Origin of the sequence: Lentibacter sp. XHP0401 (genome assembly GCF_025751535.1) — a bacterium.
Lineage (GTDB): Bacteria > Pseudomonadota > Alphaproteobacteria > Rhodobacterales > Rhodobacteraceae > Lentibacter.
On record NZ_JAOWLC010000002.1, the window covers coordinates 336,477 to 392,914 of the forward strand.

Consider the following 56,438-nt stretch of genomic DNA (forward strand, 5'->3'; position numbering starts at 1 on the left):
CTCTTCAGGCACGGTAATGCCGAGAAGGCCCATATCGCCCATCTCTTTGAAGATCTCGGGTGCAACAGATTCATTGGCGTAAGCCTCTGTAATCCTTGGCATAAGCTTTTCCTGAGAGTATGAGCGCGCGCTGTCTGCAATCATGCGCTCGTCGTCGGCGAGCTCATCTGTCAGGTAAAGCGGATCCTGCCAATCAAATTGCCCAAGCTCAGGGGCATCTTTTGCTTTAAGTTCAGGGGTTTGGTTGCTCATCTTAATGCTCCGTTCGCTACATGATATTTGGATTTGTTTATCATGCTGATTGAGAATATAATAACGCTAATTTGGCTTATTTTAATGCGAAAATGGAATGCATGACGGGTGTAAGGCGAAATCTGCCCTCCTCTCAAGGGCTTGCTGCTCTTGAAGCGCTTGCACGGCTTGGGAGTGTGACGGCCGCAGCGCAAGAGCTGAGCCTGACCCAGAGCGCTGTTTCGCGGCAGTTGCAGGCGCTTGAGGTGCAACTCGGGGTTGAGTTGTTCATTCGCCGGGCCAAGCGTGTGAGCCTCACAAGCGCGGGTGCACGCTATGCCGAAGAGGTGCGCCGCGCCCTTGATGTATTGGGCAATGCGGCCTTGCGGCTTCAAACAAACCCCGAGGGCGGCACGCTGAACCTTGCGATACTGCCCACTTTCGGGATGCGTTGGTTGCTGCCCCGCCTGCCCCGATTTGGCCGTGCACACCCTGATGTGACAGTGAACATGAACACACGGCTTGCACAGTTTGATTTTGCCAACAGCGATATGGACGCAGCCTTGAGTTTTGGCAGTGGAGACTGGCCAGATTGCCGCTCCATGCTACTTGAGAAGGAGGCTGTTTTGCCGATGGCCTCGCCTGAATTTCTTGCAGCAAGCCCCGTAAAACATGCCTCGGATATGAAGCGCCTGCCGCTTTTGCACATCCAGACCCGACCTGACGCCTGGCAAGACTGGTTTATGGCGCAAGGGGTTGAGACACGCGGCTTTGCCGGCACGCGCTATGACCAGTTTTCAACCATCTTGCAGGCGGCAAGGCACGGACTTGGGGTTGCGCTGCTGCCCGAATACCTGGCGCGTGAGGAAGAAGCCGAAGGGCGGCTGAATGTGGTGTTTGGCACGCCATGCCCGAGCCGCGGAAGCTACTATCTTGTCTGGCCGCGAGAAAAAGACAACACCCCTGCCCTTGCCGCCTTTCGAGGCTGGTTGAAAGAGGAAATCGAGGGGGAAGACCTTTTGCCAAGGTAAACGCCCTTATGACGGATTGTCATGTTCGACCGGAAGGCAAACCGTGGGGCAGAGTGTGGGGCAAGCTGTATATACAACAGTATGGACAGCTTAGGGCAATTCTCTACCCGAGCGCATAGCCTGCGCCACGCACCGTGCGCAGAGGATCGCCGCCGCCATGCTGCATCAGCGCTTTTCTGAGGCGCCCGATGTGAACATCAACTGTTCGGGTGTCGACATAGATGTCGCGCCCCCAGACCCGATCAAGCAGTTGCTCGCGGCTTAGCACACGGCCCTGAGCCTCAAGGAAGCAGGCAAGCAGGCGGAACTCGGTCGGTCCCAGTTTGATATTGTGTCCTGCGCGGCTGACACGGTGGCTCGCGGCATCAAGCAAAATATCTTCATAGACGAGCTCCTCACCCAAGGCGGCAGGGCGTGTGCGGCGCAGTTCTTTGCGCACCCGCGCGATCAGCTCGGCCACTGAATATGGCTTGACCATATAGTCATCCGCACCAGTCTCGAGGCCACGCACTTTATCAAGCTCCTCGGAGCGGGCCGAGAGCATGATAATTGGCAGTTCGCGTGTTTGCTTGCCGCTTTTGAGGCGGCGGCAAACTTCAAGGCCTGACACATGCGGCAGCATCCAGTCGAGCAGGCAGAGGTCGGGCTGGGCTTCGCTCGCCAAAAGCAGAGCCTCTTCGCCATCGACAGCTTCCACAACGTCAAAGCCCTCGGCCTTGAGATTGTAGCTGAGCACGGCCCGTTGGGAGGGTTCGTCTTCGACCAGAAGGATGACAGGCGCGCTCATGAGACACCGCTGACTTTAGCGTCCGTCGAGGTGATATCGGCTTTTTCGCGTGTCTCGCCGGGTTTTTCGCCGGTGACGAGATAAACCACCTGCTCGGCAATGGCTGTAACATGATCACCCATGCGCTCTGTGTTTTTTGCGATGAAATGCAGGTGCATACAGGCTGTGATGTTGCGCGGGTCTTCCATCATGAAGGTGAGGAACTCGCGGAAAAGCGCGTTGTAAAGCTGATCTATCTCCTGATCGCGTTCGATCACATCTTGTGCCAGCGCGGCATCGCGGCGGATGTAGGCATCAAGCGCATCTTTGAGCATGAGTTGCACATCGCGCGCCATACGGCGCAGCGAAACATGGGCCTCGTCAATCGCTGTGAGCTTGGCAAGAACGCCCGTGCGCTTGGCCATGTTCTTGGCGTAGTCACCGATGCGTTCAAGATTGGCCGATATTTTGAGAACCGAGAGCACGAGGCGCAGATCAATCGCTGTGGGCGCGCGCAGGGCAATAAGCCGTGCAGCCTCGTCGTTGATCAGCTCTTCAAGCGCGTCGATGGCTTTGTCTTTGGCGCGCACCTCTTCGGCTTTTTCCTCGTCATGGGTGGCGAGGCTGTCGGCGGCGTCAAGGATTGCCATTTCAACAAGCCCGCCCATCTTCATGATCTGGGCCTGAATTTCCTCAAGGTCGCGATCAAAGGCAGAGGAGATATGTTGATGGGTCATTTAGTGTGCTCCTTGAACGATGCAGCCTAGCAGGTCCCGAAGGGAAAAGCCGTTTTGCGGCGCGTTAACCCAGCTTCTAAGCCGCTCTGACTATGGTTTTGTGACAGAAACATAACAGTTTTATGACACCCCCTAAGGCGCTCTTTTAATTAGTTATTCTTGGCTTTCAAATGGCAGCAATACCGAAAACACGCTGCCTTCGCCCAGCTCCGATTCTATTTTCATTCGGCCACGATGGCGCTGGACGATGTGTTTCACGATCGCAAGGCCCAGTCCTGTTCCGCCCACCTGCCGCGCGCGGTGCGAATCGACCCGGTAAAAGCGCTCGGTGAGCCGCGGAATATGGAGCGGATCAATCCCGGCGCCTGTGTCTCGCACCGAAATACGGACCCCGTTTTGTCCACGTAAAGCAGCCTGCGGGCCAGTGACTTCTGCGCTTACAGTAACCTGACCGCCCTTCCCGCCATATTTTATTGCATTTTCAATCAGGTTGGAGAGCACTTGCCGGATCTGATCGGGATCAGCGCGCAATGTGAGCGCTGTTTCAGGCAGCTTGGCCTGCAAGCTGACAGAGGCGTCATTGGCCACAGGTTCAAGCGCGCCCAGCACCGAACGGATCAGCCCGCCGATTTCAACACTGCCTTGTGGAGGGCGGCGCTCTTCTGATTCTACGCGGCTGAGCGACAAAAGATCACTCACCAACCGCTCCATACGCGCGGCCTCTTGCGCCATGATGTCCAGAAACGCGATTCGCGTGGTTGTATCGTCCTTTGCAGGGCCTTGTAGTGTCTCGATAAACCCCATTAAGGCCGTGAGTGGCGTGCGTAACTCATGGCTGACATTGGCGACAAAATCGCGCCGCATCTGGCCCGCCTGCTCAAGGTGAGAAATATCCTGAAAGCTGAGCAAAACTCCGCCTGTATCGCCCAGAGGTGACACATCGGTGCGATAAATTGCGCTTTGAGCCGCTGTTTGCGACAGGTAGCGCCCTTCTTGCGTGCCCGCGCCTTCAAGCGCATTGGCCACCGCTTTTACGAGGTCGGGCTGGCGCAAGGCTGAGACATAAGGGAAGCCCGTTAATGCCGCCCCCAACAGCTCGCCTGCCTTTGAGTTAGCTGCTGCGATGCGACCGTCAGGGCTGACAATGAGTGCAGGCAGCTGCAAAGCCTCAAGAAAAACAAGGCTTTCAAGCGGTGCGTCTGGTGAATGGTGGGGAGCTTCGTGCATTTTTGTGAGGTGTCCGGTGTCGCGCTTCAGCCCTGAGCCGAGCGACAGTAAGAAGGCATTTAAGAGCCGTAAGGATGCCTCGCAAAGACCGTGCGAGCAATGGATAAAGATTAGCTCGCGCATTCTATTGGTTTTGCGCCACTTTGCAATTCCACAATATACGCCAATTGTGCCTTTGTTATGCTGGCACCATCCTGATGTTGCGGCCTGACATCCGGTTTTGACTTGCCATGAGTGACACTTCTGGACTGATACATGTCATTAGGCCTTCGGAAAATAGACGTGAGATGACTACATCGAGGACACATAGAAATGAGCTTTGTTTCGCTGCCAGTGAAGCCTAGAATCGTAACCCTGACATCTTTTTATTGCGATGCGCCTGCCTTTGATAGCGTTCCGCCCGAGCGCAGCGTGCCGATCGCTTATTTGGGGGCGTTTGCCAAGATGGGTGCATCACCGGAAGCCTATCTGTGCTGGTTGGTCTGTGATGATTATGATGCATTCGATGTGGGTGCCGCGCTCACGGAAACAGGCTATACGGGACGTTGTATTTTTATCAGCCCCAACCTGCCGGACAGAAATATGGTCCTGCGCGAGTTGGCCGCAGCTTTTCCCAAGCTGGAAGCGTCGATCTGGTTTGAAGACGAGGCCCCCCGGTTGGCAGAAGCCTTCTGCGCCACACTGGTAGAGGCACGCAAAGCGCGGGCCAGAGCTTAGAGCATGCGCAGTTTGGCGCGGAAACGGCGCATGTTATCCTGATAATGCATGGCACTTGCCGTCAGCATGGCATGCGCGCTTGCGTCGAGTGTTTTCACCACTTTGCCGGGACTGCCCATCACAAGGCTGCCATCGGGGATAACCTTGTTTTCCGTGATCAGCGCCCCTGCCCCGATCAGGCAGTTTTTGCCGATCCTGGCCCCATTGAGCACGATTGCCCCCATACCAACGAGAGAATTGTCGCCAATGGTGCAGCCGTGCAGCATGACTTTATGGCCAATGGTGCAATTTGCGCCGACGGTGAGCGGATAGCCCATATCGGTGTGCATCACTGTGCTTTCCTGAACATTTGTGCCAGCGCCTATGGCAATGCGCTCGTTGTCGCCGCGAAGGGTGGCGCTGAACCAGACAGAGCAGCCTGCCTCCAGCACCACATCGCCAATAATATTGGCATCGGGGGCGACCCATGTGTCTTCATCAATCTGCGGGGCTTTGACGCCCAAAGCATAGAGTGTCATGACATATCCTCGAATTCGGCCTGAAGCTTGCGCACATGCTCGACCAGCTTTGGCTGCTGGATACGGCGGTGGCGGCGGGAGGTGATGATGGTTTTTAGGCGCTCTTCTGTGGCATCCAGATCGTCGTTGACGAGCACGTAGTCATAGGCATCCCAACGGCTGATCTCGTCCCAGCTTTTGCGCATACGCTTTTCTATCACCTCGGTTGAGTCCTGTCCGCGGCTCACGAGGCGGCGGTGCAGTTCCTTTATCGAGGGAGGCAGAATAAAGATACTGAGCGTGTGTGCGCCAAGGGCGGAGTTGCGGATTTGTTGTGCCCCTTGCCAGTCAATATCAAAGAGCACGTCCTTGCCAGCTCCGATGGCTTTTTCAACGGGCGCGCGGGGGCTGCCGTAGAAGTTGCCGAAGACATGGGCGTGTTCCAGCATTCCATCGTCGGCTACGGTTTTCTTGAAGTCGTCCACGCTGAGGAAGTGATAGTCCTTCCCGTCGACCTCGCCTTCGCGCGGCGCACGGGTGGTGGCGGAAACCGAGAAGGTGATGCTCGGGTCCCAAGCGATGAGCCTTTTGGAGAGCGTGGATTTGCCCGCCCCCGAGGGCGAAGACAGGATGATAAGAAGGCCGCGACGGTCTTGCATGATTTACTCCACGTTCTGGATTTGCTCGCGCATCTGGTCGATGACGGCTTTGAGATCAAGTCCGAGGCTTGTGAGCGTGCTCATTTGCGCCTTGGAGCAGAGTGTATTGGCTTCGCGGTTGAATTCCTGACTGAGGAAATCAAGCTTGCGTCCCACGGGGCCACCTTTGGCGATGAGTTCTCGTGCGGCGGCGACATGTGCATGTAGGCGGTCAAGCTCTTCAGTGATATCGGCCTTCACAGCCAGCATGGCCAGCTCTTGGGCGATACGCCCTTCATCGACATCCACGGCCTCGGCCACGCGGGCAAGGCTGGCGCGGAAGGCGGCGGCACTTTCTTCACGGCGCGCTTCGGCGGCCTCGGCGGCGGCATTGGTGAGGCGTTCTATCTCGTCGATCTGAGAGGTGATCAGCGCCTCAAGCTGTGCACCCTCGGACGCGCGCATTTCGTTGAAGCTTGCGAGAACGGGTGCGAAATCGGCTTTCAGCGCAGCAAGCAAGGGTGCCGGGTCGTCCTCTGTTGTGCTTTGCTCGAGAATGCCGCGCAGGCCCAATATCTGGCTGGAGGTGCTCGGCTGGAGCGACAGGTGCTGGTCCATCGCGCGCTGCTCGACTTCGGCCATGGCGGCTAGAACCGCCTCAAGCTGTGCTGTATTGACACTCAGGGCTGCGCTTGCCTCTTCGCGAGCCAGCCGCAGACCAATGGTGATGTGACCGCGTGCTGTGGCCTCCGCAACGGTGTTGCGCAGATGGGTTTCGAGCCCGGTGATCCAGTCAGGCACACGGATGCGGATGTCCTGCCCCTTGCCGTTTACGGCGCGCAGCTCCCAGCTCCAGCTGTGGGCAGCAAAGCTGCCTTTGCCCGAGGCAAACCCTGTCATGGATGAAATCACTGCGCTGCTCCTTCGTCTTGTTCTGGGTCTGACTTACGCGCAACAGGGCGCGCGGTGCAAGTCTTGCGCGAGAGTGGATTAACCATCCAGACGAATTTCTCTCAAATTTTCGCGGCTTTTGTATTATGAGTTTGTTAAGCAAGCAAAGGGCTCAGGCGTTTTCTGTGGCTTTGCACAGGTCGGGCATTATGCAATTTCAAAGGGTGGGTGATATGAACGCGCAGACAGGAGTTGTTTTGGACATAATGAATAGGCTGAGCCTGAAGCAATACGATGCTTGCACATTGGTCGAGACCTACTGGGACAACCTGAGAGCCCAAGGCGAATTGCCGTTGCGCGCGCAGATTGATCCACGCGGAATCGAAGATGCTCTCAACTACGCCTTCATACTCGAAAGCATTGGGGCAGGTCACGCCCGTGTGCGGATTGCCGGGATGCATCTCAATGAGCTTATGGGAATGGAAGTGCGTGGGATGCCGATCAGTTCTTTCATTACGCCTGCCTCGCGCGAAGCCTTTGCTCGGGTCTTGGTGAGCCTGCTCAATAGCCCGGCCAAGATGCAACTGAGCCTTCAGGCCGAAGGCACGGCGCTTGAAGCGCGGCTGCTATTGTTGCCATTGCAAGACGATGAAGGCCAGGTGAACCGCATTCTGGGGTGTTTTGAGACAAAAGGCTCCGCCGGCGCTGCGCCACACCGTTTTTCTCTTGTGGACGTTAAGAAAACTCCGGTTGGGACGGCTTCGCGCGCGAAGAGTAGCTGCCAAGCTACTGATAAAGAATGTAAAAATAAACCTTATGAGAGCGATTCAAGCCTAGAGACGCCGCTTGCTCGGGCACCATACCTCAAGCTTGTGCAAGACAACGGCTGAGAAAACCACACCGGCAGACGCCTCCCGAGCATTTTGAAACTAAAGCCGATAAAAAAGGCGCGCAGCGGGATCCCCGTGCGCGCCTTGACTTTAAGTATGAGGTCTAAGCTCTTGCTTTAGTTCTCATTTCCTCACGAAGAGACGTGAGCTCTTCCGCCACAAGGAAAGCCAGTTCAAGCGATTGCGAGGCATTGAGACGCGGATCACAGGCTGTGTGGTAACGGTCCGAGAGATCCTCATCCGTCACATCACGCACACCCCCTGTACATTCGGTCACGTCCTGCCCTGTCATCTCGAAATGCACGCCGCCGGGCTGCGTGCCCTCGGCTTTGTGCACAGCGAAAAACTCGCGCACCTCGCCCAGAACCTGCCCGAAGGGGCGTGTTTTATAGCCTGAAGACGATTTTATCGTGTTGCCATGCATCGGATCGCAGACCCAGACCACCTTGGCGCCTTCTTCTTCCACTGCGCGGATAAGCTTCGGCAGATGATCACCGACTTTGCCCTGGCCAAAGCGCGCGATGAGCGTGAGGCGACCCTCTTCGTTTTCGGGGTTGAGCGTTGCCATCAGGCGCTTGAGGTCATCAGGCTCCATCGACGGTCCACACTTCATCCCGATGGGATTGAGCACCCCACGGGCGAACTCGACATGCGCTCCGTCGGGCTGGCGGGTGCGATCACCGATCCAGACCATATGGCCCGAGCCGGCAAGCCAGTTACCCGAGGTGCTATCAAGCCGTGTAAGCGCTTCTTCATACTCCAGAAGGAGCGCTTCGTGGCTGGTGTAAAACTCGACCGAACTGAACTCATGCGTGGTTTTTCCGGTGATTCCAGCAGCCGCCATGAAATCAATGCTGTCTTGAATACGCGCGGTGATATCACCGTAGCGCGACGCGCCCTCGCCTTCTGCAAAGCCGAGTGTCCACGAATGCACGCGGTTCATATCGGCAAAGCCGCCTGTCGAGAACGCGCGCAGCAGGTTCAGTGTGGCCGCCGATTGCATATAGGCTTGCAGCATTTTCTCCGGGTTGGGGATGCGCGCACCAGACGTGAAATCAAGCTCGTTGATGATATCACCACGATAGCTTGGCAATTCCTGGCCATTGACCGTTTCTGTCGGGGCCGAGCGCGGCTTGGCGAACTGGCCTGCCATGCGGCCAACCTTGATGACGGGAACTTTAGCGCCGTAAGTGAGCACCATTGCCATTTGCAGCATAACTTTAAAGGTATCGCGGATCGCATCGGCCGAGAACTGATCGAAACTTTCGGCACAATCGCCGCCCTGAAGCAAGAAAGCCTCGCCACGACCAGCCGCAGCCAGATGTTCTTTTAAACGGCGAGCCTCGCCTGCAAAAACCAGTGGTGGATACTTTGAAAGCTGTGCCTCGACAGTTTCAAGCTGGGCTTGATCGGTATAGTCGGGCATCTGGACCCGAGGCTTGTTGCGCCAGCCAGATTTCTGCCATTCCGTCATTGTATTCACTCCACTTCAGTCCTTGCGACGCCGCCTTATAGCGGCGGGTTTGGCTGAAAACCATATCAGAAATGAATTGCTCTTGCACAGCGGCGCAGAAATCGGCCATGAGGCCCGATGATCTGCCCGTGCAGAGCTTTTGCTGCATGTCATGACTTGACGAAGCCCCAAAGCTCTGACCAAGTGGATAAATACGACACAAACGTGACGTGTTCGAATTGCGAAAGCCCCCGAATGAGTCTGCAACAACGCCCTACCATAAAACTTGAGCAAACGCCGAAAAAGCCACGGCGCTTTATTTTTGTTCTCCTCGACAACTTCACATTGCTCAGTTTCGCCTCGGCCGTCGAGGCTTTGCGCATTGCCAACCGTATGGCAGAGCACACGCTTTACGAGTGGAGCCTCGCAGGCGAAGGCGGTGTTTCGATTACTTGTTCGGCGGGCACAGAATTCAAGCTTGATATGGACCTTGGCGAAACCACCCGCGATGACACTGTTCTGGTATGCAGCGGAATCAATGTGCAAGCCGCAACAACCAGACGACTGGTCTCTTGGTTGCGCCGTGAAGCGCGCAAAGGCCCGATTGTCGGAGGGCTTTGCACAGCGGCTTACACTCTGGCCAAGGCCGGGCTGCTGGACGGCCGCCGCGCGACCATCCACTGGGAAAATCAGGACAGCTTTACCGAGGAGTTTGACGAGGTCGAGCTCACCAAATCGGTTTTTGTGATTGATAAGAACAGGTTGACCACGGCAGGCGGCACCAGCTCGATTGACTTGATGCTCAAAATCATAGCCGATGATCATGGTGAAGAATTGGCCAATGCTGTGGCAGACCAACTGATTTACTCGTCAATCCGCACCGATCAGGACACGCAGCGCCTGTCTGTTCCGACGCGCATCGGCGTGCGGCATCCCAAGCTGAGCCTTGTCATCCAGATGATGGAAGCCCACATCGAAGAGCCGATCAGCCCTGCCATTCTGGCGCGTGATGTGGGCATGTCCACACGCCAGCTCGAACGGTTGTTCCGCCGCTATCTCAACCGCTCGCCCAAGCGCTACTATATGGAGCTGCGGTTACAAAAGGCGCGTAATCTGCTGATGCAAACCGATATGAGCGTGATCAACGTGGCGCTGGCCTGTGGTTTTGCCAGCCCGAGCCATTTCTCCAAATGCTATCGTGCCCATTACAACACAACGCCCTATCGCGAGCGCGGCTCACAAGCGACACGCCTTTCGATCTGAGGGCAGAACGGCTCTTTCCTTTCCGACAGCCTCCAATCCTGATAATTTACTTTCTGCTTTTTCTTGCTGAAAATATCCTGGGGAGAGCGCGAGAGGGGCAAAGCCCTTCTCGCCCACCGCGATTTGGCGCAGCCAAAGCGCAAACCCTGAAGGACCGATCCGGCTTTTGAAAAATAGCTTACTCCGGCGGCGCAATCCTGTAGAGCGCGCCGTTGCCTTCGCTCAGAAACCAGACACCGCCTTTCGGCCCCTCACGCACATCGCGCACGCGCCGGGTTTCGCTCGTTTTGATCCGGCCAATCTGTTCCACCCCACCCGGAGCCATCACAGCGATATGGTCAAACTTGAGCGAGCCGACGAAGAAGCGGCCTTTCATGGCGGGCCAGCCCTTGCCCGAGTGGATTGCGAGGCCAGACGGAGCAATGCTGGGATCCCAATAGAATACGGGCTGCTCGTATCCGTCTTTGGCCGTTCCTTCGCCGATCTTGGCCCCCGAATAGTGAACGCCATATGAAATTACGGGCCAGCCGTAGTTCCGGCCCTGCCCGATGCGGTTGATCTCGTCACCGCCCTTGGCCCCGTGTTCATGCGCCCAGAGCTGGCCCGAACCGTCAAAAGCAAGGCCTTGCGGGTTGCGGTGACCTTTTGTCCAGACAGCCGAGCCGCGTGCTGGGTCGATCTCAACAATTGTTCCGTTGTGGCGTGCAGGGTCTTGGGCGGTGGGGCCATCGCCACGGTCTCCCATGGTGAGAAAGACTTTGCCGTCCGCGGCTTCAGCCAGCCGCCCGCCGAAATGCCGCCCGCCTGTGCTGTCGGACTGCATTTCAAAAATCTCGGTGAGATCAACAAGCCTGTTGCCCTCCAGCCGCGCCATGCTCGCCGCTGTCCCCACGCCTTTTTTGGCATAGCTGAGATATATTCGCCCGCTTGTTGCAAAGTCGCGCGCGGGCAGCACATCAAACAAGCCGCCCTGCCCCTTGTTTTCCGAAGCAGGCAACCCCGTAATCTCGCTTCGAGTGCCGTCGCGGCCAATCCGCCAGAGCTTGCCTCGCTTTTCCGTAACGAGCACATCCCCACCGGGCAGAAACCCGATACTCCATGGGCCGTTAAAGCCGGAGGCGATTTCGGTGATTTTGCCGATCTCTTGCGCATGGGCAGAAAGCGGCAGGCAAAGGGCGGCTGCAAGGATGAGATGTTTCATCTCCTCAAGGTAACCGCCAGCATGAGCCAATCAATTAACATAACCGTGATTGCAGCTTTTGAGCCATAATTTGCAGGTGTTTAAAGTTTTTTCATGCCCGTGCATTTTCCATATTGTCGCGACTCACTTTTGGCCTCATATGGCGAATTTATAGACGCCAACGCACGCGCCTCTGGCCTGTAGCATCAACGCACACGTGTTTACGTAGCGACGGTAACGTCTCCCTTTGGAACTGAGCGGCCATAACTCTGGCCGGGTCTATTTGGAGATGACCAATGACGATGCAACACCAAGGCGCTTTTGCGCCCTTCACTTCTGCTATCCCATCACGTCTTGACGCTTATATTGAAGCGCATGAATTTGATCGTCCGACTGTTGTTCTGGATACAGACCGCGTGCGCGCGCAATATCACCGCCTCAAAACAGGCCTTGGCCGTGCGCACATCCACTACGCTGTAAAAGCCAACCCCGAGCCAGCGGTGATTGCCGCGCTCGTGGCGGAAGGCTCAAGCTTTGATGCGGCCTCGCGTGGTGAAATCGAGCTTTGCCTCTCACAGGGCGCGCATCCTTCGCAGATTTCTTTTGGCAACACAGTCAAACGCGCGTCCGACATTGCATTTGCATATGCTGTAGGTGTGCGCCTTTTTGCGGCCGACAGCGCGCCAGAGCTCGAGAAGATCGCCGCCCATGCGCCGCACTCCCAAGTTTACATCCGCCTGCTCGTGGGTGTTTCAGAGGCCGACTGGCCGCTCAGCCGCAAGTTTGGCTGCGACGGTGTTATGGCGCTTGAATTGCTCGCCCATGCCCGCGCGCTGGGCCTTGAGCCGGTCGGCCTGTCGTTTCACGTGGGCTCCCAGACACGCCGTGCCGAAATGTGGGCAGCGCCCTTGGCGGCAATTGCCAAGACATGGCACGCCGCGCAGGCGCAAGGACATGATCTGAGCTTGCTCAACATCGGCGGCGGCTTTCCTGCATTTTATGGTGAAGCTATCGAGGCTCCGACAGAATACGCGGCCAATGTTATGACACAGGTTGATGCGCTGTTTGGCTGCCCTGCCCGCGTGATGGCCGAGCCTGGCCGCGGCCTTGTGGCAGAAGCGGGCGTGATTGTCTCCGAGGTTCTGCTTGTTTCACGCAAGTCGGAGAATGACATGGCGCGCTGGGTTTACCTTGATATCGGTCGCTTCTCGGGTCTTGCCGAAACCGAGGGTGAAGCGATCCGCTACCAGCTTGAAACAAGCAAAGACGGTAGCGAGCACGGCCCTTGCATCCTTGCAGGCCCAAGCTGTGACAGCGCTGATGTGATGTATGAAAAACGCCCCGTGCAAATGCCGCTTGACCTTGTGGCAGGGGACCGTGTGCTCATTCGCAACACGGGCGCTTACACCACGACTTACTCCAGTGTCGGCTTCAACGGCTTTCCGCCCCTTGATGTGCGCGTGATCTGAACCGCATGTAAACAGCGACCAAGCGTGTGCACTTCTGCTTAACGCTTGGTCAAGTTGCACAAAATCCTGCTTTTCTTTTCAGAACGCGGCGTTATTCTGCCCGTTAGTTAAAAACAAAAATACCACTAGGGAGAAGACACATGAAGAAACTACTTATGGCAACAGCCGCAACCGCGCTTATGGCGGGCGGTGCATTTGCAGAAGATGTCAAGATCGGCATCATCCTCGGCTTTACCGGCCCGTTGGAATCAATCACACCTGCCATGGCCGCCGGTGCCGAGCTGGCGATGAAAGAAGTCACAGACAGCGGCAAGTTCATGGATGGCTCAACCGTTGTGCCTGTGCGCGCTGACTCAACATGCATTGACGCCGCCGCCGCCACATCGGCTGCCGAGCGTCTTGTCACATCAGACGGTGTTGCTGGCATCATGGGCGCCGACTGCTCGGGCGTAACCGGCGCGATCCTGCAAAACGTGGCGCGTCCCAACGGTATCGTTATGGTCTCGCCATCGGCCACATCACCCGGCCTTTCAACAGCTGAAGACGACGGCCTCTTCTTCCGCACAGCGCCTTCAGATGCGCGCCAGGGTGTGATTGTTACAAACATCCTGCAAGACCGCGGCGTGAAAGAAATCGCCATCACCTATACAAACAATGACTATGGCAAAGGCCTTGCCGATGCGATCCAGACCGAGTTTGAAGCGGCTGGTGGCTCGGTGACGATTTCATCGGCTCACGAAGACGGCAAAGCCGACTACTCGGCTGAAGTTGGTGCGTTGGCCTCTGCGGGCGGCGAAGTCCTTGTTGTTGCAGGCTATGTTGACCAAGGCGGTTCAGGCGTTGTGCGCTCGGCTCTCGACACAGGCGCGTTTGACACCTTCTACTTCCCTGACGGAATGGTCGGTGTGAAACTCAACGAAAACTTCGGCGCAGAGTTGAACGGCTCATACGGCGCATACCCCGGCACAGACAGCGAAGGCGCTGGACAGTTTCTTGAACTGGCCAAGGGTGCGGGCTTTGACGGCACAGGCGCTTTCGCCCCTGAAAGCTACGATGCCGCAGCGCTTATGATGATGGCGATGGCAAAAGCAGGCTCCACAGCCTCAGCCGACTACAAAGACCACATCATGGATCTGGCCAACGCACCGGGCGAGAAAATCTTCCCGGGCGAGCTTGGCAAAGCCCTTGATCTGATCGCAGCGGGCACAGACATCGACTATGTCGGCGCAACTGCGGTTGAGCTGGTCGGAGCAGGCGAATCTGCCGGCAACTACCAAGAAATCGAGTTTGCCGATGGTGAATACTCGACAATCGGCTACCGCTGAGTTGTAGCTTAACGCAAACAGCCCGAGGCTTGCTTCGGGCTGTTTTGCATATCTATATAACGCGACAATTTGGGGGAGACATGCATGATTGAAGTGCATGATCTGCATAAGCACTTTGGCGGCTTTCATGCCGTTGACGGCGCTTCGCTGACCATTGAACAAGGTTCCATCACGGGGCTCATCGGCCCGAACGGTGCTGGAAAAACCACGCTGTTTAACGTGATTGCAGGTGTTTTACCGCCCACTTCGGGGCGCGTGATTATGGACGGTGAGGACATCACCGGCTTGCCGCCGCACGAACTCTTTCACAAGGGTTTGCTCAGAACCTTCCAGATCGCTCATGAATTCAGTTCGATGAGTTGCCGCGAGAACCTGATGATGGTTCCGTCCGGCCAATCGGGCGAAACGCTTTGGAACACATGGTTTGGCCGCAAACGCATTGCCGATGAGGAACGCGCGCTAAAGGCCAAGGCCGATGAAGTGCTGGAGTTTCTGACCATCGAACACCTGGCCGATCACAAGGCCGGTCAGGTCTCGGGTGGACAGAAAAAGCTGCTTGAACTTGGCCGCACCATGATGGTCGATGCCAAGATCGTATTCCTTGACGAAGTGGGCGCAGGCGTGAACCGCACCCTGCTCTACACCATTGCCGACACGATCAAACGCCTCAATACCGAGCGCGGTTATACCTTTGTTGTTATCGAGCATGACATGGATTTCATCGACATGCTTTGTGACCCTGTCATCTGTATGGCCGAGGGGCATGTGCTTGCGGAAGGCACATTGGCCGAGATCAAAGCCAACCCCGAAGTGATCGAGGCTTACCTTGGAACAGGGCTCAAGAATAAAGATAAGGTGGGCGCATGACTTCCAACCCATACCAGAACGATCGCGGCAACAAGGACCGCTCGATTGCCAACTCCAAAGGCGCGGGCGAGATAGTCTATCGCAAGGGCGGCCCTGCCAAACCGGGGCGTGACGGCACACCGTTTCTGATTGGCGAGAATATGACGGGCGGCTACGGCAAAAGCGGCCCCGATATTTTGCACAACTGCACCATTTCGGTTGATCGCGGCGAGATTGCCGTGATTGTCGGCCCAAATGGCGCGGGAAAATCCACGGCCATGAAAGCTGTATTCGGGATGCTGGACTTGCGCGAAGGCTCGGTGACGCTGGATGGCGAGGACATCACCGCGCTCAGCCCGCAGGACCGTGTTGTGAAGGGTATGGGCTTTGTGCCGCAAACCTCCAACATCTTCACCTCGCTCACAGTCGAGGAAAACCTCGAGATGGGCGCGTTTATCCGCACAGATGATTACAGGGACACGATGACACAGATTTACGATCTGTTCCCTATCCTGAAGGACAAACGCTATCAGGCTGCGGGCGAGCTTTCGGGCGGACAGCGCCAGCAGGTTGCCGTAGGCCGTGCGCTGATGACCAAGCCCAAACTTCTGATGTTGGACGAGCCGACAGCAGGCGTGTCGCCCATTGTGATGGACGAGCTGTTTGACCGTATTATTGACGTGGCCCGCACAGGTATCCCTATCTTGATGGTAGAGCAGAACGCACGCCAGGCGCTTGAAATTGCAGACAAAGGTTATGTTCTCGTGCAGGGCACAAACGGCCACACCGGCACAGGCAAAGAGCTTCTGGCAAATCCCGAAGTGCGCCAGAGCTTTCTGGGGGGCTGACATGATGCGCAGCACAATGGCCCTCGTGCTTGCACTGATCACAGGCCCGCTGCCGCTTCAGGCGGCAGAGGCTTTCCTCTGTACCTTTCAAACCGAGTGCTATGAGGACGAGGCCTGCGGCCCGTCCGAATTTGCCCTTGAAGTTCAGTTGGATGAGCAGAGCATTTCGACAGAAACAGGCGACTGGATCATCGTTGCCAAAAAATCCGAAGACGCGCTCATCACCATATTCGCAGCAGCCAAGGGCGCGGAATATCTCGTATCAATCACGCCCGAGGCCGCGCGCCTGAGCGGACATCTCAACACTGGGCCGCGCGCGATCCAGTATCTTGGCACTTGTGAAGGAGCCTTCTGAATGGACCTTTTGAACGCATTTGTGGCACTCGCCAACTTCGTTCTGATCCCTGCAACCGCTTATGGCGCGCAGCTTGCGCTCGGAGCGCTCGGGGTGACGCTGATCTATGGCATCCTGCGGTTCTCGAACTTCGCCCACGGCGACACGATGGCCTTCGGCGCGATGGTGACAGTGCTGTTTACGTGGTGGTTCCAGAGTATGGGCGTGAGCTTTGGCCCCATACCGACAGCTCTGCTCGCCCTGCCCTTCGGCATCCTCGGGTGTATCGGGCTTTTACTGCTGACGGACCGGATTGTTTACAAATTCTACCGTGAGCAAAAGGCAAAGCCCGTGATCCTTGTGATTGTCTCGATGGGTGTGATGTTCATAATGAACGGCCTTGTGCGCTTTATCATTGGTCCTGATGACCAGCGGTTCGCCGATGGCGAGCGCTTCATTGTTTCGGTGCGCAGGTTCAAGGAGATGACAGGGCTTGATGAAGGCCTCGCGATCAAAACCACCCAAGGGATCACCGTTGTCACCGCAGTTATCGTCGTTGCCATACTGTTCTGGTTTCTCAACCGCACGCGCACAGGCAAATCCATGCGCGCCTATTCGGACAACGAAGACCTTGCCCTGCTTTCGGGGATCAACCCCGAGCGGGTGGTTATGGTCACCTGGATCATTGTCGGCATCCTCGCCACTGTCGCAGGTGTGCTTTACGGCCTCGACAAAACCTTCAAACCTTTCGTCTACTTCCAGCTTTTGCTGCCGATCTTTGCCTCGGCGATTGTTGGCGGCCTCGGCAACCCTCTGGGCGCGATTGCGGGTGGCTTTGTCATCGCGTTTTCCGAAGTGACCGTGACCTACGCTTGGAAAAAGGTGTTGGTCTACGCGATGCCGGAGCAGCTTGAGCCGGACGGTTTGGTGCAACTTCTGAGCACCGATTACAAATTTGCCGTGAGCTTCGTGATCCTTCTGATCGTGCTCCTTTTCAAACCCACAGGTCTATTCAAGGGGCAGTCGGTATGAGCGATACACTCCGCAACAGCATTTATTTCGCGCTTGTCGCCTTGCTGATCATCGGCACAGGCATCTTGCAGTCGTGGAACTCCGCATTGTTCATTCTCAACATGGGGCTGGTCTCGGCCATCATGGCCTTGGGCGTGAATCTGCAATGGGGCTTCGCAGGGCTCTTCAACGTCGGCATCATGGGCTTTGTCGCGCTTGGCGGCCTTGCCACTGTGCTTGTTTCTTTGCCGCCCGTTGATGGCGCCTGGAGTGCAGGTGGTATGCGCATACTGATCGGTCTCGCGCTTGGTGCCATGAGCATTGTTTCGACCGTGTTGATTTACAAGCGCATGACCGCAGGCCGCCGGCGTAATATCGCGATCATTGCCGTTCTCGTTATCGGCTTCTTTGCGTTCCGTGCCGTCTTTGACGGCGGCGTTGAAGCCGTTGAAGCCATCAACCCCGCAGTTGCAGGCAATATCGGTGGCCTTGGTCTCCCTGTGTTGCTGGCTTGGCCCATTGGCGGCGTTTTTGCTGCGGGGGCCGCTTGGGCCATTGGCAAGGCGGCTCTTGGTCTTCGCTCCGATTATCTTGCTATTGCCACGCTGGGAATTGCCGAGATTGTCATCGCGGTGATGAAAAACGAAGACTGGATGGCGCGCGGTGTGAAGAACGTGATCGGCTTGCCCCGCCCCGTGCCCTACGAGATCGATTTGCAGAACTCGGCCTCTTTTGTCGAAAAGGCAAACGCCTACGGGATTGACCCTGTTACCGCGTCGACGCTTTGGGTGAAACTGCTCTATGCCGGCTTGTTTGCAGTTGTTCTGCTCATCCTGTTCATGATGGCGCAAGCCGCGCTCAAGAGCCCTTGGGGCCGTATGATGCGCGCGATCCGCGACAATGAGGTCGCTTCGGAAGCCATGGGCAAGGACGTAACTGCGCGGCACTTGCAGATATTTATCCTCGGCTCTGCCATCTGCGGTATCGCCGGTGCGATGATCACCACGCTTGATGGCCAGCTTACGCCCACCTCTTACCAGCCTTTGCGCTTTACCTTCCTTGTCTGGCTGATGGTCATCGTCGGCGGCTCGGGTAACAACCTCGGCGCTGTGCTCGGTGGCTTTGTGATCTGGTTCTTCTGGGTTCAGGTCGAGCCGATTGGCCTCGCCTTCCTTACGCTCATCACATCGGGCATGGCAGAGGGCAACGCATTCAAGGCGCATCTGCTGGATTCTGCGGCACACATGCGTCTGCTTACCATGGGTGTTATTCTGCTCTGTGTGCTCAGGTTCAGTCCGCGCGGGCTTATTCCGGAGAAGTAAGCAGCATGCATCCGCTTGTCCGCCCCGCCCTGAAGGGCGCCGGCTTCTTCGCGCTCGTCTGCGCCGCGCTCGTAGCCCTTTGGGTATTCGTGCCCAGGGGCGAGGTGAAGTGGTATCCTTCCCTCTGGATGCGCCTTGCCGCCGTCAGCCCGATGTTCTTTTCAACCACACTAGGGCGAGCGGTCTTTGCTGTTTTGAAACGGCGGATGGACGGGCGCGAGCGGGTTGTCTTTGCAGGGGCCTTCTGTCTCGGCGTCGGGGGCGTCGGTGTGCTGACAGAAGCAGCCATCACCTATGTTACCTTCGGGCAGGCCGACGGTCTGGGCTACTTCGAAATCCTGTTCCAGCCGCCTTCCTCGCGCTACACCATCGGTGTCTTCGCCAGCATCGGCTTTGCCAGCGCCTCGGTTCTGGCTGCGGGCTTTGTGGCGCTCATGTCAGTGCCTGTGCGTGTGCTCAGCATGGAGCATCAAAGCCGCGCTGCGGCAAGCAAAGCCGACTGATCATTGCGGCACTGTTGGAGCTTGGGTCCCCTCAAGCTCCAACAGCTTTGTTAACGCCCCTTGAAAAGCCCGCCCAGAATTCCACGAATGATACGGCGGCCCGTGGTTCCTTTCAGCTCGCGCACCACCTGTTTGGTCAACGCTTCCCCGAAGCTGTCACCACGGCTGCTGCGGGAAGACGAGCGTGAAACGCCTGTGCCTTCATAGCGCCGCACGGCCTTGAACTCGCGTTCTTTCTCTTCGGCTTCCACCTCGGCGCGCTCGGCGGCTTCGGCTTCACGGGCGGCGCTTTCGGCGCGCTCAGCCAGTATCTCGAAGGCTGAATGGCGGTCGAGCACCGCTTCGTATTTCCCTGCTATCTGTGAGGCGGCTATCACGTCGGCACGCTCTGCTTTGGTGAGAGGTCCAAGCTGAGAGCTGGGTGGACGAATGAGCGTGCGTTCGGCAATGCCCGGAACACCCTTGTCTTCCAAAAACGAGGTGACAGCCTCGCCGACACCGACTTCACGGATCGCTTCTTCAATGTCAAAACGCGGGTTTGCGCGGTAGGTTTCCGAGGCCAGCCGCAACGCTTTCTGGTCACGTGCCGTAAAGGCGCGCAAGGCGTGTTGCACACGGTTTCCAAGCTGGCCGAGGATATCATCGGGCACATCATCAGGGTTTTGGGTGATGAAATATACACCGACACCCTTGGAGCGAATAAGCCGCGCGACCTGCTCGACCTTATCCACCAACACTTTGGGCGCGCCTTCAAACAACAGATGCGCTTCGTCAAAGAAAAAGACGAGCTTGGGCTTATCGGGGTTGCCCACCTCGGGCAGCTCCTCAAACAGCTCTGACAGAAGCCAAAGCAGGAAAGTTGAGTAAAGCCGCGGCGACGACATAAGTGTGTCGGCCGCCAGCACATTGACCCGGCCGCGCCCGTCAGCCTCGACGGCCATAATATCGGTCAATGCGAGAGCAGGTTCGCCAAAGAGCTTGTCACCGCCCTGATTTTCAAGCACCAGAAGGCGGCGCTGGATTGCGCCGATGGAGGAAACAGAGACGTTGCCGTAGCGCAGGCTGAGCTGATCTTTGTTCTCACCGACCCAGACCAGAAGCGCCTGAAAGTCCTTGAGGTCGAGGAGCGGCATGCCTTCTTCATCGGCCACACGGAAAGCGATGTTCACCACGCCCTCTTGTGCCTCGGTCAGCTCCAGAAGCCGGGAAATCAGCAAGGGGCCCATTTCGGCCACAGTTGTGCGGATCGGGTGGCCCTGCTCGCCAAACAGATCCCAGAAGGTTACGGGAAAGTTTTCATAGCGATAGTCGGTGAAACCGATCTTTTCTGCCCGCGAGGTAAACGCGCCGTGGGTTTTGCTGGCATCGGAACCTGCCTTGGCCATTCCCGAAAGATCACCCTTCACATCGGCCATGAACACCGGCACGCCTGCATTCGAGAAACTCTCGGCCATGATCTGCAAGGTTACGGTCTTGCCAGTGCCGGTCGCGCCTGCAATCAGGCCGTGACGGTTGGCATATTTCAATTTGAGGGTCTGCGCTTCGTTTTGGTCGGCGCCGCCGCCACCCATGAAAATACTGTCTGTCAAAGCCGTTTCCCCTCGTGTTTTTACGTTGTTTTTGCGGCCTCTTCGATTCCGGACGCGTTGCACACACTATTTTAATGTTTTGGCCGCAGTATCAAGGCTGCTTCGCATCTCGTGTCCTCTTGGTGCGGGGCAAACTTCCTCCCTGTCTGACTAGGTCGCGCTTTCGGGCGCGGCCCTTTTTAACCAGTTGCCCCAACGGCCTGTTGACGCCTGCGACGTAATGTCATAGTCTATAAGGCAATATTAAGTCGGCCAAGTTCGACAGGGAGAGAAGACTGAAAAAGGAGCCTTGCGGCTCCTTTTTCTATGACACGCTCACCCCTTTCAAGTTTCAAAATTGTAATGCGTTGCGCTGATTTATGCTGATATGAAAAGCAACCTCTTCGTTTTGCCCCTGACACCTCGGGTGAGGCGTGATAGTCCGTATTCAAAGCGAAAATAACAGGTGGATACCCATGCATACTACATATCGCACAGCGCTTATTCTGGCGCTTCTGGCCGCACCCTTTAGCCTTTCGGCCCAAACCGCTACAGAAGAAGCTCCAGCCGAAACGGCAGAGCCTGTTCAGGAAGCCGTTGAGACAACAGATCCCGCCGCCGAGCCGGCACCTGACGAGCTGAGCCTTGGCGAAGAAGCCATCCCCGAACCTTACATCAAGACAGAATTTGGCGACTGGAAGCTCCAATGCCTGCGAGATCCAAACACACCTGAAGGCGAAGACGACGCCAACGAGCCTTGCCAGCTTTTTCAAGTGCTGCAAGACGATCAGGGAACCAACGTTGCAGAAATCACAATTTTCCCGCTGGCCGACGGCGGCAAAGCTGTTGCAGGCGCCAATATCCTCGTACCGCTGGAAACGCTTCTCTCGGCCCAGTTGACCATCCAGATCGACAATGGCAAAGCCCGTCGCTACCCCTATAGCTTCTGTAGCCCGATCGGCTGCTTTGCCCGTGTCGGCTTTACCGGAGAAGATATTGCGTCCATGAAAAAAGGGGCTAAAGCCAAGGTTCTGTTGCGCCCTGCTCCGGCACCTGATGCGGTTGTGACACTTGATATGTCACTTTCAGGTTTTACCGCCGGCTTTGACAGCCTCGAAGTCAAGTAAGCAAGTCTGACATTTTACAAAGCCGTCCGCCGAGATGCGGGCGGTTTTTTTGTGCCTCAAACGCGTTTGAGAGCAATCACGGCATTGAGCCCGCCAAAGGCAAATGCGTTCGACAGAACCGCGCTCACACGCGCCTCACGGGCCTCGTTTGGCACAATATCAAGCGCACATTCAGGATCCGCTTCTTCATAGCCGATCGTAGGCGCAATAATCCCGTCGCGCAGCGCCATGATGCAGGCCAAAAGCTCCACTGCCCCTGTGCCGCCAATCAGATGCCCGTGCATTGACTTGGTGGAAGAGATCATCAGCTTGTCCGCATGCGTCCCGAAAGCATCGGCCACAGCGGCGCATTCGGTTTTGTCATTCGCCGCAGTGCCTGTGCCATGGGCGTTGATGTAGCCCACATCCTCGCGGTTGAGCTTCGCATCGCGCAGTGCCCCCGCGATGGCGCGCGCGGCGCCTTGCTTGGAAGGCATCACAATGTCGGCGGCGTCGGATGTCATGGCAAAGCCTGCGACTTCGGCCAATATCTCGGCTCCGCGCGCACGGGCGTGCTCGTATTCCTCAAACACGAAGATGCCTGCGCCCTCGCCCTGCACCATGCCGTTACGGTTGGCGCTGAAGGGGCGGCAAGCGTCTTTTGACATAACGCGCAAGCCTTCCCAGGCTTTCACCCCGCCAAAGCATAACATGCTCTCGGAGCCCCCCGTGATCATCACAGGCGCTGCCCCGCCATGCACCATCTGGAAGGCCTGTGCCATGGCGTGGTTGGAGCTTGCGCAGGCCGAAGCTACGGTAAAGCTTGGCCCCTTCACGTTAAACTCCATGCTCACATGGCTGGCGGCGGCATTGTTCATAAGTTTGGGAACCACGAAGGGATGCACGCGGTTCTTGCCCTCTTCATAGACGGAGCGGTAGTTGTCATCGAGCGTGGTCATCCCGCCGCCCGAATTGCCAAGGATCACCCCCGAGCTGGCCGCAAGCTCACCCGAAAACTCAAGGCCTGACTGGGCAATCGCTTCGCGTGCGGCAATGAGGGTGAACTGGGTGAAACGGTCATAAAGCGCAAGTTGCTGGCGGTTGAACAGTGCCTCGGGCTCAAAGCCCTGCACTTGTGCGCCGATCTGAACGGCCAGTCGCTCTACATCACGCATGACAAGCGGACCAATACCGCAGCGCCCCTCGGCCATTGCCTTCAGCGTGTCAGGCACATTATGCGCCAGCGCGTTGATCGTGCCGGCGCCAGTGATAACCACTCGTTTCATGGTCTATCAGCCTTTTTGTGCAGCAATCAGCGTTTCAATGCCTTTAACAATGCTGGCAACACTGGAAATATCAAACTCCGATTTCTGCGGCTCGTTTGCGTTGAAAGGGATTGAAATATCAAACGCCTCTTCTATCGCGAAGATGCTTTCGACAAGGCCGAGGCTGTCGATGCCAAGGCTCTCCAGCGTGCTGTCCATCGTTACATCCGAGGGCTCAAGCACAGCCTGCTCCGCGATGATCGTGATCACTTTATCCTGAATGCTCATGTCACCCCCAAGTGGCTGCCTGCCGCTTATCTAGTCACTCTTGTCGTTTTTGAAAACCGCTTTTTGCAGCTCGGCCACCTGTTTCATAAGCCGTGGCAGGCGGCGCATGGCTTTGTATGTCTCGACATGGGTTTCCATTTTAACAGCAGGATAGCCAAGCAAAACACGCCCCTTGGGCACGTTGGTGAAAATCTTGGTCGCGCCCCCCGCGATTACGTTGTCACCGACAAAGATATTGTCATTCAGCCCGACCTGCCCCGCAAACACACAGTTGTTGCCGATGGTCGAAGAGCCTGCCATACCGACCTGCCCACAGATGAGGCAATCGGTTCCGATAACTACGTTGTGGCCGATATGCACGAGGTTATCGAGCTTGGTGCGCGCGCCAATGCGGGTGTCGCGCACTGTGCCACGGTCAATGCAGGCATTCGCCCCGATTTCGCAATCATCTCCGATGTGCACCGCCCCGAGTGAATGGATGCGCTCCCAATGCTGGCTCTCGCCTTCGCCCTGATCTCCGAGTGACGCGCGCGTGCGTTCCACAGCACTTTCCTCGGGCGTGACAAAGCTGAAGCCGTCACCGCCGATCACCGCGCCCGGCTGCACGATCACCCGCGCACCAAGCGTGGTGCGCGCACCGATGCGCACGCCCTCGCGGATAAAGCACCCCTCGCCCACCAGCGCATTGGTTCCGATAAACGCCTGCGGCCCGACAACACTGCCCGCCCCGATCTGTGCCCCCGCCCCGATCACGGCAAGAGGGCCAACTGACACGCCTTCGCCAAGCTGCGCTGACGGATCAATCACAGCAGAGGGATGTATTCCCTCAGAGAAGCCTTCACCCTGATCAAACTGGCGGCTCAGCCCTGAAAGGGCATAACGAGGCCGTGGAGGAATGATTGCTGCTTTGAGGCCAAGCGCCTCATAATCAGCGCCTTCCCACAAGACCGCCGCCAAGGCGCTGCCCTCAGCGAGCTTTTCGGCAAAAGCCGGTTTCATCGCCAGTGCAAGCGCACGCGGGCCTGCATCCTGAGGCTCGGCAACACTGTCAATCTCAATGGAAAGATCGCCCAGAGCCTTTGCCCCGAGCGATCTTGCAATGGTTTCAATCGTATACATCATGGCCCGTTCCTGCTTGTGGGCCTCAAGGCTTAGCCCTGAACCGCCCGAAGCACCACCCCTGCTTTCGCAAGCGCATTCCAGATTTTCGCATCGCGGCCATAGACATCACGGCGGAAGTTTATGCCGCCTTTGGCCTGGGTCACGGCTGTGCGGTAAATGATATGCACCGGAACAGACTGTTCGAGCTGAACCACAGTTTCCCGATTGGTCTTCAGGTGACGCTGGAACACACCCTTCGGGTCGCTCTCCTGCTTGGCGAGAAGTGCATAGGCGAAATCAAACGGATCACTCAGGCGCACACAACCATGGCTGTAAGCACGGGTTTCATTGTTGAACAGGTTCTTGGACGGCGTATCATGCAGGTAGATATTGTATTTGTTGGGAAACATGAACTTCACCAGACCAAGCGCATTGCGGCGAGAAGGCGGCTGTTTGATAGCATAGGGGAAGTTGCTTGCCGTATATTTGGAGAAGTTGATCTGGCTGCGCGCAACTTTACGTCCCCGGCTGTCATAAAGCTGCAAATGGCCGGCAGCATTGGCGTTGCGCTTCATCATCGGCAGATATTCTTTAGTGGCAATCGAGCGTGGCACATTCCATGTCGGGTTGATCACCATAAACTCCATCACATCCGAAAACTCCGGTGTGCGGCGGTCACTGTCATTTGCGCCCACAACAGAGCGGGTCTCGAAGGTGACCTTACCATTATCGACGATACGCGCTGAAAAGTCTGTAATGTTCACAAGAATGTGGCGTTTGCCGCGGTCCTGATTGACCCAGCGTTCACGCTCAAGCGCCACAATGATTGATTTCAGTCGGTCGGCTGCCGATGTGTTGATCTCAGCCATAGTTCCTGCCCCCGCAACGCCATCAGCAACAAGGCCATGATCTTGCTGGAACTTCTGCACAGCGGCTTGCAGGTTGCCGTCATAGTTTGGCGAAGCAGTGCGCCCGATATAGCCCATTGCTCCGAGGCGGTCGCGCATGGCGACAACAGCATTGCCCGACTGGCCCGGCTTGAGAGATTTGGCCGGCACTTCGTTTCCATAGCCCCCGGCTGCCACGAGTTTTTCAAAGCGCAGCTTTTCTTTGAGCAGGCGGGAATACTCCGGAGTTTTGGGCGGTAGGGCTTTAAAGAAGCTGTTGGGGTTCGATTTCGCAAAGTTCACCAGATAGCTTCCGCGCGCACGGTAAGGAACGGCGCGGACGATTCCACTGTCGATCCGGCTTGGGACAAGCGCCCCTGTCTGCATGTTCTCGGAAAGCTCCAGAAACACGCGGCTCATTTCGACTTCCACAAGCCCGCGCGTGCGCGGATTGTTTGCGGCCTTCAACTTTGCCATAAGGCCCGGTGCGTCATAGCGCTGTGAAGGCAACCCGTGCACATCCGCCTCGTCGATCGCTTTGAAGAGCGCTTTGCGGCGCTGCGCGTCCTTGCCGAAAGCGCCAGTCCAGATCCCGCTGTAATTATTCGCCTGATAAAACGCGGCGATATCCTTATCACGTGCGGCAGCCTCGGCAATGGCCTGCTTGAAAGCTGTGACCTGCGCCGAAGCCGATGTGGGAAGCGCCAAGCTCCCTGCGATGGCAAGAATAAAAGCCAAAACAAGGCTGTGAAATCGGATTGCGGAAATAGTCATAGAGCCCCCACTCGATATTTTTATTGTTCACACGTCGTCAACGATCTTTTGATATAGGTCAAACGCGCTGTCTACTCACAAGTGTATTATCGGGCCGTCAGAAAGGGGAACTTATGCAACTATGTCGCATAATAAGGCCGAATTGGGCAGTTTTGCAGATTTTCAGCAAATTTCTGCCGAAAACGCTGGCTATCCAAGGATTACCTCAAAGTGATCTTGGCCCTTGATTCGAAGTATGTAATAAGATCAGGACATCTTGGGGGATGTAGGCAGAACACGCGGGACACACCGCGAAACAGGTAAGAGCGACGGGACGGCGCTATGACTATGAAACAGACATCGAGCTCAGCGAGCATTTCCAGACGTGCACTTCTTGGAGCCTTCGCGGCAACAGCACTTGTGGCAGCTCCGACATACTCCAAAGCTGCAGGCTTTCTGCGCGGATCAGGCGACATTCGCCGCATCAAGATGTATTCCGCGCGCACCGGCGAAAAAATTGATATGATCTACTGGGTCGAGGGCGACTACATCAAAGATGCCGTGCAGGAAGTGAACCACTTCATGCGCGACTGGCGCACAGGAGATGTGAAAAACATGGACCTGCGCACAATCGATATCATGGCCGCGTCTCACAACCTTCTCGGCATCAACGAGCCTTACATGCTCCTGTCAGGTTACCGCAGCCCCAAAACAAACAACATGTTGCGTTCGCGTTCCAGCGGTGTTGCCAAGAACTCTCTGCACCTCAAAGGTCAGGCCGCCGATTTGCGCCTCGCCTCCCGTTCGGTCAGCCAGATGAGCCGTGCAGCCGCGTCTTGCGCTGCGGGTGGCGTCGGGCGTTACTCGGGTTCGAACTTCGTTCACATGGATTGCGGCCCCGTTCGCACATGGGGCAGCTAAAGCCGGAATACCAAAGCCCGGCTCCCTTACCTGCTACGATTTATCTTAATAACAAGACCAACCCGCTTTCCGGCGGGTTTTTCTTTGCAGACAGCCTCGATTTGCCTCTAACCTCACAGCAAATAAGGAGCGCACAATGTCAGATTATCACTCTCACGATGCGACGGGGCTTGCCCGGCTGGTCGCCACAGGCGAAACCACCGCACACGCTTTACTCGACATCGCGCTATCGGAAACAGCACGGCTCAACCCGGCACTCAACGCCGTGACAATGCTCAACGAACCCGCTGCCCGTGAGGCGATTGATCGTGGTCTGCCTGAAGGCCCTCTCAAAGGCGTTCCTTTTCTCATGAAAGACCTCAAATGCGAGGCCCGCGCCTATGCGACAAACAACGGTTCCAAGTTCTTCGCGGACCATCGCTGGAGCTACGACTCCGAGATGTTTACCCGCATGAAACGCACAGGCGTTGTGCCCTTTGCGCGGACAACTTCGCCCGAACTGGGTGTTGGTCCTGTCACAAATGCGCAGGTCTACGGTGGGCCGACCTGCAATCCCTGGGATCTGTCGCGCACCTCTGGCGGCTCTTCAGGCGGTTCGGCAGCAGCTGTAGCGGCTGGTATTGTCCCTGCCGCCCATGGATCCGATGGTGGCGGATCGGTGCGCATCCCGGCTGCCTCCTGCGGCCTTGTCGGGATCAAACCGACCCGTGCGCGCTTTCCCTGTGGCCCCGCCTCTGGCGAGGGTTGGGCGGGCATGTCGCTTGACGGCTTTCTCACCCGCTCCCTGCGTGACAGTTGCACTCTCATGGATGCTGTTACCGGCTCCGACCTCGGCGCGCCCTATCACGCACCGCCCATGCACGAAAGCTTCACAGACGCGCACCGCCGCGCACCCCGAAAGCTCAAAATCCGCTATGTCGAAGGAACGTTGCACGGCCCTGAAACACATCCCGAGTGCCGGAAAGCTGTTCTGGAAACAGCAAGCCTTCTCAGTGGCTTGGGGCATGAAGTTGAAGCATATATTCCCCCTGAAAGCCTAGATGTGCCGCAGATGATGGCAGCCTGGACCATCACGGTTGCCTGCGGCACAGCACTCAGCATCCAGAACGCTGCCAAAGCCCGTGGTGAGGAGATTGACGAAAGTCTTCTGGAAGGCGTTACCCGTGGCGCGCTCAAACTGGCCGAGAGCCTCACCGGCCCCGACTATCTCAACGCGGTCAACCAGTTACATGCCTTCGGGCGGCGCATGGCAGCAGAGTTTCTCGATTGTGATGTGCTGCTCACCAGCACTTTGGCCGAACCGCCTTGCAACACAGAAAGGCTCAAACCCGATTGCGAGGATTTCACCGCCTATCGCACAGGCAAAGGCGGCTGTTTTGAATATTCGCCTTTCACCGCGGCGTTCAATGCCTCGGGTCAGCCCTGCATGTCGTTGCCGCTTTATTGGACAGAGGATGCGCTGCCCATCGGGGTGCATTTCGCCATGGCCACAGGCGAGGATGCCGAGCTTGTCGCATTGGCCGCGCAGCTTGAAAGTGCCGCAAATTGGGCTCCGCAACAAACAAAGCTTATCAAAGCTGGCGGTCTCTGGCCGCGCTAGCGCAGTTTCATCACCCTCACACCGTGCGGTAAGGTCGACAGATAACTGCCCTCAGCCGTGCGCGTGATCGTATAGCCAAGGCGGGCGAGCCGCCTTTGACGTTCTTGTAACGTTTCGTTGCTCAGAAGAATCGGCGCAACAAGCGCCTTGATCTGGCCCAACACAGCGGAGTCACAGTGTTGATAGAGGGGTTGGCATGAACGGTGAGCCATTGCTCAACCCATCAGCGCGCAAAGATCATTACCTCGAAGAACCGAAGTCACGTAACGGCCCGTCTCGCTCTCACGGATCGCATATCCATAGCCGCGCAGGCGGTGTTTCCATTCGCGGTCTGAAACGGCCAGCTTGCGCTCGCGCAGCACCACATCGCGGATTGTTTCGATATCATTTCTCATTTTTTAATCCTCAATTATTCGTAAAAACACACTGTTCACGAAATCAGCATTGTCTTGAGCTGTGGCCAAGGTTTAGCCGAAAAGAGGAAACAAAAAGATTTACATGGTCATATTAAGGCCGATCAGCCGTTCAGCCCCGCTTCTGCCTCAATCTGGCGGCGCGATTTGCGGGCGCGCTCTGTGGCCGACTTGAGCTGCCCACAGGCCGCCATGATATCTTCACCGCGCGGGCGGCGGATCGGCGAAGAATATCCGGCCTTATAGACCACCTCGGCAAATTTTTCGATCTGCTCACGGTCTGAGCGCTCATAGGCAGAGCCGGGCCATTCGTTAAACGGGATCAGGTTGATCTTGGCGGGAATGCCCTTGATCAGTTTCACAAGCCGCCGCGCATCCTCGACAGAGTCGTTTACACCTTTGAGCATCACATATTCAAAGGTGATCCGCTCCGAATTGCTCAGCTTGGGATACTCGCGAAGTGTGGCAAGCAGCGTTTCAATATTCCAGCGCTTGTTGATCGGCACAAGAACATCACGCACCTCATCGGTTGTCGCGTGAAACGACACCGCCAGCAAACAGCCGATCTCTTCAGCAGTTTTGGCAATCTCCGGCACAACACCGGACGTTGAAAGCGTAATACGTCGACGGGAGAGTGAAATCCCCTCCCCGTCCATGGCGATTTTCATCGCGTCACGCACATTGTCAAAGTTATAGAGCGGCTCGCCCATCCCCATAAGCACGATGTTGGACAACAAACGCGGTGGAGCATCTGCTGTGCTCACGCCAGGTTCGGGCCATTCATCAAGGTCATCGCGCGCCACCATGACCTGACCGATAATCTCACCGGCCGTCAGGTTACGCACAAGCTTCTGTGTGCCTGTGTGGCAAAAAGTGCAGGTCAGAGTGCAGCCGACCTGGCTTGAGATACAAAGTGTCCCGCGGTTTGTCTCGGGGATGTAAACAACCTCGACTTCATGGCCCCCCGCAATTTTTACAAGATATTTGCGTGTCCCGTCATCAGAGACTTGCTTCGTTACAACTTCAGGCACCTCGATCACAAAAGCAGCGTCAAGCTCGGCGCGGAAGGCTTTGGAGAGGTTGGTCATCTCGGCAAAATCGCGCTTGCCCCACTGGTAGACCCACTGCCAGACCTGATTGACCCGCATCTTGAGTTGCTTCTCGGGGGTGCCGATACGCGCGAACTCCGCCTTCAAAGCGTCGCGGGTAAGTCCGACAATATTGACTTTCCCGTCTGGCCCTTCGGGGCGCTTGCGGGGGATGGTCACCACATCAGGTGTGACAGGAGCCGGGCTCTTCATGTCGTCAGTCATTGAATTTACCTTTCGCACGATACGGCTTCATATAGGATTCGCTATGGTTTCGGCAACCCGCAGCAAAAGGCGCGTTTCATCGGCCAATATAGGCCGCTTTCCCCACATCTGCACTGAAAACGGCCAAATTGTGTGCAATGGTATACATTTCTGCGCCGCCCCCCCTTGATTGGATTTGAAACATCATGCAAAAGCAGGGCAATTCCAGTTTCACATCGAACCACGGAGGCCATCCATGCCCATTACAGTCGGACAAGACAGCGCCAAGACCCGCAAGACCCTTACGGTCGGCGGCACATCGGTTGATTATTATTCCATCCCAGCCGCCGAAGCGGCCGGTCTCGGCGATTTTTCCAAACTGCCCGCCGCGCTCAAGGTGGTGCTGGAAAACATGCTTCGCTTCGAAGACGGTAAAACTGTCTCGGTGGACGATATCAAAGCCTTCGCCGAATGGGCCGAAAAGGGCGGCAAGAACCCCCGCGAAATCGCTTACCGCCCTGCCCGCGTTCTGATGCAGGACTTCACAGGCGTTCCTGCCGTGGTTGACCTTGCGGCCATGCGCGACGGGATCGTGGCACTCGGCGGCGATGCACAGCAGATCAACCCTTTGAACCCAGTTGATCTGGTCATTGACCACTCGGTCATGATCGACGAGTTCGGCAATCCGCGCGCCTTCCAGATGAACGTGGACCGCGAATACGAGCGCAACATGGAGCGTTACCAGTTCCTCAAATGGGGTCAGGGCGCATTCAACAACTTCCGCGTTGTGCCTCCGGGAACAGGCATCTGCCACCAGGTGAACCTTGAGTATCTCGCCCAGACCGTCTGGACAGACAAAGACCAGAGCGGCACAGAAGTTGCCTACCCTGATACGCTTGTCGGCACAGACAGCCACACAACCATGGTCAACGGCCTTGCTGTTCTTGGTTGGGGTGTTGGCGGGATCGAAGCCGAAGCCGCCATGCTCGGTCAGCCGATTTCCATGCTGATTCCCGAAGTTGTGGGTTTCAAGCTCACAGGCGAAATGATGGAAGGCACAACAGCGACAGACCTCGTGCTTAAAGTCGTGCAAATGCTGCGCGAAAAAGGCGTTGTCGGCAAATTCGTCGAGTTCTACGGTGAAGGCCTCGACCGTCTGCCGCTGGCCGACCGTGCGACAATCGCAAATATGGCGCCGGAATATGGCGCAACCTGCGGCTTCTTCCCGATTGATAACGAAACACTGCGCTACCTGCGTGGCACGGGCCGCGACGAGGACCGCGTGCAACTTGTGGAAGCTTATGCCAAGGAGAACGGCTTCTGGCGTGGTGCAGATTACGAACCCATCTACACAGACACGCTGCACCTCGATATGGGCACCGTTGTTCCGGCGATTTCCGGGCCAAAACGTCCACAGGATTTTGTCGCGCTCGACACCGCAGCCCAAACCTTTTGTGAGTATATCTCGGGCCAACGCGTCGAATGGACAGCCGATCAGGAAGAAAAAGCCGAATGGGCTGACGAAGGTGGTGCAATCGCACCGCGCACAATTCCTGGCGATCTTGGCAAGCACAAGCGGGCCAAAGTCAAAGGTGAAGACTATACGATCCACGACGGGACAATCGTGATTGCCTCGATCACGTCTTGCACCAACACCTCCAACCCCTACGTGATGATCGGCGCCGGCCTCGTTGCCCGCAAAGCACGCGAATTGGGCCTCAACCGCAAACCTTGGGTCAAAACCTCACTGGCCCCCGGCTCGCAGGTTGTTTCGGCCTATCTCGAAGCGGCCGACCTGCAAGACGATCTTGATGCCATCGGCTTCAACCTCGTCGGTTACGGCTGCACAACCTGCATCGGCAACTCGGGCCCGATCCAGCCGGAACTCTCCGAAGCCATCAACGCCGGCGATATCATCGCCACCTCGGTTCTTTCGGGCAACCGCAACTTCGAGGGCCGCATCAGCCCCGATGTGCGCGCCAACTACCTCGCATCGCCCCCCCTCGTGGTGGCCTATGCTCTGGCGGGTGACATGAACATTGACCTCACACGCGACCCGCTCGGCCAAACGCCCGAAGGTAAAGACGTGTACCTGAAAGACATCTGGCCCAGCACACAAGAGATTGCCGAACTGGTTGAAAAGACGGTGACTCGTGAAGCCTTCCAGGAAAAATATGCGGAAGTCTTCAAAGGCGATGAAAAGTGGCAAGACGTGGAAACCTCGGAAGGCGAAACATACGACTGGCCACCCCAGTCAACCTATGTGCAAAATCCGCCCTACTTCCAGGGCATGTCTAAGACACCGGGTAAAATCACCAATATCGAAAATGCCAAGGTTCTGGCCGTTCTCGGCGATATGGTCACAACCGATCACATCTCCCCTGCCGGTTCGTTCAAGGACACAACACCTGCCGGCCAGTATCTGCTGGAGCATCAGGTGCCCGTGCGCGAGTTCAACTCCTACGGGTCGCGCCGCGGCAACCACGAAGTCATGATGCGCGGCACATTCGCCAACATCCGTATCAAAAACGAGATGCTGGATGGCGTCGAAGGTGGCTACACCCTCGGGCCGGACGGCACTCAAACCTCGATCTTTGATGCCGCAATGGCCTATCAGGAGGCAGGCACACCGCTTGTCATCTTCGGGGGCGAGCAATACGGTGCCGGCTCTTCACGTGACTGGGCAGCCAAGGGCACAGCCCTTCTGGGTGTCAAAGCCGTGATCGCTGAAAACTTCGAGCGCATCCACCGCTCCAACCTTGTTGGTATGGGCGTGATCCCGTTCGAGTTCACGGGGGGCGACAGCCGCAAATCCCTTGGTCTTACAGGTAAGGAAGCTGTCTCGATCTCGGGTCTCGATACCATCAAGCCGTTGCAAGAGGTGCCCTGCACCATCACAATGGAAGACGGCAGCGTGAAAGAGATAACTCTCAAGTGCCGCATCGATACCGCGATCGAGATCGAATATATCGAACACGGCGGTGTGCTTCACTACGTTTTGCGCGACCTTGCCAGCAAGTAGGCAGATCAATAGCCACACATGACAGAGGGCTCCCTTTTCGGGGGCCCTTTTTCATTTTCCAAAGGCCGGTTCCTACTTCTTAATTGTCAGAGCATCCTTACTTACAAATCTGCGTGCTTGCAGGCGAGAGCCGCCAGTTCGGCGCCCGAAAAACATCTGGGCATCGCCGCCTGTGATTTATTTCTGTGCCATCATAAATTTCGATCAAACGCGAAGAAATTGAGCAGTTCAACACTTTCAAACCTGCGAAAACCCGCCTGTTCTCAAGTGGTTCTACAGATTTATGTGGCAGTGCAGCGAAAGCAGACATAATGACTCATACGTCATGGATATGTCATGCGAATGAGTCGCGTGACAGGATGCCATCTGTTTGAAAATACTAATGGGTTTCAATGTCATTAAAGCCACGGTTTCCTGAAGCGGCTCTCGTCAGCCTCAACCGCCGCACTCTTCTTTCCGCTCTGACCGGCTCTGTGGCCAGTGCCGCTTTTGCGGGTGGTGCTTGGGCACAAGACGCGGCTGAGACTGCGAACCAAGCAGATGTGGCCCAAACTGCGCCCGAAGCTGTAACACCCGAAGCCCCCGCCCCTCAGCCGTTTTCATTCGAGTGGCTTGATGCCCGTATGAGCGCCGCTGCGCAGGCCGAATATGTCGCGCCCGAAGATGCACCCGACGTGATCCCCGACCTTGATTATGACGATTACCGCCAGATCAATTTCAACTCGAAGCACGCACGCTGGCAGGATGACGGCGTGTTGTTTCGGCTGCACGCCTTTCACCCCGGCTGGCTTTACAAGCAGACCGTGCTGATCCACGAAGTTGTGGACGGTATTCAGACACCTATGGGCTTCTCGACAGATGATTTTCTTTACTACAACGAGCTGGCCGAGCGCGTGCCGGAGCATGTTGAACTGCCGGGTGTGGCAGGGTTTCGCCTGAACACCCCCCTCAACCGCGCCGATATGTTTGACGAGCTGATCGCTTTTGTCGGTGCGTCCTATTTCCGCGCTTTGGCACGTGACAGCAGCTATGGTCTTTCGGCGCGCGGTTTGGCTATCAACACCGGCCTTGGCCGCGAAGAGGAATTCCCGCGTTTTTCCGAGTTCTGGCTTGAGCTCCCGAAGGCGGGGCAGCATGACGTTGTGGTTTATGCCGCGCTCGACAGCCCGTCTTGCACGGGGGCTTACCGCTTTGTCATCCGCCCGGGGGCAGAAACGGCGATTGACGTAACTGCCAAGCTGCATTTCCGCCGTGATGTGGAGCAGCTGGGCGTGGCCGCGCTCACGTCGATGTTCCTGTTTGACGAGAAGAACGGCAACGCCTTTGATGATTACCGCCCACAGGTTCATGACAGCAACGCTCTGATGGTCGTGCGCACGGACGGAGATGTGTTGTGGCGACCGCTCAACAACCCTCCGCGGCTGGCGAGCACTTATCTCAACGAACCCAACATGAAATCTTTCGGCCTGATCCAGCGAGACCGCGATTTTGATGACTATCAGGACGCCGGTGCACGCTATGAGGACCGCCCGTCTGTTCTGGTCGAGCCTCTGGGCAACTGGGGCGCCGGCGCGGTGCGTCTGGTCGAAATTCCCTCCGATCTTGAAGGCAATGACAATATCGTCAGTTTTTGGGTTCCTTCCGAAAAGCCACTTGCAGGCGAGAGCCGTGAATATACCTATCGCTTGCATTGGGGTGCGCTTGGCACGGACCGTGACGGAGACCGCGCATGGATTGTCAGCACTTTGGCAGGCCAGGGCGGCACATCGGGCGTGTCAGGTAAAAAGGCATCGCTGCGCAAGTTTGTGATCGACTTTGACGGTGGCCTGATGGCGGATCTGCCCGCAGATGCCGAAATGGAACCCGTTGTCACCCTGTCACACGGCAAAGTGCAGCACATTGCTTTGTCCAAGATCAGCAACTCCACGAAATGGCGGATGGTGATAGACGTGGACGGAGAAAATGAACGTCTGGTGGAACTTGTTGCCCATGTTGCGGGTTTTGGTCGCAAGCTGACCGAAACATGGATTTATCAATGGATGCGCGAATGATGACCCCAAATTCCCTTTCTTTTGTGCTTGATGCTGCGGAGCAAGACGCCCGTAAACATGCCATTTTGCGTGAGGCGGCCTTGCCCACAGCGCCATTGCCGATGCCAAGGCAGGTGATTGAAGTGCCAAACGCCGGACTGGTTGATGCCACAACAGGCGGGCTTTTCCGTCTGCTGACCTTACTCGCTCAAGGGTTTGGCCGCACGGCGCGTGACCGCTAAAAGATGACGCTTGAAAAGCCCCTCGGCGGCGTGCATTTGGCACGGGCTTTGGCTTTGCTGATAAGCATCGGCCTCGGAGCCGGGGCGGCTGCGTTTTTCCTTCAGTTCGGGGCTGCCGATGGCTACCAGATGGTTGATGGTGTGCGGGCCGCTTTGGTGTTTATCACCACATTCTGGCTTGCGTGGGGCGCCATGCAATCGGTCGAGGGGCTGTTGTCGGCCCGTGCCGCGCCCACCCTCCTCACAACCCCCATCACAACCCGAACAGCCATTTTGATGCCTGTCTACAACGAAGAGCCCGGCGCCGTTTTTGCCCGTGTGGCCGCTATGGATGATGCAATCACGCGGCTCGGGCTAGCCGAGCACTTTGACTTCGCGATACTGTCGGATACGCAGAACAACCATATCGCCGCCGAGGAAGAACGCTGGTTTGTTCATCTATGGGACGACCGGCAGCAAGACAGGCGCAAAGCCGAGGGCAAGCCCTCAAGGTTTTTCTATCGCCGCCGACACAGCAACACAGGCCGCAAGGCTGGCAATATTCAGGATTTCTTTGAAACCTCTGGCGCAGACTATGATTACGCCCTGATACTGGATGCTGACAGTCTGATGGGCGCACCAACCATCGCCGAAATGGTCCGCCGCATGCAAACCGAGCCAAAGTTGGGCCTGTTGCAAACCTTGCCGCGCATCACAGGGGCGCGCTCGCGTTTTGGCCGCGCCATGCAGTTTGCAGCGGGGTTTTACTCGCCGGTTTTCGCCCAGGGTCAGGCCGCGATGCAAGGCGTTACCGGTCCGTTTTGGGGCCACAACGCGCTGGTTCGGGTGCGCGCCTTTGCCGAAAGCTGTGCGCTGCCCGAGCTTTCCGGCCCGCCGCCTTTTGGCGGCCATATCCTCAGTCACGACTATGTCGAAGCGGCGCTTTTGGCCCGTGCAGGGTGGTCGGTTCGTGTCGATCCCGATCTTGAAGGCTCCTATGAGGAAGGCCCTGAGAATATGATCGACTTCGCCAAACGCGACCGTCGCTGGTGTCAGGGTAACCTGCAACATATTCGCGTGATCTCGGCACCCGGCCTCAAAGCTTGGTCAAGGTTTGTGCTCTTTCAAGGCATTCTAAGCTATATAGCGCCGCTGTTCTGGGTGTTGTTTCTGGCGTCCAATCTTTACGCAACCGCAACGGCCCCCGAACCTGATTTCTTTCCCGAACCGTTTCAATTGTTTCCTGTCTTTCCCTCCGATGAAACATCAAAAGCCGTCAGCGTTGCGGTTGGTGTGTTTGGCCTGCTCGTATTTCCAAAAGTGCTCATCCTGCTTGACGCAACACTGCGCGGAAGAGTCTCGCAGTTCGGTGGCCCCTTGAAAGCCCTGCGCGGCATGCTTCGAGAATTGTTCATGTCATCCATCAACGCGCCGATCATGCTGATGTGGCAAACACGGGCTGTGCTTCAGGTTTTGCGCGGCCGAGATGGCGGTTGGCCCGCCCAAACGCGTGGCGACGGACAGCTCTCGCTTTCAGACTCCTTTGCCGCGGGTTGGTGGATTCAAATCTGGGGCATTGCCGTTATTTTGCTCACGCAGAGCTTTGCCGCCAATCTTCTGTTTTGGGTCCTGCCCATCGGTGTGCCTCTGGTTCTGGCTCCGTTGGTCATCTGGATCACGTCCCATCCATCGCATTCGACAGTTTTTCTCACCCCCGAAGAGTCCACCCTGCCCCAAGTCATCGCAGATCACCGTCGGATTATGGCCCAATGGGCCCAAACCACAGCCGCGCCTGCGGCGGAAATGTCAGTATAATAGTATGACCGTGGCTTTGCCTCCTCCAAGCCCCACAGGCTCTTCCCGCGACCCGCGGCTTGATTTCTTTCGCGGCCTCGCGCTGGTGATGATATTTATCAACCACGTTCCCGGAAATCCGCTTGAAATGTTCACCAACCGCAACTTCGGCTTCTCCGACGCGGCTGAAGGCTTTGTTTTTATGTCCGGTATGGCGGCGGGCCTCGCCTACCCAATGGTTTTCAAGCGCCTGCCGCTCTGGCGGGCTGTGGCCAAATGCTGGGGCCGGGCATGGACGCTCTACTCCGTGCATCTGGTGATCTCCATGATCAGTCTGGCAATCATGCTGGGCGCGGCCTACTGGTTTGATGCAGACAAAATGTGGCAGATCAACAATGTCGGCCCATGGATTAAAGCCCCCGTTCAGGCCACTATCGGCATCGCCACCTTGGGGCATCAATTCGGCTACCTCAATATCCTGCCGATGTATGCAGCCCTACTGCTGATAACACCTGTGATGATCCTGATCGCGCGGCGCAACATCTGGATGATGCTCGGCGGATCATTCCTGTTGTGGATCATCACGGGGGAAATGCGGCTTAACATCCCCGCCTTTCCAAATGAAGGTGGCTGGTTCTTCAATCCCTTCGCATGGCAATTTCTCTTTGCCATCGGCCTTGCTACAGGGATGCGGTTAAAATCGGGCCAAAGGCTAGTGCCGAATGTGGCTTGGCTGAAGTGGCTGGCATTGGCAGCCCTGATCTTTGTGCTCGCCTGGATGAAAATCGAATTCGTGCAAGACAACGGCCGAGCCGGCCTTGCAGCACTGCGCGATCATGGGTTTCCCTTTTACCTCACCACGTTTGACAAGACGTTCCTTGCTGCACCGCGTTTGTTGCACCTCTTGGCGCTGGCCTATTTCCTATCGACACAAAGCTGGGTGATGCGCCTGTGCGCCAGCCGTTGGGTCTGGCCGGTGGAGCTGATGGGGCGTTTTGGTCTGGCGTGTTTCGCTTTGGGGACAGTGCTGTCGATCCTCGGGCAATCCATCAAAGCCGCTCTAATCTATGACCCGTGGATCTTTGACATGGCCTATGTCTTCCTCGGCCTCGCCCTCCAAATAGGGTTTGCGCGCATAAAATGGCAACTGGCACAAAAGCCCGCTTAAGTGACTCCTACGCCCCTTCTGCCAATTCAGTGATAAAAGCGCGTTGCCCCCCAAGATCGGAAAAAGCCCGTGTTCGACAGCTCAAAACAATTATCTGCTGATCCCGCGCGATTTGGGCCAGCATGTTGAACATGGTCGAAATGCGCTCGTCATCGGTGTGAACCAGCGCATCATCCAGAATAATCGGAACATGATTGCCCTGCTTTGAAAACAGCCGTGCAAACGCAAGCCGTGTGAGAATTGCAATCTGCTCGTAGGCCCCTCCGGACAGAGCATCTATTTTGTCTGTCACACCATTGCGTGTAATTGTTTCGATCAACAGTTTGTCAGCATCAATCTGGAAGTCTGCCCCCGCATGAAGCTGTCGCAACAGGGGAAACAGCTCGTTGCGAACGGGTTCAAAGTAGGTTTCCTGTGCCTCTGCCCGCGCCGCTTCAAGATGCGAGACCAACAGCCGCAAAGCCTTTACATGGTCTTCAAATTGCACGGCCCGCTCTTTGGCGCGCACAAGCTTTCCAGCCACTTCTGCCAGTTTTTCTTCAACTGCCCCCTCCGATTGCGTGCGTATAGCCCCGTCAAGCCGCGCCAAATCCCGCTCCAGCCTGTGAATTTCTTTTCGGTCCTCTTCGTCAGCCTGAACCGCCCGCTGATGCTGTGCCTTTACCGCGGACAAATCCGCAGCGGTCAGTTTCAAGCCCTCAAGGGCCGCGCGAGCTTGCGCCACTTCATGCGCTTTTCCCACCTTGGCTTCAGTAAGTGCAGCCAACGCTTCCGCCTCCCCTGTAGGCTCGAAAAGTTCCGCCTGATCACCACGCAACTTTCGCAAAAGCACTTCAACTTCTGTCAAAGCGCTTGCTTCTGCATCCAATCGGCGTTGCAGCGGCGGCAACTCCAACTGCAACGCCTCAAGGGCTTCTTCACCCTCGGAAATATCGCGTTCTATAGTCTCCGAGGTGGTTTCCTGCAGCGCATCATCTGCTGAAAACGTCGCAGGCAGGTTTTCTGGGTGGTTGAGCTCGGCACACAATGTGCGCCACTCCCTCTCGATCGCCTCGACACCATCAGGAGCCAGCGCCCTGATCTGCATTTGCGCTGTTTGGTGAGCATGTTTCGCAGCCTGCCGCGTTTCATATAACCGCCGTGCTTCCGCAACCGTATTGACACCCATAGAATTTAAATCAGCGTCAATATCAGCCTGCAGCACCTCAGGGTCAGCTATCTCTTGTCCGACCGCTGCTGCTGGCTGCAACGACATCGTGCCAAACCCGGGCAAGTTCACAACCATCGGCCGGTCTATCAACCGCGGCTCCCCGTTCGGAACATCGTCGCCGTCAATGCGCGCCATTGCTTTATCGGCAGATACGGTAAACTGCGAAAGCCGGATCCTGCGTGTCTCGATGGCTATATCGCGACGGCTTTCCAACTCGGAAACCCTGTCAATCGCGTCTCGGGTGATCTCGCCTCCCTCCAAAATCGCGGCGGCCTCACAGAGCTGTTTCTTTGGGTCTTCGAGCTGTTGGGTCAGCTCGAATAAATAGGCCAACCGCTTGCGTTTTGCTGTCTCCCGCTCGGACTGTCGGATGTTTTGCAAAATCTCGCGTTGTTTACGAAGCTCCTGCGCATTTGCGGCAATGCTGCGCTGCAACTCTGCAAGAGCTTCACGTGCCGCCTCTTTTTTCTGTCCCGCGTTTTCAACCGCCAGTTCTTTTTCGGCAATCTCGGCGCCAATTGCCGCACGCTGCGCTCGCGCCTGCGTTATGCTTTTGATCTTGCGATCAAGTTCCGTGTCTTCATTGCTCAGTAGCAGAATATCTTTCTCGGCATCCTGCACCTTGCGGTGGTGCTCGCGTGTCTCGTTGAGCAGCGTTTCAGCCGCCGAAATTGCTTCGCTTCTTTGCAACCGCAACTCTGGAGCCTGAAGCTCCCGCAGGCGAATCGCAACACGCTTTTTCATCCCCAGATCACTGCTGAGCACCGACACCAGCTCCACAAGCCTGTCATGCTCCTCGTTCAACTGATCAACGCGGTCCACAGCGGTTTTCCACTCGCTGCCCGCCTTGGGCTTGTCCTGCTTGGTGCTGATGGTGTCCAGTTCCTGCTTGCAACGCTGAACGATGCTGTCCATCCGGCGTCCGCCGGTTACCGCATCAATCTGGCCGCGAACACTTGACATAACATCCCTGCGCGCCTCGATGCCATCCGCGCTGGCATCAACACCGACAGTGCCCTGCCGCACCCACAAAAGCCCGAATGGCCCGTTGTTCACCGTCAGGATATTCTGGTGAATCCACAGCTCCGCATCATCTGCCTGCTTCAGAACAGAGCCTGTCGTCATATCGGTGATCGTCGCCGATGATCCGGCCTTTTTCAGGTTGAATACCTTTTCGATAAGGTAATCGGCTCCCTCAAGTTCGATTTGAGCAGCAATCCGCATGGCTCCGCCGGAATAGGGCTGCATGTCTTTCAGTTCTTTCTTGCCCGACCCGTATTCATAGAAAAACAGAGCGTGAAGCGCGTCAAAAAACGTGCTTTTTCCATTCTCGTTCTCGGCTGTAATTGTCGTCAAGCCGTCGCCGAACGGCCCGAGTATGGCTGTTTTGTTCGCAAACCGGCGGACATTCTGAAGGGTCAGCTTCCGCAGCTTCATTTCGCGACCTCCTGTGCCAAATGGAACAGATGTGACAGCGCCATTCTCGCAATGCGCGCATCATCTTCAGTGCGGCCTTCAAGGGATGTGGCCTCAAAAATGCTTTCAGCCGCCACACGCAGCGCGCCTGATTCAGCGATCACGTTGAGATCATCAATATTTTGCTCAACACCCACTTGCCTCAGGTTGGCTTCAAAATAATGAAACGCGTCAGCAACACTTTCGCAAGCCGTTTGTAGCGCGGCAAGCTCCGACAAGCCCAAGCGCCCGCTCCCTACAAACCGCACAAGTGCGCAATCACGGTCTTTTTCTGGCAGTTGCTCGTCCATAACCGCCACAGGGTCGGCCCCGGGAAAGAACACAGCTTCGACACGGCTCCACCTGTATTTGCCCAAGGGGATTTGTTCGACAGAGGGCAAAGCGCCATGCTCCTTGATCTCGACAAGAAGGGCCCCCGCAGGAACGTGCCCCTTAAAACCGTCTGCCTCAAGCGCTCCGGCATACCATGTTCGCGGGGTGATACGCATTTGCCCGTGCCAATCGCCAAGCGCAAGGTAATCAAGCTTTGATCTCTCTGCGCGATCTGGCGGAATTGTCGCCAACCCGCCATCCTCCGAGCCAAAATCAGTTACCCCGCCATGGGCAAGCCCGATCCGGATACGCGCGCCCGTCTGGGCCGTTTCCATCCATTCGGTAAGATCAAACCCCGGAGCCCTCACGGATGGAGGTGCCGGAAGAATTACCGCCTCTGTTCCGATTTCTATCACCTCGGCGCGAGTTGCCAGGATCACATTGTCAGGCTTGTCCCGTTCCAGACGCTCCCAAAGATCAACCGCTGCCAGAGAGTCGTGGTTTCCCGGCATCCACACCCATGTCACATCAGGAAATCCCTCCATCGTATCCAACGCACGTTTCACCAGCCGCGATGGCGGCGCTTCTGCATCAAACGTGTCGCCCGCAATCAGCACCAAACCTGCATCACGGTCTCTGGCAAGCGCTCCGGCCGCGTGAAGCGCGTCAAGCCGTGCAGCTTTCAATGCGGCACGGGTGTCCTCATCAAAATTCCCGAAGGGCTTTCCCAGATGAATATCCGCCACATGCACGAACCGCATTTATCACTCTCCCGCAAGATGCCGGCTCACAGCCATGACCCGATTGTATCTTTCAGTGCTTTGTAATGAATTCGCGCCACTGATGCACTGCATTTCAAATCTGCCAATGCCGTTTTCGAGCCCTCCGGCGTGCAAGCTTTGCTGCTTGCCATGTGTGCGTTATATTATAACATACTATTTGAAGAAAATCTGCAGATACGGAGCCGCCGCATGTTCGAACCGATCCCTGTCACCCTTCTTACCGGCTTTCTGGGTGCGGGCAAGACGACCCTACTGAACCGCCTGCTGCATGACCCGACCGCTGGCCGTATCGCCGTTGTGGTCAACGAATTCGGCGAGGCCGGTCTCGACCATGATCTGATCGAAGAAGCCGCAGAAGAGGTTGTCCTTATGCCCGCCGGATGTATCTGCTGCACGATCAGGGGGGACTTGTCGAAAACACTCACCTCTCTTGTCGCACGACGGGCCCGCGGAGACCTCGCCTTTGACCGTGTCGTGATCGAGGCAACCGGCCTCGCCGATCCGGGCCCCATCCACCACACACTGCTCGTAGATCGGGTGCTGGCCGCCAATTACGCGCTCGACGGTATCGTAACGGCTGTCGACGCTGTGCTGGGGGTTGAAACGCTACAGCGCCACGAAGAAGCCAAAACCCAAATCGCTATGGCTGACCGGATCGTTCTCACCAAATGCGACCTTGCGGATAGCAAGATGATCAAAGCCCTCACCGCGCGGCTTGATCAGCTGAACCCCGGCGCTCAAAGGATTACAGCCAACAAAGGGGCGGTGCCCTCAGGCGTGCTGTTCGGTCTTGGCTCTCTGCGCAGCACCATGGAGCCGGAACACGCTCTGAGCTGGCTCGCCGCTCCGGCCCCCGATCTTCTCGCAGGCCTGTCCGGAATGAGCTTGCCGAAGAAAGACCCGTTGGTCGACCTCGCCAGCCCCTCACACCATGCCTCCGACGAGCGGATCACCACAGCCTCGATCACGCTGGATAAGCCGATTCCGGCTCAGATATTCGACTTCTGGCTCGATACGCTGATCGCCCTCAAAGGGCCTGATATCCTGCGGATGAAAGGGATCGTGCATATCGAAGATGTGCCAAAGCCTTTCGTCTTCCATGGGGTGCAACACATTTTCGAGCCCCCTGTGCCGCTGGAAAACTGGCCCGAGGGAAACCATACAAGCCGCGTGGTCGTCATCGCACGAGACATTCCGAAAGCCGACCTTGAGGAAAACCTCGCCGTATTGCGCAGGCGTCCGAAGGCAGGTGATGACGCTGGTGGCCTGATCGAGCATAGCCTGCCCATCCCGTAATCATCTCGGACCATCATAATACATAGCCCCGGACAAGCGTTGTAATCAGCGCACAAAGAAAGAAAATGGCGCACCCGAGAGGATTCGAACCTCTGGCCTCTGCCTTCGGAGGGCAGCGCTCTATCCAGCTGAGCTACGGGTGCGTTGAGGGTTCTATAACTTCCCCTGTCGCGCCCCGCAATCGTGAATATCGCTGGACAATACCGACTGTCTCGCAAAAATAGCGCCATGAACATAAATACACCTCCCCTCGCCCTTCTCGTTCTCTTGCAAACCGTCGTTTCCGCCGCCTCACTGGTGGTCGAGATCGTCGCGGGCCGAATGCTTGCACCTTACGTGGGCATGTCGCTTTACACATGGACAGCAGTCATCGCCGTGGTCCTCGCGGGCTTTTCTGCAGGGCACTGGTGGGGCGGCATCATGGCGGGCAAGCCACAAGACACCGCGCTCAAACAAACAGGCTGGGTGCTCATCGCTGCCGCGCTCAGCACAGGCATTGCTGTCGTGGTTCTGCAAACCATTGCCGGCCCTGTTATGAGCACGGTGACGCACCCGCTCTGGGCCATCATCGTGCTCTGCACAGGCGCGTTTTTCCTGCCCTCGCTCTTTGCAGGTGTGCCTGCCCCTGTTCTGGCACAGATCGGTGCTCAAACAGCTGACAACTCCGGCCGCGCACTCGGAGCGCTCTTCGCCGCAGGGGCCATCGGGGCCATCGCAGGCACGCTGCTCGCGGGCTTTGTCTTCATCTCCTATCTCGGCTCGACAGTTACGCTGGGTCTGGTCGCAGCGGTCTATGTCGCGCTGGCGTTGCTGGCCTTTTGGCTCGCGGGCAGCCTGCCCCGCGCGGCCATTGCCGCCGCCGTACTCTCGCTCGGCCTCGCGGGCTACGCCCTCGCCTCACCCAGCCCTTGCGACACCGAGTCCGATTACTTCTGCATCCGCACCATCGACATTTCCGACAGCCCGGATGAACCCGTGCGCATGATGGTGCTGGATCACCTCGTCCATGGCACAAGTGCGCGCAACACCCCGACGCTCATGTATACCGATCACGCCGCCATGCTCGACACCCTCGCCATGCTGCGCGCGCCAGAACCAGCGTTCAGCAGCTTCTTCATCGGCGGAGGCAGTTTTTCTTTGCCCCGTTCCTTTGCGGCGCGTGAGGGTCATGGCCCCATCACCGTTGCCGAAATGGACCCGAAGGTCACCGAAGTCGCCGCGCGTGATTTCTGGTTTGATCGCAGCCGCGCCACAGTGCTGCACCAGGATGCCCGCGTCGTGCTCAACCGGTCTCCGCAGAAATACGACCTCATCATCGGCGATGCCTTCACCGATATCGCAGTGCCCCAGCACCTCATCACACGGGAGTTCTTCCAGCTCGTTTCCGAGCGCCTTACGCCGCAGGGCAGCTACCTGATGAATGTGGTCGATTTCGAGGACAATCTGCAAACGCTCGGCGCCATGCTGCGCACTTTGCAAACCGTCTTTCCCGTGCTTGAGGTCTGGGTGGAAGAGCGCCAGCCGGTCGCAGGCGAACGCATGGTCTTCATCATCACGGCAGGCAACGCCAAAACTTCTCAGGCAAGCTTCACAACGCTCTCCCCCAACCCTGCCCGCTATGGCGCTTTGTCCGATGCCATGCTGGCCAGCATCATGTCCAAAGACACGCTCATCCTCACCGATGATTTCGCGCCCATCGACCGCCTGATGGGCCTGCGCCCCGATTAACCAAGCAGATTATGCGCCAGCTCCAGCGCATCCACGAGCACATCAACTTCGTCACGCGTGTTATAAAGCCCGAAGCTCGCGCGGCAGGTCGCACTCACGCCCATGTGCTGCATAAGCGGCTGCGCACAATGATGCCCCGCGCGCACGGCCACGCCCTTCTTGTCCAGAATGGTCGAAATATCATGCGCATGGGCCGCGCCCGCCATGGTAAAGCTGAAAATCGCCGCCTTGTCGGGTGCTGTGCCTTGCAAGCCAAGCCAGTTCAGCCCTGTAAGCTTCTCGCGCGCGTAACTCGCCAGATCGGCCTCATGCGCGGCCACATTCTCCATGCCAAGCGCCATGAGATACTCCAGCGCCGCGCCAAGCCCGATGGTCTGCACAATCCCCGGCGTGCCCGCTTCGAACTTCATCGGCCCGGTATTGTAGCTCACGGCCTCCTTGCTCACATCGCGGATCATATCGCCACCGCCCATGAAGGGGCGCATCTCGTCCAACCGCTCCTTCTTCACATAGATCGCGCCGGAGCCTGACGGACCGTAAAGCTTGTGGCCCGTAATAGCGTAAAAATCACAGCCCATTTCGGCCACATTCACAGGCGCATGCACAGCACCCTGCGAGCCATCGACCAATACAGCCACGCCTTTTTCTCGCGCCGCTTCACATATGCGCTTCACGTCCACATGCGTGCCCAGCACGTTTGAAAGCTGCGTAATGGCCACAAGTTTGGTCTTCGGACCAATCGCAGCAATCACCTTTTCTGCGTCCAGAGCACCTGTCGCATCCACATCAACCCACTTCAGCACAACACCCTGCCGCTCGCGCAAGAAGTGCCAGGGCACAATATTGGCATGATGCTCCATGACCGAGAGCACAATTTCGTCACCCGCCTCCATGCGCGGCGCGGCCCAGGCGTAAGACACCATGTTGATGCCCTCGGTCGTTCCCGAATTGAGGATAATCTCGTTTTCTGACGCAGCCCCGAGAAAGCGCTGGATCGTTCCGCGCACAGCCTCGTAACGCTCGGTTGAAAGATTGGAGAGGTAGTGCAGCCCACGGTGCACATTGGCGTATTCTTCGGCGTAACCCCGTGTGATTGCATCAATCACAACCTGCGGCTTTTGCGCCGATGCGCCATTGTCGAGATAGACCAAAGGCTTGCCGTTCACCTCACGCGACAGGATCGGGAAGTCTTCGCGGATTTTTTTCACATCATACATTGGACGCTCCCATTGGCATCAAAAGCCCGATCAAAGTCAGCACAAATAACAGGCCAACAGCCATCAACATAAGCGAAAGCACCAAAGTGCCGATCCCCCGATACATCGTCGCAAAGCGGTGCGCGCCGGTGATCAGCCCAATCAGGGCAAACAACAGCCAGATATTGCCCAAGAGCGAAAACATCTGCGCCATTCCAAGCGAAACAACCCCGATCGCCATGATCACAACGCTCATGCCCAGCCCGACAAACTGCCACCATGTGACAACCGCCAGCACATCCTGCAAGCTGCCCTGCCCGCCAAGCATCCGCCCGCCATAGTAAAACGCAAAGACCGACATAACGAGCCCGAGCCCGACTGTGAGCGCCACCCGCAAGGGGCTGGCAAAATAACCGATCAGAAACTCCATCTGTTCCATTTCCTCGGCGCTCATTCCCTCGATCGGCTGGGGTGGAGCCGCCTGAAAGCTGAGCGAAAACATCAGCGCATTCAGCACTGCCGCCAGAAGCAAGCCCAGCCAAAGCACATCCCGCTTGAGGCCAATCCCCAGGATGACCCCTGCCGCCGCCGCAGGCCGCGTCAGCGTTGCGCGCACGAGTTCCTTAATGTCCATGTGATATATTTTCCCTTGCTGCGGCCACAGAGCCGCTCATCCAGAACCAGACGAAAATAAAAAACCAGAGCGCGCCCACAATCATCTGCGGCACGCCATCGCCCATAAAGCCTTTGACAAGCCCGTTCAGCAGCATCAGAGGCGAAGCCGCCAGGAGCGCCCAAAACAGCGCAATCCGAAAGACCCATGGCTGTGCTTTGGAGCCAGCAATGCGAAAGCCGAAATAAACCAGCAATGCCAGCGCATAAAGCACCAGTGGCATGATAAAGAGCCACGCAAAAAGCGCCCCGCCCAACAGGGGCGAAAGCTCTTCTCCGGTAAAATGCGCCTCACGCGAAAGTGCGGGCCATGTGCTGATAAACACAACAGCACAGCCGGCCATCAAAATGGCAATCGCACGGTCTTCGCGCTGGCCCGCCGCCGCAAACCTGCGCAAAACCTGCGCAGGCCCACGATAGGTCGCCACTATGTCCATCACGACAGACATGGCTCAGGCGCGGCTGTGGCGCAAAAGCCAGCCTTCCAGCCGCCCTGTGATCTCACCCTTAAGCGCGTCGTCCTCAACCTCTTCCACAGCCTCCGCAAGGAACGCGAGTGTCATAAGGTCGGTCGCGATCCCCTCGGGAATGCCGCGCGCCCGCAGATAAAACAGCGCATCCTCATCAATCGCGCCCGAGGTCGAGCCGTGTGAGCAAGCCACGTCATCGGCATAAATTTCAAGCTCGGGCTTGGCGAGAAACTGGCTGTCGCCATCCAGCAAAAGCGACTGCGACTTCTGGTAACCATCAGTCTTTTGCGCGCCCGGCTGCACAAGAATCTTGCCCTGGAACACCCCTGTCGCGCCGTTGCGCAGCACTTTCTTAAACACCTGACGGCTCTCGCAATTCACCGCATCATGGGTCACGAACACCGTGTCATCATGCACAAAATCACCATCTCCAAGCGCCGCGCCCGCAACATGGGCAATCGCGTCATCACCGGTAAACTCGATGACACACTCGTTGCGCGTGAGCTTGCCGTTCACTGTGAGAGTGAAGCTTTTGAACACACTCTCGCGCCCCAGCTCGACAAACATATGTGTTGCCGCGCTGCGCGCGTGGTCCCGTCCCTGTGCGCGCACATGATGAAACTCGGCCCCATCTGCAACTAGCGCCTCAAGGCATTTGTTCAACCGCGCCGCGCCCGGCCCGTTCTCCAGCAGCGTGAGCGATGCCCCCGCCTCGACCTTGACCACATGATGCAACATGGCATCCGCAGTCGTGCTGTCACGGCGGTAGATCAGGCTGACAGGCTTGCTCGGCGTTTTGGTGCAGCGAATAAGCACACCATCCGTGGCCAGCGCCGTATTCAGCGCCGCCAAAGGCCGCTCCACAGGGCTCTGGCCCTTGGCTTCCAGCGTGCCGTAAAGCTCGCTTGCCCATGAAATATCTGCAGCCTCGGCCAGTCGTGCAATCTCAATGCCCTCAAGCGCCAGATCATCAGACAGCTCGGCACTGAACACACCGTCAACAAAGACGACTTTCAGCCTGTCAAAACTGTCAAACACCAGCGGCTCGTCTGACTTGAACACATCCGCCTCGGTGGCATCTGCCTGCGTCAGCGCATCGGGGCGCGTGTATTTCCAGTATTCATCCCGCCGTGAAGGCAAACCGGTGCTGCGCACCCGCGCCAGCGCATCTTCGCGCGCCGCTTTTGACCACCCCGCAGCCGCAGGCAGGCTTGCGCTATCAAGCCGCGTCGCCGCCGCCTCTTGCTTTGATTTCAGAAGAGCATTCATCACGCCACCTCGGCCAGAATGTCTGCATAACCGTTGTTTTCAACTTCAAGCGCAAGCTCGGGTCCGCCCGATTTCACGATACGGCCATCTGCCATAATATGCACAACATCCGGTTTGATATGGTCCAGCAGACGTTGATAATGCGTGATCACAAGAAAGCCGCGGCCCTCGTTGCGCAGCGCATTCACACCATCGGCCACAAGCTTCATCGCGTCCACATCAAGGCCCGAGTCAGTCTCGTCCAGGATGCACATGCGCGGCTCGAGCATCGCCATCTGCAAAATCTCGTTACGTTTCTTCTCGCCGCCCGAAAAGCCTACATTCACAGGCCGTTTCAGCATCTCGGCGTCAATCTTGAGCTCTTTCGCCTTGGCGCGGATCTCTTTAAGAAATTCCGTTGAAGACATCGCCTCTTCGCCCCGCGCCTTGCGCTGCGAATTTACCGCTGTGCGCAGAAACGTCATGTTGCCCACACCGGGGATTTCAACGGGATATTGAAACGCGAGGAAAAGCCCAAGCGCCGCGCGCTCTTCAGGGTCCAGATCCAGCAGATCGTCCCCATCCAGCGTGGCACTGCCGCCTGTCACTTCATAGCCGTCCTTACCCGAAAGCACATAAGACAGCGTCGATTTACCCGAGCCGTTCGGCCCCATAATCGCATGGACCTTGCCCGCCTCGACGGTCAGGTTCACACCCTTGAGGATTTGCTTGTCTTCTTCTTCAAGTTTAACCCGCAGGTCTTTGATTTCCAACATGTTCGCGCCTTTCTCTTCTATTCTAATTTCCAGCCTTCAGATGGGCTGGAAAATTTTCAATCAGTCGTTCCTTGGCCTCGGCAATGCCGTTTGCATAGGGCAACTCACCCATAGCAAGCTTGGGCAGAGCCGCAGCAATATCATCGTGCTTCAAGGGCAGCGGCATCACCCGGCCCACCCCTGCGGCATAGTCGTAATATTTCATCCGCGCATGCGCCATCGGATCAAGCCAGGTGTTGGGCACACCGTAGCTATCAGCCACAATCAGCCCGTGCAGGCTGGATGAAATAACATGCGCACAAGCACCGATCTCGCGGCACACATCTTCGGGTGTGCCTTGCACATCAATGTAATGCACGCGCGGCTCGGTGTTCAGCAGCGCCGCAATCCGAGCATCGCCAAGCTGGCTGTGGTGCAGCACCAAGCCGATCTTGTCATGCCGCTCGGGAAGCGCACCAAGCGCCTCGGCCGTCAATACACCAGGGTCACCGAAACACTCGGTCTTTACCCCCAAAAGCGAGGCCGTGATCGGCCCGCGCAACATATGAATGTCCACGTGTTCAACAAAATCCGCCTTGAGCGCATTCATCATCCCCGTGCCCCAGATCGCAGGGCGGTGCTGAGGGCGGTTGTCATTTCCCCAAACCCGCTTGGCAAACTGCAAAACCGAGCCAACCGCAAATATCTCGGCCTTGCGCGGCGCAGCATGAACCACCTCGCGCCCGCTGGCATAAGCCGTCACAACACGGCTCAGCGTGTCACCGAAGTTGGGCTTTGCATCCCACCAGTAAAGTTTGAGAGGCGTATCAGCCATAATCAGCGGCCCTCACGGCGTTCATTGATCTTCGGCGCGATCTTGGTGTCATAGGCTTCAATCATCTGGCGGGTCCACAGAGCCACAACAGCGGCCACAACCCCGCCAATGATCCAGACAGGCACATCCGCCCAATCAAGGATCACTGCGATCAGCACACCCGCCACAACAGGCACAACAATCTTTTTATTTTTCTCTATAAATTCCATGCGCTTAATCTCTACCCCTCATCTATTCAACGGTGACACATCGTCATACTCGCAAGCCCCAAGCGCCATCTGCGCCAGCCCACTGCCAGCCGAAGAAGGCAAGCTTAACGCAAGCGAAATCCCCGCGGCGCCAAAACTGGCGCGCAGGGAGCTGGCAAGGGTGTAAGACTGATTTAAGTGTTGTTTTGCAACAGGCTTGCAATGGTGCGCAGATTGTTTTCCATGCCCGAGGACGGCCCCAGCTTGGCCGCAGCATACTCCGCCGAGAACATGCCTTCCCAAAGACCGGGGGCATGTGTCGCCACATCGGCCTCGCCCACAAGCATCATGGCAAAGCCCGCTGTCATCGCCACTTTGGCAAACCCGCCGCGAAACCCTATGAACGTTGCTGCGGTGACCAGCGCGACAATTCCGATCGCAAGCTCGCCGCCGTGTCTCATCAGCAGTTCGGTCATATCCGCACCGGACATGAACCGCTCCAAAACGTGATGGCCCACCAAACGCCCGATCAGCATAGCCACGGCGCCCAGCAGAAAAGCCATACCCCATTTGGGAACCGAAAGGATAAGGCTGGAACTGTTCTGCGAGGCCTTGGCCCGCTTGATCTGCGCCGCCGAAATACGCGTGTCCCGCAACTCTCCCTCGCCCGCGATAAGCTGGCGCTTTGAGCCTTCTTCCTTGGCAATCCGCTTGATCCGCGCTTCGAACGCATCGAGGTTTTTGTTCCGCATTGGCATAACTCACATTCTGGCTTGCACGTAAAAGTAGCGAGCCAGTCAGGCACAAATGTGGCGAAACCTGCGCAAATTTACGCAAGCCTCCCCCCCGCTTGAGACCTGATATGAGCGCCGGAGAACTCATTACCCGACAGAGCCTTCCAGCGAGATCGCGACAAGCTGTTGCGCTTCCATGGCAAATTCCATCGGCAGCGCTTGCAGCACTTCCTTGGCAAAACCGTTGACGATGAGTGCCACGGCCTCTTCCTCGCCAATCCCGCGCTGACGGCAGTAGAACATTTGCTCGTCATCCACCTTCGATGTCGTCGCCTCATGCTCCACACGCGAGGAATTGTTCTTCACCTCGATGTAAGGCACGGTATGCGCACCGCATTTATCGCCAATCAGCAAGCTGTCACACTGCGTATAGTTGCGCGAGTTCTTCGCTTTGGGGTGCATGCTCACAAGCCCGCGATAGGTGTTCTGCGCCACACCTGCTGAAATACCTTTCGAAACAATCCGCGACTTGGTGTTCTTGCCAAGGTGGATCATCTTCGTGCCGGTATCGGCCTGCTGGTGGTTGTTGGTAATCGCAATCGAGTAAAACTCACCCTGAGAGTCATCGCCGCGCAAAATGCAGGACGGATACTTCCACGTCACAGCCGAACCTGTCTCAACTTGCGTCCACATCACCTTGGCACGGTCGCCGCGGCAATCTGCGCGCTTGGTCACAAAGTTATAGATCCCGCCCTTGCCGTTCTCGTCACCGGGATACCAGTTCTGCACGGTGGAGTATTTCACCTCGGCATCTTCCTCGATGACAATCTCGACAACAGCCGCATGAAGCTGCGCCACATCGCGCTGCGGTGCGGTGCAGCCCTCAAGATAGCTCACATAGCTGCCCTTGTCGGCAATGATCAGCGTGCGCTCGAACTGGCCTGTGTTTTCGGCATTGATCCGGAAATAGGTGGAAAGCTCCATGGGGCAGCGCACGCCGGGCGGCACATATACAAACGAACCATCCGAGAAAACCGCGCTGTTGAGCGTCGCATAAAAGTTGTCTGATACAGGCACAACCGAGCCAAGATACTTCTTCACAAGCTCAGGATGCTCACGGATCGCCTCCGAGATCGAGCAAAAGATAACGCCCGCGGCCTTCAACTCGTTCTGGAATGTCGTGCCCACGGAAACGCTGTCAAACACCGCATCCACAGCCACTTTGCGGCCCTCGGCAGGCGCGTCTTCCGCACCTTCGACACCGGCCAGAATCATCTGTTCCTTCAGCGGAATACCAAGCTTCTCGTAAGTGGCCAAAAGCTTGGGGTCGACCTCGTCCAAAGACTTGGGCTTCACTTCCATGCTTTTGGGGCGGGCATAGTAATACTGGTCCTGAAAGTTGATCTCGGGGTAATCCACCATCGCCCAGTCAGGCTCTTTGAGAGTCTTCCAGCGCGCGAATGCTTCAAGTCGCCAGTCGGTCATCCACTGCGGCTCCTCGTTTTTCTCCGAGATGAGGCGCACAATATCTTCATTCAGACCAAGCGGCGCATATTCCATCTCGATCTCGGTTTCCCAACCGTATTTATACTTTTCTCCAAGCGAACGAACGGCCTCAACCGTTTCTTCCTCGACACCGTCTTTTACAATCACTTCATTCATCGCTTGCTTCCTTTTCCGTCCTGTTCGCATTACGCCGCGCGCGCGGCCTGTTTTCTCGCCTGCGCCGCCCAAGTTTCGGCAAAACGCAAAATATCGTCCCGTGTCGTCTCAAGCCCGAGGCTCACACGGATCCCGCAGCCCGCTTCGGTCTCGGAATACCCCATAGCGCGCAGCACAGGGCTCGTCTTCACCTTACCGCTGGAACACGCGGAACCAGCCGAAATAGCAAATCCCGCAAGGTCCATCTGCATCACTTGCGTCTCGCCTTTCCAGCCTTCGCTGATCAGGCAAGAGGTGTTCGGCAAACGCATCACACCTTTTCCGACTAAAATAGGTGGTTTCCCTTCCGCCGCAAGGGCCTCCTCCAGCAAATCGCGCAATTCCTCCACCGCTTGCCAGCGCCCGTCACTCACGTCTCGCGCCGCCGCCTCCGCGGCCGCGGCAAAGCCGGCAATCCCGATCAGGTTTTCGGTTCCCGCACGGCGGCCCATCTCCTGCCCGCCGCCCTTCAAAACGGGGTCCAGATCAATCCCGCGCCGCATCACAAGCGCACCAACGCCCTTGGGCCCGCCCAGCTTATGCCCCGAAACAATCGCCATAAGCGGCCCCGAGCGCAGGAAATCGAGAGCAACCTTGCCGAAACCCTGGGTGAAATCACTCATCCACAGCCCTTCAGGCAACTCCTGCATCACACCCGTCTCCGAGTTGGCAAGCTGCACCGTGGCAAACCCGGCCTCAGGCACACTCACGCGGCCATCGGTATCCGCCGCAAGCGACGTGTCACACCAGGCCGCCACAGCATCATGCTCAACCCCGCTGCAAGCAATACCCCGCCCGGCCAGCGCCATCGCGGCCGCCTCGGTGGCCGACCCGGTAAAAACAATCTCCGCGCCGGACGCGCCCAAAGCATCAGCCAGACGCGCGCGGCAGTTTTCCAGAAACGCCTTCGCCCGCCGCCCCTCGGCATGCACAGAAGAAGGGTTGCCGACAATATCCATCGCCTCGGCCAAAGCCGCCCGCGCCTCGGGCCGCAAAGGCGTCGTCGCATTATGGTCAAGATAGACCCGCCTCACAGCAAAGCCTCCGCTCTTTTTCTTGCCAAAAATATCCCGGGGAGAGCACGAGAGGGGCTGGCCCCTCTCGTCACCGCGGCGCGCGCAGCGCGGCGCAAAACCTGTCGCGCTGAAAGCGCGGCTTTATGCCGGAAAAAACTCAATCTTCATCCACCACAGCAAAAAGCGAAGGCACCGCAGGACAAGGCGAAAGCTCGTTCTTGATCACATCCGAAAGTCGCGCCGTATGCAGATACACATAAACATGCGCCGACAAGCCCTCCCACAAACGGTTCGTCACCGATTGCGCGCGGCTGCCCGAGGCGGCCCCGCTGGCACCGGCCCCTTTTTTCAAGGCGTCCACAGTCTCGTCCACCGCCGCCAAAACATCGACAACACGGATATCGACAGGCAGGCGCGCCAGCTTATATCCGCCTCCCGGTCCTCGCACCGAAGCGACAAGCTCCGCGCGTCGCAACTTTACGAAAAGCTGCTCCAGATATGGCAGCGAAATATCCTGCCGCTTCGAAATATCACCAAGCGTCACCAAAGCGCCCTCGCCCTGAAGGGCTATATCGGCCAGAGCGACCATGGCATATCTGCCTTTTGTGCTGAGCTTCATCGCCCACCCTTTCACTCATAAGAAAACAGGCACTTGTTGACCTTGCCCCCGTCACAGACTATTTCGCTATGAACGTTAGGCAATATGCCTGAATTTAGAATTGTTCTAATATGCTCGACGGATTTAGTCAAGAAAGCCCGCGCGCATTTTCAAGGAAGAGAAGTCACTATATGCCCGAGGTAATCTTTCCTGGCCCAGAGGGCCGTCTTGAAGGCCGCTATCACCCCCAACCGGAACGTGATGCCCCCATCGCGATCGTGCTTCATCCCCACCCGCAATTCGGCGGCACGATGAACAACAAGGTGGTCTACAACCTGCACTACGCCTTCTACAACATGGGCTTCACCGTTCTGCGGTTCAATTTCCGCGGCGTTGGCCGCTCGCAGGGCGAATATGATCAAGGCGTCGGTGAATTGTCCGATGCGGCCTCGGCCCTCGATTATTTGCAGTCGATGAACAACAACTCCAAACACTGCTGGGTTGCAGGCTTCAGCTTCGGAGCGTGGATCGGCATGCAGCTTCTGATGCGCCGCCCCGAGATCACCGGCTTCATCTCGGTCAGCCCGCCCGCCAATATGTATGACTTTTCGTTCCTGGCGCCCTGCCCGTCTTCGGGCCTTGTGATCAACGGCACAGCCGACCGTGTCGCGCCACCTGCCGACACCCGCACACTGGTGAGCAAACTGCATGAGCAAAAAGGCATCACCGTAACCCACGATGAGGTTGAAGGCGCCGGCCATTTCTTTGAGAACGATCACATGGATACAATGGTCAATACGGTGCAAACCTACGTCAAACGCCGCCTCACGGAGAACTCCCGCTGATGTCAACGATGCAGGAAACCGCCTCGAAATTGGCGGATGACACCATCAAAATCATGGAAAAATCAGGCGATGACCGGTTGCACTTCGAGGTTGCCGATCTCTTGGGGAAATCTTCGCAAACCCTCGAAGAGGCCTACCTGACCGAAGTGCGCGTGCGCATGGCCGGCAAAGCAGCCCGCGCCTTCCTGCTCAAAAAGGCCCAAAAATTGCTGGACGAGCAGAACCCGCAGGAATGAACAAGCGCCTCAATGCACAAATGGCCTTCCTCATGGAGGCCGACAAACTCAAGCAAATCATTCGCGGAACCACTCTTGCGAGCGGCGCGCGCTATGAGAATTCGGGGGAACACAGCTGGCACATCGCACTCTACGCGCTGGTTTTGGGGGAAGATGCCCCCGATAATGTGAACATCGACCGCGTGATCCGCATGCTCCTGCTGCATGACCTCGTCGAGATCGACGCAGGCGATGCGCCGATTTTTGGCAACCATGACGCCACTGAAATGGCCGAGAAGGAAACCGCCGCCGCCGACCGTATCTTCGGCCTGCTGCCGCCCGACCAAGCCACGAGCTTTCGCGCCCTCTGGGACGAGTTCGAAGCTGCCGAAACCCCCGACGCGCGCTTTGCAAAATCACTCGACCGCTTCCAGCCGCCGAACCAGAACCTCGCTTCAGGCGGCGGATCATGGATCGAATATAATACGCAATTTGATCAGTTCGAAGCCCGCGTCGGCAACAAAATCAAACGCGGCGCGCCCTGGCTTTGGGA

General features: G+C 57.1%; 54 protein-coding genes and 1 tRNA gene (2 of these 55 cut by a window edge). 25 read left to right on the top strand and 30 right to left on the bottom strand.

All coding sequences use genetic code 11. The annotated features are described in order from the left end of the window. A protein-coding gene (locus OE750_RS04530; RefSeq protein WP_263761879.1) for an acyl-CoA dehydrogenase crosses the window boundary here: on the bottom strand, nucleotides 1-252 show its 5' portion. The gene continues 972 nt to the left of window position 1, outside the view; only the first 252 of its 1,224 coding nucleotides appear in the window; the start codon lies at nucleotides 250-252; the stop codon falls past the left edge of the window. Between the two features lie 101 nt (nucleotides 253-353). Between OE750_RS04530 and OE750_RS04535 the strand changes: the two genes are divergently transcribed. Next, the gene (locus OE750_RS04535; RefSeq protein ID WP_263761881.1) at nucleotides 354-1,262 is read left to right on the top strand and encodes a LysR substrate-binding domain-containing protein; all 909 of its coding nucleotides are present in this window, start codon (nucleotides 354-356) and stop codon (nucleotides 1,260-1,262) included. 103 nt (nucleotides 1,263-1,365) lie between these two features. Here the strand turns inward: OE750_RS04535 and phoB are convergent, their stop codons facing one another. From phoB to OE750_RS04550, 3 genes are all read right to left on the bottom strand, one after another. Continuing rightward, the gene (gene phoB / locus OE750_RS04540) at nucleotides 1,366-2,049 is read right to left on the bottom strand and encodes a phosphate regulon transcriptional regulator PhoB (protein WP_263761883.1); all 684 of its coding nucleotides are present in this window, start codon (nucleotides 2,047-2,049) and stop codon (nucleotides 1,366-1,368) included. Continuing rightward, a complete protein-coding gene (gene phoU / locus OE750_RS04545; RefSeq protein WP_263761885.1) occupies nucleotides 2,046-2,765 on the bottom strand; it encodes a phosphate signaling complex protein PhoU in 720 nt (239 codons plus the stop codon). Before phoU ends, phoB begins: the two co-directional genes overlap by 4 nt. Nucleotides 2,766-2,918: 153 nt before the next feature. Next, nucleotides 2,919-4,115 carry an ATP-binding protein gene (locus OE750_RS04550; protein WP_318527975.1) on the bottom strand — a complete coding sequence of 399 codons (1,197 nt, stop codon included), beginning with the start codon at nucleotides 4,113-4,115 and terminating at the stop codon, nucleotides 2,919-2,921. Between the two features lie 189 nt (nucleotides 4,116-4,304). Between OE750_RS04550 and OE750_RS04555 the strand changes: the two genes are divergently transcribed. Next, the gene (locus tag OE750_RS04555; protein ID WP_263761888.1) at nucleotides 4,305-4,709 is read left to right on the top strand and encodes a hypothetical protein; all 405 of its coding nucleotides are present in this window, start codon (nucleotides 4,305-4,307) and stop codon (nucleotides 4,707-4,709) included. Here the strand turns inward: OE750_RS04555 and OE750_RS04560 are convergent. From OE750_RS04560 to OE750_RS04570, 3 genes are read right to left on the bottom strand one after another with little or no spacing between them, the layout of a single operon-like run. Further along, a complete protein-coding gene (locus OE750_RS04560; RefSeq protein ID WP_263761890.1) occupies nucleotides 4,706-5,227 on the bottom strand; it encodes a gamma carbonic anhydrase family protein in 522 nt (173 codons plus the stop codon). The two genes, OE750_RS04555 and OE750_RS04560, sit on opposite strands and share 4 nt — an antisense overlap. Continuing rightward, nucleotides 5,224-5,865, bottom strand: coding sequence for a guanylate kinase (gmk, locus tag OE750_RS04565; RefSeq protein WP_263761894.1), 642 nt, complete (start codon nucleotides 5,863-5,865; stop codon nucleotides 5,224-5,226). Before gmk ends, OE750_RS04560 begins: the two co-directional genes overlap by 4 nt. 3 nt (nucleotides 5,866-5,868) lie before the next feature. After that, entirely contained in the window at nucleotides 5,869-6,744 is an 876-nt protein-coding gene (locus OE750_RS04570) for a YicC/YloC family endoribonuclease (protein ID WP_263762022.1), read from the bottom strand. 200 nt (nucleotides 6,745-6,944) lie between these two features. Here OE750_RS04570 and OE750_RS04575 point away from each other — a divergent pair, with 200 nt between their 5' ends. Next, nucleotides 6,945-7,625, top strand: coding sequence for a PAS domain-containing protein (locus OE750_RS04575; RefSeq protein WP_263761896.1), 681 nt, complete (start codon nucleotides 6,945-6,947; stop codon nucleotides 7,623-7,625). Between the two features lie 103 nt (nucleotides 7,626-7,728). Here OE750_RS04575 and OE750_RS04580 read toward each other — a convergent pair whose 3' ends face one another. Beyond that, nucleotides 7,729-9,099 (bottom strand): class II 3-deoxy-7-phosphoheptulonate synthase, encoded by a 1,371-nt coding sequence (locus tag OE750_RS04580; RefSeq protein ID WP_263761898.1) that lies wholly within the window; start codon nucleotides 9,097-9,099, stop codon nucleotides 7,729-7,731. Between the two features lie 234 nt (nucleotides 9,100-9,333). On the opposite strand from OE750_RS04580, the gene OE750_RS04585 reads away from it, so the two are divergent. Further along, nucleotides 9,334-10,341 (top strand): GlxA family transcriptional regulator, encoded by a 1,008-nt coding sequence (locus tag OE750_RS04585; protein WP_263761900.1) that lies wholly within the window; start codon nucleotides 9,334-9,336, stop codon nucleotides 10,339-10,341. 178 nt (nucleotides 10,342-10,519) lie between these two features. Here OE750_RS04585 and OE750_RS04590 read toward each other — a convergent pair whose 3' ends face one another. After that, nucleotides 10,520-11,542: a PQQ-dependent sugar dehydrogenase gene (locus tag OE750_RS04590; RefSeq protein ID WP_263761902.1), complete on the bottom strand. Its 1,023-nt coding sequence runs from the start codon at nucleotides 11,540-11,542 to the stop codon at nucleotides 10,520-10,522. 275 nt (nucleotides 11,543-11,817) lie between these two features. Here OE750_RS04590 and OE750_RS04595 point away from each other — a divergent pair, with 275 nt between their 5' ends. From OE750_RS04595 to OE750_RS04630, 8 genes are all read left to right on the top strand, one after another. After that, nucleotides 11,818-12,990 carry a type III PLP-dependent enzyme gene (locus tag OE750_RS04595; RefSeq protein ID WP_263761904.1) on the top strand — a complete coding sequence of 391 codons (1,173 nt, stop codon included), beginning with the start codon at nucleotides 11,818-11,820 and terminating at the stop codon, nucleotides 12,988-12,990. A 140-nt stretch (nucleotides 12,991-13,130) separates the two neighbouring features. Further along, the gene (locus OE750_RS04600) at nucleotides 13,131-14,315 is read left to right on the top strand and encodes an ABC transporter substrate-binding protein (protein ID WP_263761906.1); all 1,185 of its coding nucleotides are present in this window, start codon (nucleotides 13,131-13,133) and stop codon (nucleotides 14,313-14,315) included. A gap of 84 nt (nucleotides 14,316-14,399) precedes the next feature. Continuing rightward, entirely contained in the window at nucleotides 14,400-15,182 is a 783-nt protein-coding gene (locus tag OE750_RS04605; RefSeq protein ID WP_263761908.1) for an ABC transporter ATP-binding protein, read from the top strand. Continuing rightward, nucleotides 15,179-16,009 (top strand): ABC transporter ATP-binding protein, encoded by an 831-nt coding sequence (locus OE750_RS04610; RefSeq protein ID WP_263761910.1) that lies wholly within the window; start codon nucleotides 15,179-15,181, stop codon nucleotides 16,007-16,009. The genes OE750_RS04605 and OE750_RS04610 overlap by 4 nt, the downstream gene beginning before the upstream one ends. A 1-nt stretch (nucleotide 16,010) precedes the next feature. After that, nucleotides 16,011-16,364, top strand: coding sequence for a hypothetical protein (locus OE750_RS04615; protein ID WP_263761912.1), 354 nt, complete (start codon nucleotides 16,011-16,013; stop codon nucleotides 16,362-16,364). Then, on the top strand, nucleotides 16,365-17,375 hold the full coding sequence (locus OE750_RS04620; protein WP_263761914.1) for a branched-chain amino acid ABC transporter permease: 1,011 nt from the start codon (nucleotides 16,365-16,367) through the stop codon (nucleotides 17,373-17,375). Beyond that, complete coding sequence (locus OE750_RS04625) at nucleotides 17,372-18,676, top strand: branched-chain amino acid ABC transporter permease (RefSeq protein ID WP_263761916.1); 1,305 nt, start codon at nucleotides 17,372-17,374, stop codon at nucleotides 18,674-18,676. The genes OE750_RS04620 and OE750_RS04625 overlap by 4 nt, the downstream gene beginning before the upstream one ends. 5 nt (nucleotides 18,677-18,681) lie before the next feature. After that, nucleotides 18,682-19,179 carry a hypothetical protein gene (locus tag OE750_RS04630; RefSeq protein WP_263761918.1) on the top strand — a complete coding sequence of 166 codons (498 nt, stop codon included), beginning with the start codon at nucleotides 18,682-18,684 and terminating at the stop codon, nucleotides 19,177-19,179. Nucleotides 19,180-19,229: 50 nt separating this feature from the next. On the opposite strand, the gene OE750_RS04635 is transcribed toward OE750_RS04630, so the two are convergent. Next, nucleotides 19,230-20,768, bottom strand: a complete 1,539-nt coding sequence (locus OE750_RS04635; RefSeq protein WP_263761920.1) for a DUF853 domain-containing protein — start codon at nucleotides 20,766-20,768, stop codon at nucleotides 19,230-19,232. A 455-nt stretch (nucleotides 20,769-21,223) separates the two neighbouring features. On the opposite strand from OE750_RS04635, the gene OE750_RS04640 reads away from it, so the two are divergent. Continuing rightward, nucleotides 21,224-21,874, top strand: a complete 651-nt coding sequence (locus tag OE750_RS04640; RefSeq protein ID WP_263761923.1) for an invasion associated locus B family protein — start codon at nucleotides 21,224-21,226, stop codon at nucleotides 21,872-21,874. A 56-nt stretch (nucleotides 21,875-21,930) separates the two neighbouring features. Here the strand turns inward: OE750_RS04640 and OE750_RS04645 are convergent, their stop codons facing one another. Genes OE750_RS04645 through OE750_RS04660 form a run of 4 tightly spaced genes read right to left on the bottom strand, consistent with a single transcriptional unit; the run spans nucleotide 21,931 to nucleotide 26,168 of the window. Further along, nucleotides 21,931-23,139 (bottom strand): beta-ketoacyl-[acyl-carrier-protein] synthase family protein, encoded by a 1,209-nt coding sequence (locus OE750_RS04645; RefSeq protein WP_263761925.1) that lies wholly within the window; start codon nucleotides 23,137-23,139, stop codon nucleotides 21,931-21,933. A gap of 6 nt (nucleotides 23,140-23,145) precedes the next feature. Then, nucleotides 23,146-23,406, bottom strand: coding sequence for an acyl carrier protein (locus OE750_RS04650; protein ID WP_263761926.1), 261 nt, complete (start codon nucleotides 23,404-23,406; stop codon nucleotides 23,146-23,148). Between the two features lie 30 nt (nucleotides 23,407-23,436). Continuing rightward, complete coding sequence (gene lpxD, locus OE750_RS04655) at nucleotides 23,437-24,528, bottom strand: UDP-3-O-(3-hydroxymyristoyl)glucosamine N-acyltransferase (RefSeq protein WP_263761929.1); 1,092 nt, start codon at nucleotides 24,526-24,528, stop codon at nucleotides 23,437-23,439. A 29-nt stretch (nucleotides 24,529-24,557) separates the two neighbouring features. Then, the gene (locus OE750_RS04660) at nucleotides 24,558-26,168 is read right to left on the bottom strand and encodes a L,D-transpeptidase family protein (RefSeq protein ID WP_263761931.1); all 1,611 of its coding nucleotides are present in this window, start codon (nucleotides 26,166-26,168) and stop codon (nucleotides 24,558-24,560) included. Nucleotides 26,169-26,489: 321 nt separating this feature from the next. On the opposite strand from OE750_RS04660, the gene OE750_RS04665 reads away from it, so the two are divergent. After that, nucleotides 26,490-27,068 carry a YcbK family protein gene (locus OE750_RS04665; protein ID WP_412176196.1) on the top strand — a complete coding sequence of 193 codons (579 nt, stop codon included), beginning with the start codon at nucleotides 26,490-26,492 and terminating at the stop codon, nucleotides 27,066-27,068. A 136-nt stretch (nucleotides 27,069-27,204) separates the two neighbouring features. Further along, entirely contained in the window at nucleotides 27,205-28,668 is a 1,464-nt protein-coding gene (locus OE750_RS04670) for an amidase (RefSeq protein ID WP_263761935.1), read from the top strand. A 215-nt stretch (nucleotides 28,669-28,883) separates the two neighbouring features. On the opposite strand, the gene OE750_RS04675 is transcribed toward OE750_RS04670, so the two are convergent. Continuing rightward, complete coding sequence (locus tag OE750_RS04675; protein ID WP_263761937.1) at nucleotides 28,884-29,063, bottom strand: hypothetical protein; 180 nt, start codon at nucleotides 29,061-29,063, stop codon at nucleotides 28,884-28,886. A gap of 122 nt (nucleotides 29,064-29,185) precedes the next feature. Then, entirely contained in the window at nucleotides 29,186-30,382 is a 1,197-nt protein-coding gene (gene rlmN, locus OE750_RS04680) for a 23S rRNA (adenine(2503)-C(2))-methyltransferase RlmN (RefSeq protein ID WP_263762024.1), read from the bottom strand. Nucleotides 30,383-30,629: 247 nt separating this feature from the next. Here rlmN and acnA point away from each other — a divergent pair, with 247 nt between their 5' ends. The 5 genes from acnA to OE750_RS04705 all read left to right on the top strand — a co-directional run bounded on the left by acnA (nucleotide 30,630) and on the right by OE750_RS04705 (nucleotide 38,608). Continuing rightward, nucleotides 30,630-33,395, top strand: a complete 2,766-nt coding sequence (gene acnA / locus OE750_RS04685) for an aconitate hydratase AcnA (RefSeq protein WP_263761939.1) — start codon at nucleotides 30,630-30,632, stop codon at nucleotides 33,393-33,395. Between the two features lie 392 nt (nucleotides 33,396-33,787). Next, complete coding sequence (locus OE750_RS04690) at nucleotides 33,788-35,446, top strand: glucan biosynthesis protein (protein ID WP_263761941.1); 1,659 nt, start codon at nucleotides 33,788-33,790, stop codon at nucleotides 35,444-35,446. Next, on the top strand, nucleotides 35,443-35,667 hold the full coding sequence (locus OE750_RS04695; RefSeq protein WP_263761943.1) for a hypothetical protein: 225 nt from the start codon (nucleotides 35,443-35,445) through the stop codon (nucleotides 35,665-35,667). The genes OE750_RS04690 and OE750_RS04695 overlap by 4 nt, the downstream gene beginning before the upstream one ends. A 3-nt stretch (nucleotides 35,668-35,670) precedes the next feature. Continuing rightward, entirely contained in the window at nucleotides 35,671-37,461 is a 1,791-nt protein-coding gene (gene mdoH / locus OE750_RS04700) for a glucans biosynthesis glucosyltransferase MdoH (protein ID WP_263761946.1), read from the top strand. Nucleotides 37,462-37,465: 4 nt separating this feature from the next. Then, complete coding sequence (locus OE750_RS04705; protein WP_263761948.1) at nucleotides 37,466-38,608, top strand: OpgC family protein; 1,143 nt, start codon at nucleotides 37,466-37,468, stop codon at nucleotides 38,606-38,608. 7 nt (nucleotides 38,609-38,615) lie between these two features. Here OE750_RS04705 and OE750_RS04710 read toward each other — a convergent pair whose 3' ends face one another. Together OE750_RS04710 and OE750_RS04715 are read right to left on the bottom strand one after the other, a co-directional pair. Next, nucleotides 38,616-41,255 carry an AAA family ATPase gene (locus OE750_RS04710; RefSeq protein WP_263761950.1) on the bottom strand — a complete coding sequence of 880 codons (2,640 nt, stop codon included), beginning with the start codon at nucleotides 41,253-41,255 and terminating at the stop codon, nucleotides 38,616-38,618. Next, the gene (locus tag OE750_RS04715; protein WP_263761952.1) at nucleotides 41,252-42,367 is read right to left on the bottom strand and encodes a metallophosphoesterase family protein; all 1,116 of its coding nucleotides are present in this window, start codon (nucleotides 42,365-42,367) and stop codon (nucleotides 41,252-41,254) included. Before OE750_RS04715 ends, OE750_RS04710 begins: the two co-directional genes overlap by 4 nt. 210 nt (nucleotides 42,368-42,577) lie before the next feature. On the opposite strand from OE750_RS04715, the gene OE750_RS04720 reads away from it, so the two are divergent. Beyond that, nucleotides 42,578-43,684: a CobW family GTP-binding protein gene (locus OE750_RS04720; protein WP_263761954.1), complete on the top strand. Its 1,107-nt coding sequence runs from the start codon at nucleotides 42,578-42,580 to the stop codon at nucleotides 43,682-43,684. Between the two features lie 66 nt (nucleotides 43,685-43,750). Here OE750_RS04720 and OE750_RS04725 read toward each other — a convergent pair. Continuing rightward, a tRNA-Arg gene (locus tag OE750_RS04725) sits at nucleotides 43,751-43,827 on the bottom strand. An 85-nt stretch (nucleotides 43,828-43,912) separates the two neighbouring features. On the opposite strand from OE750_RS04725, the gene OE750_RS04730 reads away from it, so the two are divergent. Then, a complete protein-coding gene (locus tag OE750_RS04730) occupies nucleotides 43,913-45,412 on the top strand; it encodes a fused MFS/spermidine synthase (RefSeq protein ID WP_263761956.1) in 1,500 nt (499 codons plus the stop codon). Here the strand turns inward: OE750_RS04730 and OE750_RS04735 are convergent. From OE750_RS04735 to OE750_RS04785, 11 genes are all read right to left on the bottom strand, one after another. Beyond that, nucleotides 45,409-46,629 carry a cysteine desulfurase gene (locus OE750_RS04735; protein WP_263761959.1) on the bottom strand — a complete coding sequence of 407 codons (1,221 nt, stop codon included), beginning with the start codon at nucleotides 46,627-46,629 and terminating at the stop codon, nucleotides 45,409-45,411. The two genes, OE750_RS04730 and OE750_RS04735, sit on opposite strands and share 4 nt — an antisense overlap. Continuing rightward, nucleotides 46,622-47,242 (bottom strand): YIP1 family protein, encoded by a 621-nt coding sequence (locus tag OE750_RS04740; protein WP_263761961.1) that lies wholly within the window; start codon nucleotides 47,240-47,242, stop codon nucleotides 46,622-46,624. The genes OE750_RS04735 and OE750_RS04740 overlap by 8 nt, the downstream gene beginning before the upstream one ends. Beyond that, a complete protein-coding gene (locus tag OE750_RS04745) occupies nucleotides 47,232-47,729 on the bottom strand; it encodes a YIP1 family protein (RefSeq protein WP_263761963.1) in 498 nt (165 codons plus the stop codon). The genes OE750_RS04740 and OE750_RS04745 overlap by 11 nt, the downstream gene beginning before the upstream one ends. Before the next feature lie 3 nt (nucleotides 47,730-47,732). After that, on the bottom strand, nucleotides 47,733-49,019 hold the full coding sequence (locus OE750_RS04750; protein WP_263761965.1) for a SufB/SufD family protein: 1,287 nt from the start codon (nucleotides 49,017-49,019) through the stop codon (nucleotides 47,733-47,735). Next, the gene (gene sufC / locus OE750_RS04755; RefSeq protein ID WP_263761967.1) at nucleotides 49,019-49,774 is read right to left on the bottom strand and encodes a Fe-S cluster assembly ATPase SufC; all 756 of its coding nucleotides are present in this window, start codon (nucleotides 49,772-49,774) and stop codon (nucleotides 49,019-49,021) included. The genes OE750_RS04750 and sufC overlap by 1 nt, the downstream gene beginning before the upstream one ends. 22 nt (nucleotides 49,775-49,796) lie before the next feature. After that, nucleotides 49,797-50,588, bottom strand: coding sequence for a polysaccharide pyruvyl transferase family protein (locus OE750_RS04760; protein ID WP_263761969.1), 792 nt, complete (start codon nucleotides 50,586-50,588; stop codon nucleotides 49,797-49,799). 2 nt (nucleotides 50,589-50,590) lie between these two features. Continuing rightward, entirely contained in the window at nucleotides 50,591-50,797 is a 207-nt protein-coding gene (locus OE750_RS04765; protein WP_263761971.1) for a hypothetical protein, read from the bottom strand. Between the two features lie 173 nt (nucleotides 50,798-50,970). Then, nucleotides 50,971-51,528 carry a hypothetical protein gene (locus OE750_RS04770; RefSeq protein ID WP_263761974.1) on the bottom strand — a complete coding sequence of 186 codons (558 nt, stop codon included), beginning with the start codon at nucleotides 51,526-51,528 and terminating at the stop codon, nucleotides 50,971-50,973. Nucleotides 51,529-51,657: 129 nt separating this feature from the next. Continuing rightward, complete coding sequence (sufB, locus tag OE750_RS04775) at nucleotides 51,658-53,172, bottom strand: Fe-S cluster assembly protein SufB (protein WP_412176197.1); 1,515 nt, start codon at nucleotides 53,170-53,172, stop codon at nucleotides 51,658-51,660. Nucleotides 53,173-53,201: 29 nt separating this feature from the next. Beyond that, entirely contained in the window at nucleotides 53,202-54,245 is a 1,044-nt protein-coding gene (locus OE750_RS04780) for a cysteine desulfurase family protein (RefSeq protein ID WP_263761978.1), read from the bottom strand. Nucleotides 54,246-54,384: 139 nt separating this feature from the next. Continuing rightward, nucleotides 54,385-54,846, bottom strand: a complete 462-nt coding sequence (locus OE750_RS04785) for an Rrf2 family transcriptional regulator (RefSeq protein WP_263761979.1) — start codon at nucleotides 54,844-54,846, stop codon at nucleotides 54,385-54,387. 170 nt (nucleotides 54,847-55,016) lie between these two features. Between OE750_RS04785 and OE750_RS04790 the strand changes: the two genes are divergently transcribed. The 3 genes in view from OE750_RS04790 to OE750_RS04800 are tightly spaced (each overlapping or abutting the next) and all read left to right on the top strand, a layout consistent with a single transcriptional unit that may run on beyond the window. Further along, complete coding sequence (locus tag OE750_RS04790; protein WP_263761982.1) at nucleotides 55,017-55,670, top strand: alpha/beta hydrolase; 654 nt, start codon at nucleotides 55,017-55,019, stop codon at nucleotides 55,668-55,670. Then, nucleotides 55,670-55,906 carry a hypothetical protein gene (locus OE750_RS04795; RefSeq protein WP_263761984.1) on the top strand — a complete coding sequence of 79 codons (237 nt, stop codon included), beginning with the start codon at nucleotides 55,670-55,672 and terminating at the stop codon, nucleotides 55,904-55,906. Before OE750_RS04790 ends, OE750_RS04795 begins: the two co-directional genes overlap by 1 nt. Beyond that, nucleotides 55,903-56,438: the 5' portion of an HD domain-containing protein gene (locus tag OE750_RS04800; RefSeq protein WP_263761986.1), read on the top strand. 52 nt of this gene lie beyond the right edge of the window; the window shows 536 of its 588 coding nt (coding positions 1-536); the start codon lies at nucleotides 55,903-55,905; its stop codon lies beyond the right edge, outside the window. The genes OE750_RS04795 and OE750_RS04800 overlap by 4 nt, the downstream gene beginning before the upstream one ends.

Coding starts and splice junctions, on each gene's coding strand:
- OE750_RS04535 (WP_263761881.1), top strand. CDS start 354: ATGACGGGTGTAAGGCGAAATCTGCCCTCCTCTCAAGGGCTTGCTGCT.
- phoB (WP_263761883.1), bottom strand. CDS start 2,049: ATGAGCGCGCCTGTCATCCTTCTGGTCGAAGACGAACCCTCCCAACGG.
- phoU (WP_263761885.1), bottom strand. CDS start 2,765: ATGACCCATCAACATATCTCCTCTGCCTTTGATCGCGACCTTGAGGAA.
- OE750_RS04550 (WP_318527975.1), bottom strand. CDS start 4,115: ATGCGCGAGCTAATCTTTATCCATTGCTCGCACGGTCTTTGCGAGGCA.
- OE750_RS04555 (WP_263761888.1), top strand. CDS start 4,305: ATGAGCTTTGTTTCGCTGCCAGTGAAGCCTAGAATCGTAACCCTGACA.
- OE750_RS04560 (WP_263761890.1), bottom strand. CDS start 5,227: ATGACACTCTATGCTTTGGGCGTCAAAGCCCCGCAGATTGATGAAGAC.
- gmk (WP_263761894.1), bottom strand. CDS start 5,865: ATGCAAGACCGTCGCGGCCTTCTTATCATCCTGTCTTCGCCCTCGGGG.
- OE750_RS04570 (WP_263762022.1), bottom strand. CDS start 6,744: ATGACAGGGTTTGCCTCGGGCAAAGGCAGCTTTGCTGCCCACAGCTGG.
- OE750_RS04575 (WP_263761896.1), top strand. CDS start 6,945: ATGCAATTTCAAAGGGTGGGTGATATGAACGCGCAGACAGGAGTTGTT.
- OE750_RS04580 (WP_263761898.1), bottom strand. CDS start 9,099: ATGACGGAATGGCAGAAATCTGGCTGGCGCAACAAGCCTCGGGTCCAG.
- OE750_RS04585 (WP_263761900.1), top strand. CDS start 9,334: ATGAGTCTGCAACAACGCCCTACCATAAAACTTGAGCAAACGCCGAAA.
- OE750_RS04590 (WP_263761902.1), bottom strand. CDS start 11,542: ATGAAACATCTCATCCTTGCAGCCGCCCTTTGCCTGCCGCTTTCTGCC.
- OE750_RS04595 (WP_263761904.1), top strand. CDS start 11,818: ATGACGATGCAACACCAAGGCGCTTTTGCGCCCTTCACTTCTGCTATC.
- OE750_RS04600 (WP_263761906.1), top strand. CDS start 13,131: ATGAAGAAACTACTTATGGCAACAGCCGCAACCGCGCTTATGGCGGGC.
- OE750_RS04605 (WP_263761908.1), top strand. CDS start 14,400: ATGATTGAAGTGCATGATCTGCATAAGCACTTTGGCGGCTTTCATGCC.
- OE750_RS04610 (WP_263761910.1), top strand. CDS start 15,179: ATGACTTCCAACCCATACCAGAACGATCGCGGCAACAAGGACCGCTCG.
- OE750_RS04615 (WP_263761912.1), top strand. CDS start 16,011: ATGATGCGCAGCACAATGGCCCTCGTGCTTGCACTGATCACAGGCCCG.
- OE750_RS04620 (WP_263761914.1), top strand. CDS start 16,365: ATGGACCTTTTGAACGCATTTGTGGCACTCGCCAACTTCGTTCTGATC.
- OE750_RS04625 (WP_263761916.1), top strand. CDS start 17,372: ATGAGCGATACACTCCGCAACAGCATTTATTTCGCGCTTGTCGCCTTG.
- OE750_RS04630 (WP_263761918.1), top strand. CDS start 18,682: ATGCATCCGCTTGTCCGCCCCGCCCTGAAGGGCGCCGGCTTCTTCGCG.
- OE750_RS04640 (WP_263761923.1), top strand. CDS start 21,224: ATGCATACTACATATCGCACAGCGCTTATTCTGGCGCTTCTGGCCGCA.
- OE750_RS04645 (WP_263761925.1), bottom strand. CDS start 23,139: ATGAAACGAGTGGTTATCACTGGCGCCGGCACGATCAACGCGCTGGCG.
- OE750_RS04650 (WP_263761926.1), bottom strand. CDS start 23,406: ATGAGCATTCAGGATAAAGTGATCACGATCATCGCGGAGCAGGCTGTG.
- lpxD (WP_263761929.1), bottom strand. CDS start 24,528: ATGATGTATACGATTGAAACCATTGCAAGATCGCTCGGGGCAAAGGCT.
- OE750_RS04660 (WP_263761931.1), bottom strand. CDS start 26,168: ATGACTATTTCCGCAATCCGATTTCACAGCCTTGTTTTGGCTTTTATT.
- OE750_RS04665 (WP_412176196.1), top strand. CDS start 26,490: ATGACTATGAAACAGACATCGAGCTCAGCGAGCATTTCCAGACGTGCA.
- OE750_RS04670 (WP_263761935.1), top strand. CDS start 27,205: ATGTCAGATTATCACTCTCACGATGCGACGGGGCTTGCCCGGCTGGTC.
- OE750_RS04675 (WP_263761937.1), bottom strand. CDS start 29,063: ATGAGAAATGATATCGAAACAATCCGCGATGTGGTGCTGCGCGAGCGC.
- rlmN (WP_263762024.1), bottom strand. CDS start 30,382: ATGAAGAGCCCGGCTCCTGTCACACCTGATGTGGTGACCATCCCCCGC.
- acnA (WP_263761939.1), top strand. CDS start 30,630: ATGCCCATTACAGTCGGACAAGACAGCGCCAAGACCCGCAAGACCCTT.
- OE750_RS04690 (WP_263761941.1), top strand. CDS start 33,788: ATGTCATTAAAGCCACGGTTTCCTGAAGCGGCTCTCGTCAGCCTCAAC.
- OE750_RS04695 (WP_263761943.1), top strand. CDS start 35,443: ATGATGACCCCAAATTCCCTTTCTTTTGTGCTTGATGCTGCGGAGCAA.
- mdoH (WP_263761946.1), top strand. CDS start 35,671: ATGACGCTTGAAAAGCCCCTCGGCGGCGTGCATTTGGCACGGGCTTTG.
- OE750_RS04705 (WP_263761948.1), top strand. CDS start 37,466: ATGACCGTGGCTTTGCCTCCTCCAAGCCCCACAGGCTCTTCCCGCGAC.
- OE750_RS04710 (WP_263761950.1), bottom strand. CDS start 41,255: ATGAAGCTGCGGAAGCTGACCCTTCAGAATGTCCGCCGGTTTGCGAAC.
- OE750_RS04715 (WP_263761952.1), bottom strand. CDS start 42,367: ATGCGGTTCGTGCATGTGGCGGATATTCATCTGGGAAAGCCCTTCGGG.
- OE750_RS04720 (WP_263761954.1), top strand. CDS start 42,578: ATGTTCGAACCGATCCCTGTCACCCTTCTTACCGGCTTTCTGGGTGCG.
- OE750_RS04730 (WP_263761956.1), top strand. CDS start 43,913: ATGAACATAAATACACCTCCCCTCGCCCTTCTCGTTCTCTTGCAAACC.
- OE750_RS04735 (WP_263761959.1), bottom strand. CDS start 46,629: ATGTATGATGTGAAAAAAATCCGCGAAGACTTCCCGATCCTGTCGCGT.
- OE750_RS04740 (WP_263761961.1), bottom strand. CDS start 47,242: ATGGACATTAAGGAACTCGTGCGCGCAACGCTGACGCGGCCTGCGGCG.
- OE750_RS04745 (WP_263761963.1), bottom strand. CDS start 47,729: ATGTCTGTCGTGATGGACATAGTGGCGACCTATCGTGGGCCTGCGCAG.
- OE750_RS04750 (WP_263761965.1), bottom strand. CDS start 49,019: ATGAATGCTCTTCTGAAATCAAAGCAAGAGGCGGCGGCGACGCGGCTT.
- sufC (WP_263761967.1), bottom strand. CDS start 49,774: ATGTTGGAAATCAAAGACCTGCGGGTTAAACTTGAAGAAGAAGACAAG.
- OE750_RS04760 (WP_263761969.1), bottom strand. CDS start 50,588: ATGGCTGATACGCCTCTCAAACTTTACTGGTGGGATGCAAAGCCCAAC.
- OE750_RS04765 (WP_263761971.1), bottom strand. CDS start 50,797: ATGGAATTTATAGAGAAAAATAAAAAGATTGTTGTGCCTGTTGTGGCG.
- OE750_RS04770 (WP_263761974.1), bottom strand. CDS start 51,528: ATGCGGAACAAAAACCTCGATGCGTTCGAAGCGCGGATCAAGCGGATT.
- sufB (WP_412176197.1), bottom strand. CDS start 53,172: ATGAATGAAGTGATTGTAAAAGACGGTGTCGAGGAAGAAACGGTTGAG.
- OE750_RS04785 (WP_263761979.1), bottom strand. CDS start 54,846: ATGAAGCTCAGCACAAAAGGCAGATATGCCATGGTCGCTCTGGCCGAT.
- OE750_RS04790 (WP_263761982.1), top strand. CDS start 55,017: ATGCCCGAGGTAATCTTTCCTGGCCCAGAGGGCCGTCTTGAAGGCCGC.
- OE750_RS04795 (WP_263761984.1), top strand. CDS start 55,670: ATGTCAACGATGCAGGAAACCGCCTCGAAATTGGCGGATGACACCATC.